Below are 43,267 nucleotides of genomic sequence, written 5' to 3'. Positions count from 1 at the left end.
GGGGAAGGAAGAGGGATGACCCGAAAGGTGAAGCAACTCTTCAAGCGGCTGGACGGAAAGATTTCTGTACACAACGGGTTGACCCGTTTCAAACAGGAATCGTTTTACTCTGTCTGGCATGACTTGAAGCACCTTGCTTTATCAAGTAGGTGACCCCGTTTAGCCGGAGTACGGGAACAACCGGTAGGCCGCATCTAACAGATCGCGGGAAGCAGAGCCGCAAGGCTTTCGCTGGACGGTCAACGCAAGACGGAAACCCCCGTGGTTTTCCATATGGCCGCGTTTTGTGCCCGTAAAGCGCTGTTTTTCCGTCCGGGTGAGACTCCTGGGGCCGAGGCCCCCTGTCACCCCAGGGAAAATTTTTCATGGAGGTGTAAAGCCTGGTCATGGGGGGCCGGGTTTACAAAAATCTAACTATTGTTAGGTATTGTAAACTTTTTTGAACCAGGTGTTTGATCCATGCCTATATATGAATTTCGCTGCGGTAAATGCCATCACAAGTTTCAAAAACTCTGTGCCATGGGGGAAAACGGTCAAAACCTGACCTGCCCTGCCTGCCAGGCCCCCGGCCCCACCAGGGTCATGTCCGGTTTTATTGTCAATAACCCCGGCGCGCTGGCCGGCAGCCGGGGCGACAGCTGCAAAGGCTGCACTTCCAGCAACTGCAGCGCCTGCAAACATTAATCCCCAGGGGGTTATGAAACCCCTGGGGATTTTTTTAAAGACTCAGACAGCGGAATTCAGCGCTGTCAATACGAATGCGGCTTCGGTTGGTGGCGCGGGGGTCAAAGGTAAAGCGTAATTCCGCGGCCACTGCTGTGGCAGGCACTCGACCGGTGGTAAAGCTAAACAATTCGTAAACCTCATCTTCGATCAAGGCCGGGGAGAAGGGGCCCTGGGGCGCCACGCCTACCACCGTACCGGCCCGGTTGCGGAAGAAGACCTGAACGCCGAAGTTGAAGTTACCCATCCTGGAACCCTCTACATCCTCGGCCACCCGGAAGCTGACCCGGTTGTTGCTGCCCGGAACGATGGCAAAGGTCTGAGACAGGGTGGCCGGTTCGTCCGGGATGTTCCCCATTTCCACCGCAAATCTGCCGGTGAAAGCGACCTCGGAGCGGCGTACGTTGGTGGCGTTCCAATCTCGGGGCTGGGTGGCGCTGATCCAGCTTTCGAAATTCGGGTTCCGCAGCAAGTTTTCTCCGGTGCACTCAATGGGCGGAACAGTTGGGGCAGGTGTAGGGGTGACATCCCCCTCGCGAATCCTGAATCGAATTCTTATAGGAATGTTTTGCAAACCCCGGGCTACATTGAAAGCCTCTAAGACATAGTCCCCGGGTCTCACCTGTCTCCCTAAATTATTCATTTGATCCCAGGTGAACCGATATATTGCATATTGATTTGGTTGGATGGTAACAGTGCCCGTTTGCTGGGTAAAGAAACGCCCCCGGGAATAACGCCAAACCTCTACATTGTCCGCAGCTCTGCGCACAACCAGTTCAAATCGCTGGCCGGTATTATAGCGTAACGTGATGGTCCGGTTACTGATATTTACTTTAAATAAGGTGATCCTTACGCCCTGCCCCTGCCGGTAAACCCGTTGATCCAACATCAAGATATAGAGAAGTCCGTCTACGATTCTTGCTGTATAGGGCCTCCTTCCTACCAGCGCGCGAACAATACTGCTGTATTGCCGGGTTACCTGTTCAGTTTCCCCGGAAGTTTCTTCCGGCGAAGGTGTGGGTGTGGGACTCGGTGCAACAGTATCAGGCACCGTTATTTGCTGACCGACAAATATAAGGTTAGGGTTTGCAATATTATTCAGGCGTTGAAGCTCTTCCACGGTGGTATTAAATCTTGCTGCAATTCCAGAAAGGGTATCCCCCGGTTGAACAATATATACAGCCATCTCTGTCCCTTCCTTTCGGTAAAATAGTCTCTGTGACATCTTATGAAGGAAGGAGCCGGGAGGTTAATAATAGGACAATCGAGTAGAGTAACGTCGTAGTAATTTACTACGGCGTTAGCCCCCTCACAGAACCGTACGTACGGGCCTCGTATACGGCTCTTGATAAACCCTCAGTCACTTCTCTCAAAAGTGATGCAAAATACCAATTTCGGCCAGCCAGATTTCATCGAGTCTCACATACAGGCGCACGGGCAGGGCGATGAGGAAAAGAATAAAGCCGGCCCAAATCAATGGCAAACCGGGGTCTTTTTTTACCTGCAACCCGGTATAGGGTATACGGTTTGTAAAGACTACTTCCTTGTTCAACAGTCTTACCGGTTCACCCAGTTCAGCGATCCCCATGGTAAAGGGAACACCTTGACTAAATACGAAGTACCTGGGCCAGTGGACCTCCAGTTCAAGGCGAGCAGGCCCTCCCAGGAAAATTCTCTCCCCTTCTTCCACTTTAAAGTCAAAACTGCGTTTTTCATGTAAGGCATATGACAATCGGCACAGGAGACCCCGGCCGCATTGTGTACACCGCCCTGGGAAAATTCGTAGTCAGGGTGCTGGGCTTTCAGCAGTTTGGTTGCTGATAACGGTACTATGGCAGCGGTAGCAATTTTCCTGTGTCACCACCCCGCCATGACTGCTTAACTTGATGGGAGCGGGCCAGGTGCCCAGCACCATGTCGACGGTGTCTCGCACACCCACAAAGGCTTTATAGTAGGCGCCTCTGATTACGTCATGGAGGATGTGACAATCACTGCAGCTGGCCACCTCCCTGTATGCGCTGTGACTCCAGGTCTCCACCCACGGGTCCATCAGGTGGCAGGAACCGCAAAACCCCGGACCGTCCAGCTTTCCCTGCAGGGGTGGTATTTGGGTAATCAGCGGGCTGAGCAAAAGTAAGACTCCTATGATAATCAGGAGGTATGTAGCAGGGTTTTATTCATATGTGCCCCCTTTTCTGTTATAGTTTTGACAGCTAATCTGTAGCAAAAAGATTAATTGTATTCATTTATCCCCCATGATTGCCATATTTTTCTCCTTCTATTACAATGAAAACAACCGCTGAGAAAAAATTGCGGGGGCACAATATTAATAAAAACATTGAGGTGCAATATGTATAAAGACCTGAGCCAGTATTACGATGATATTTTTCCGGCGGGAGAAGAACAGTTAAAATTTTTCCGGCAGGTCTTTGGCGACCTTGGTGTCAGCCGGGTTTTGGACCTGGCCTGCGGTTCGGGGAATTATTCGCTGGAGTTTGCCAGGTGGGGCCTCAGTGTGGTGGGCGTGGATTACGAACCGGACATGATTAAATTGGCCCGAGAGAAAGCCCGTAAGGAAGGGCTGGCCGTGGATTTCCGTACCGGGGATATGAGAAATCTGGAAGACATTGAGGGCAAATTTGATGCAGTAATCTGTATCGGCAATTCACTGGTCCACCTGCTAACGGACAAAGACATTATAACCGCCCTTACCCAAATGAAAGAACACCTTTACCACGGGGGTACACTGATCCTGCAAACGGTAAACTACGACCGCATTTTAAAGGGCAACATCACTCAACTGCCGGATATTGTTAACAAGCAGGCAGGAATTATTTTTACCCGGCAGTATGATTTCCGGCCCGACGGCTTGATCGACTTTAAAACCTCTCTGATTAAAAACGACAGCAACGGCAGCCAGCACAGTTTGGGCAGCGGCCAGGTTCCCCTGCGTCCCTTAACCAGGGCGGAATTAGAAAGTTTTTTACATACAGCCGGCTTTGATGAAGTGGAGGTTTTTGGAGGGTTTAACCGGAAGCCCCATGGCTGGGACAGCCAGTCCACGGTAATCCAAACCTTCCGCAGGAGATTCTGCAGCATACGCTGGTAGGGGGAGTTGGTATTGGAGAATAATGTAAAGTATCTAGCAAAGATTCCGCTGTTTTACGGTTTGCCCGAAAGTCAGTTGCGGGAAATCTCCAACCTGCTGCTGGAGCGCAGCTATCAAAAAGGCCGCTTCATCTTTATGGAGGGGGAACCGGGGGAAGCCCTCTACATTTTAAAATCCGGTTTAATTAAACTTACCAGGAGGTTGGAAGACGGCCGGGAACACATTCTGCATTTTGTGAACCCCGGCGAGGTCTTTGCGGAAGTGGTCCTGTTTGACGGCGGAAACTACCCTGCCACCGCTGAAGTACAGGAGGATTGCGTGGTGGGGGTCCTGCGCAACCAGGACATTGAAAGGTTGATCAGTCAAAACCCCGGTATCGCTGTGGAGATGCTGCGTATCATGTCCCGGCGCCTGCGGGCCGCTCAGGAAAAAGTTATGAATTTGGCCCTTCACGATACCGCCCGGCGACTGGCCTATACCCTGATTAAAATGGCCGAAGAACATGGCATTCAAAAACCCGGGGGCACCCTGATTAACTTTAACCTCACCAACCAGGAACTGGCCAACCTCACCGGCAGTACCCGGGAAACCATCAACCGGATGTTAAACAGTTTCAAGCGGGCCGGCGCCATTGACGTGGACCGGCAGCAAATTATGGTCCTGGACAAAAATAAATTAGAAAATTTATTGAAATAACAAAGGCATCGTGTTCATCACACGGTGCTTTTCATTTATCTTCATTGCATAATTGTCCCTTCACTGGGAATAATCAGACCAGAAAATCATAAGGGGGGTCATTATGTCTGATAAGAACAATGAAAACTACGATACCCTGATACACAACAGCGATCCCACCCACCGGGCCGACACCAACGATCCCGGCGCTCACCGGGACCGCAACAAGACCGAAGTGCCCTATGATTACCGGAAGTTTGAGCCTTCGCCCCGGGGGGAAGAGCTGTACCGCTGGCAGCGGGAGCATATTAAAAAGGATGATCAGTCCAGGGAGGGTTACCCTTTAAATGTCATTGTGGACCCGGCCATGCGGGAAATGTACCAGGTGGTGCACAACCAGGGATTAACCAATGTTTTTGACCGTTTTTCTGAGCAGCAGCCCCAGTGCAACTTCTGTGCCCCCGGCCTTTCCTGCCAGCTCTGCGCCAACGGTCCTTGCCGGATTAGCAAGAAGGCCCAGCGAGGCGTTTGCGGTGTCGACGCCCACGTGATGGTAGCCCGGAATTTCACCTACCGTCATACCACCATCGGCACGGCAGCTAACTGCTACCATGCCCTGCAGGCGGCCCGTACCTTGAGAGCGGCCGGTTCCCATCCGGAAAGCGGCCTGACAATCCGGGAACCGGAAAAACTGAAGAAATATGCTCACTTTCTGGGTATGGACACCAACAAGCCCATCGAACAGTTGGCGGTGGAATTTGCCGATTTCTTTATTGAAGACATCCACCGGCCCCATTTCCAGGCATCCAAACTGGTGGAAGCCTTTGCCCCGGCACGCCGTAAGGAACTGTGGCGGAAGCTGGGCCTCTTCCCCGGCGGCGCCTTTTCCGAGGTGGGCTTTGCCCAGACCAAGTGCATGACCAACCTGGGCGCCGACCCGGTGGATTTCCTGCTGACCTGCGTGCGCCTGGGAGTGGCCAACGAATTCCAGGGCCTGTGGGCCCTTGACCTCCTGCAGGAGATCCTCATGGGAACCCAGGAGATCACCCACCGCAAGATGAACATGGGCCTGCTGGATCCTGCCAAGGTAAACATTATCACCAACGGCCATATGCCTTTGCTGGCCCATGTGGTCATCGACCTGGCCTCCACCGAACAGTGGCAGCAAAAAGCCAGAGAGGCCGGGGCTGCAGGAATTCAGGTGATGGGACACGTCTGCGAAGGCCAGCAGCTCATAAATTACTCCGGCTCCCACAACATGCCCGCCCTGGCCGGCCAGGAAGGCGAATGGCTGTCCGAGGAATACCTGCTGGCCACTGGCTGCGTGGATCTGTTTATGTTTGATTATAACTGCACCGTTCCCACCCTGCCCCTGTTTGCCCGGCGTTTTGGCGCCAAACTGTTGAGTGTGGACCCGGTCATTCGCTTCCCGGACACCGAAGCGCTGGATTTCAAACCGGAGCAGATGAAAAAACAGGCGGAGGAATGCCTGGAGCGGGCCATCGAATCCTTCAAGAAGAGAAAAGCAGAAAACCGCAATGTCTATATACCACCACACGTCAGCGAATGCATGGTGGGCTTCTCCACCGAGTCCGTGAAAAAGGCCCTGGGCGGCAACTGGCAGCCCTTGATTGATCAAATTGCCAACGGCAATATCCGTGGTATTGCCACATTGGTGGGCTGCACCACCGCCAGGTACGGCCAGGGCGGCAGCAATGCCTTCAAACTGGCCAAAGCCCTCATGGAACGGGATGTTCTGGTGCTGTCCGGCGGCTGTGTATCGGCGGTCTTTGAGTATACAGGCCTGTGCCGGCCGGAGGCTGCCAACGAAGCAGGCAACGGATTGCGACAGGTCTGCCGGTCCCTGGGCATTCCCCCGGTGCTGTCCTACGGCGCCTGCGTGGATATCGGCAAAATGACCCACACCGCCATGGAGTTGGCCGATGCCCTGGATGTGGACACCAATGCACTGCCGCTGGTCATTGGCGCCCCCGAGTACCTGGAGCAAAAGGCGGTGGCCGATGCCTGCACCGCCGTGGCCATGGGCTGGCTGGTCCACGTGGCCCCGGTTCCCTCGGTGACCGGCAGCGAAGTGGTGGTAAAAACCCTTACCGAAACCACCGAAACCCTGGGTCTCGGTAAAGTAATGATTGAACTGGATGCGGAAAAGGCGGCCGACATTTATATTGAACATATAGAAAAGAAAAGGGCAGCGCTAGGTCTTTCGGCCAATTTGCCCAAGCCGTAAAAAACAGGCCTGTACCGTTCTCCAGGGTACAGACCTGTAGTTTAAAAATGTAAAAGCTTGTTGACCAAGGCATATTTGAATGGCCATTGGCTTTTGGCTTAGCCTTTGCTTCCAAAAGCAAAAGCCTATTCTTCATAAAGTTCCCAGGCCAGGGACAGGGCGGCCAGAGCTCCCGGTACACCACTGGAGGGAATGGCCAGGAGAATAGCACCTATTACCTCATCCTTGCCGGCCCCTGCCGCTTTAGCCATTTTAATATGTCCCATTAAAGCATCCTGATTTCGCATGGCCGTGGCAATCCCAATGGCCACCAGGTTGGCGGTTTTGGCATCCAGTGAGGAATTTGCCAAAACGGCCTGCCGTAAATGACCGATGGCTGCGGCCACTTCGGGTTTTTCTTCCTGCAATCTCTCCAGCGTTTTCAATAAATCCATTTTCAGCCCCCAACGCTACGTACATGCTGATAAAAAAGAGGTGTTTGCACGACACCTCCTTAACAACACAACCTATGGATTACAAATACCGCTCAGGGCCAGCTTGACCTGAATTTCTCCCAGGCTTTCCAGTTTGCTGACCATGTCCTTAACCACCGCAACGTCGCCGTCCACAACAATGGTAATGACGTATTTATTCTTTTCCCGGTATGGCAGTCCCACCCGGCCCACTATGAGATCCCCGTACTCCGTCAGAATGGCATTTACCTTTGGGGCCAGCCTCGCACGATCTTCCACAACAATGACCACGCCGCCTACACTGTTTTCCATCATGAATCCCCCCTGGTTAATCTAACTTGTTAATTCTAAGGGGTTAATTAGATGTTTATATATAAAAACCTTTTTCGCAAAAATTAAATTTTTATGACATTTTTATTTAAATAAAAAGACTCGGCAAAAAGGCCGAGTTTAACAAAATAAAAGGCGGGTGTGCAATATGCACATGCTCAATTATATGACAACACCCGACAAATGTCGAGAACTATTTTGGTTTATCTTTATTATTTTTCTTTCCGATTCGCTCTAATAAAGCGCCCAATCTCTCTCTCTCCCCGGGGCGCCCTTCTGTCTTCAATAATTCAATGGTTTGCCGAAGCCATTGCAAAGCCCCCTGTTCATCAGTCAGGGAACATACTTCCTCGGCCAGCCTTGGCCGGCGCCCCAGCTTACCGCCCCGCATCACTCTATAACCTTGTTTGCTGATGGTAATGGCGCCGGTCGGACAACACCTGGCACATTTACCGCAATTGAGGCACAGGGAAGGATCAATTTGCGGTCCTTTCTCCCCCAGCAGGATGCCCTGATCCGGGCAGGCTGCCACACACAGACCGCAGCCGGTACAACCTTCCCCCACCTCGGGTACGGCCTGCCCCTGCAGGCCAAAATCCTTAATCTGGGGCTGACTGCAGGAGTTGGGGCAGCCGGCGATGGCCACACTAAAAATATCGTGGTGTTTAGGTTTGGCTCCCCCCAGTCGGGCCAATTGCCAGCCGGTGAAATCCATCTCTTTAAAAAGCTCGGCACAGGCCTTTGCCATTTGTTCCGTATTCACCACAGCGTTGGGACAATCTCTGCATTTTGTGATCTGGTACAGTTCTGTGGCATGAAAATCCGGCATCCCTTTTTTCACCTCCCGCCGCCCGTTTTGCTACCCTTTCACCGGATCATGGACATGATAAATAACCGGATCCCATACAGGCAGCCGCCATTCCACCACTCGACCGGCTTGCCGGCTTTGGGGAATGTCAATCAGCCGCTGATTGGATGAGCCCCTGAAGGCCAGGGCCAGATCCTTTTTATCCTGTTCAAAGGGCCCGTCCACCAGGACATCCACCAGCTCCAACACCGGCAGGTTTTTTATTTCCTCGTACCGGTAGCCGGTGTACAACCAGATATCCAGCCGGGGAAATTGTTTTTTCAACCCGTTAGCCAGGCTGTACACTGCCTCCGGCTGCAGCAGCGGGTCTCCGCCGGAGAAGGTAATGCCCTGGGTAATGGGAGAAATGGTAGCCTTGATTTCCTGCAGGGCTTCCTCGACGGTCACTTCCCTGCCGCCCTCTGCATCCAGCAGTTCTTGATTATGGCAGCCCGGACAGCGGCGGGGACACCCCTGCAGGAACACCACCGTCCGCAGTCCGGGGCCGTCCACCACGCTGTTGGTGACGATGCCCCCCAGGCGAAGTTTAACGGTCAAGGGGATGCACCTCCTAATTCTCACCTAATCCCTTAGATCAAACCCGGAGTGTACCACTCTGTCCTTTAGTTCCGCCACTTTGGCATCGTTAAACCGGTCTACGGTGCTGAGGTAGCCGGTGATACGGCGAACCCGGCGAATTTCCGGGGATTCGCAGCGCGGGCAGCTGTCCTGGTTGATAACACCGGTGACATTGCAGGAAGTGCAATAGTCCACCGGGAAGTTGATGGCGGCATAGCCCATGTCGCTGGCCCGCATGTGTTTGATAATGGCCTCCACAGCCTGGGGATTGTGCAGCGGCGGTGAAGCCATTTCGATGTAACTGATGTGCCCGGCATTGCAGAATTTATGATAAGGCCCCTCCAGAGAGATTTTTTCGAAGATGCCGATGGGATAGCCCACGGGCACATGGAAGGAGTTGGTGTAGTAAGCTTTATCGGTAACACCGGGAATAATGCCAAATTCTTTGCGATCCAGCTTGGCAAACCGGCCCGACACACTTTCTGCCGGGGTGGCCAGCAGGGTATAGTTGAGGTTGTATTGCTCAGCAGCCTCATCAACCTTGCGGCGCAGATAAGAAACGATTTCCAGACCCAGCGCCTGGGCTTCCTCACTTTGACCGTGATGCTGGCCGGTCAGCGCCACCAGGGCTTCGGCCAGGCCGATGAAGCCGGGCGACAGGGTGCCGTGTTTAATCACATCTTCAATGACATCGTCCGGTTTGAGCCCCTGGGAACCCAGATACAGGCCCTGCCCCATGATAAAGGGCATATCCTTCACTTTGAGTTTGGCTTGCACCCGGAAGCGATGATACAACTGGCGGCAGGCCAAATCCAGGGTTTCATCCAGTAACCGGTAAAACTTATCCAGGTTGCGTTCGGCCTTAATGGCAATCCTGGGTAAATTGATGGTGGTAAAGGACAGGTTCCCCCGGCCGTCGGTAACCGCAGGCCCCCGGCGGTTAGCAATTACCCGGGTCCGGCATCCCATGTAACCCACCTGATCGCCGTATTCGCTGTTGAAGGAAGAATCCATAAAGCTAAAGGTGGGATTTAAACGCTTGGAGGATACCCGAATGGCTAACTGAAATAAATCATAGTTAGGATCGCCGGGGTTCAGGTTAATGCCTTCCTTTACTTTGAAGATGATGTTAGGGAAGATGGGGTTTTCTCCCCGTCCCAGACCGGCCTCATAGGCTAACAGCAGGTTTCGGATTACCTTCCGTGCCGCTTCGGATGTTTCAGTTCCCAGGTTCAGGCTGGAGAAAGGCACCTGGGCGCCGGCCCGGCTATGCATGCTGTTCAAGTTATAGATCAGGGCCTCCATGGCCTGGTAGGTCTCATGATCACTGGCATCTTCCACATAGGGTGCAAGGTCACGGTCAAAGAAAGCAAAAGACTGTCCGCCGTGCATGTCGTTTTGAGAACTCTGTAAAATAATTGCGGCTAATGCAGTGGCCGAAGTAGGACGCCTGGGCGGCCGAATATAACCATGCCCGGTATTAAATCCTTCTTTTAGCAATTTTCCTAATGGGATTTGAAGGCAAGTCAAAGTTTTTCCATAAAACTCAAGATCATGAATATGTATATCTCCCCTGACATGGGCCTGGGACATTTCTTCAGGAATTAACCGGCTTAAATAATACTTCTTGCTGGCTGCGCTGGCGATCTGCAGCATCTTGGCGGAGGGTGAGTTCGATACGTTGGCGTTTTCCCGGTTGGTTTCTTCCAGGATTTCCTCCACCGCATCCATCAGGTCGCTTTTGGCCTCCCGCAGGCGGGTCCGCTGGTGACGGTACAAAATATAAGCTTTGGCGGTACGGGCATGACCTGCCTCGATCAGCACCTTTTCCACAATATCCTGAACTTCTTCCACGCCAAATATATGACCGTTATATTGTTTCTTGAGCATTTTCAAGACTTCCAGGGTGAGTTCCATGGCCGTTTGACGGTCTTCACCGCCTACCGCTTTGGCCGCTTTAAAGATAGCGTCGGTGATTTTGGTTTCATCAAAGGCCACTTCCCGGCCGTCCCTTTTCCTAATCTTGGTAAACATCTCTACAGGGCCCCCTTTATCTCCTTACTCTTTAACAGTTTCTCCACTTCCTGGAGAAAACTCTGGATATCACCAAACCGCCGGTAAACCGAGGCAAACCGAATATAGGCCACCTCGTCCAGTTCCAGCAGCCGGTTCATCACCAGTTCCCCCACCACATGGCTGGGTACTTCCAGTTCCATGTGGCTGCGCAGTTCCCGCTCGATGTAATGAACAGTATCTTCAATTTTCTGAAGGGGTACGGGCCTTTTTTCACAGGCCTTCATTAACCCGGCCAGCAACTTGCTACGGTCAAAGACCTCCCGCCGCCCGTCCTTCTTCACCACCACCAGGGGTCGTTCATCCACCCTTTCATAGGTGGTAAACCTTTTACCACACTCACCGCATTCCCTGCGGCGCCGGATACTGTTGCCTTCATCGGCCGGCCTGGAGTCTAACACCCGGCTCTCCGGAAAACTGCAAAAGGGACAACGCACTTACGGTCACCCCCAAGATATAGGGTTTACTTCACAATGGTAATATAATTGTAACAATATGTTGTGGGCAGACTAATTATAAAATACCATATATTGAGAGTCAATGCCGCTTATCAGTAAATTTTACCAATCTATACGGTATGGTTGTTCTTACCTTTCATTTCCTCCCGTTTTTAACATCCATGGAAAAAATAAAAAAACAGGACGCGGGTCCCCTGTTACATAATCCAAAAGACCTGCGAAATACTTAAATAAAATCAAATAAATATGAAAAAGGAAGATATGATGGCAAACACTACACTGAAAAAAAACACAGCAACCAATATTTTTATTCCTAAAAGGGTTTTTATCGAACCGGCGGCTTTGGAGTATGAACTGGGCCGCAGGCTGCGGGACCGCTTCCGGTCCGAGGGGATCCCGGTCACGGTGACCGGCGCCCACAACCGGGTTACCGGCATCCCGGGCAAGACGGCCCAGGAAGCCTTTATGGAAGCCAAGCGCACCCTGGTGGTGGGGATAAGAAGGGGAAAAGAATTTCAAACCTGCAAGCCTTCGGCCCACTACCAGCTCCCTCTGGTGACCAGTTGTCCCGGCAAATGCGAATACTGCTATTTACTGACCAATCTGGGGAAGAAGCCTTATCTCAGGGTATATGTTAACATCGAAGAAATATTAGACAGGGCTAAGTCCTACATAAAAGAGCGCCTGCCCGGAGAAACCGTTTTTGAAGGGGCTGCCACTTCAGACCCCATCCCCGTGGAGCGGTATACCGGCGCTTTAAGGCAGATCATTGAGTTCTTTGGCCGGCAAGAACACGCCCGGTTCCGCTTTGTAACCAAGTTTACCGATGTGGATTCCCTGCTGGATGCCAAACACAACGGCCGTACCCGGTTCCGCTTCAGTCTTAACGCCGAACCCGTCATAAAAAATTTTGAGCACGGTACCCCTTCCATGCAGGAACGGGCAGCCGCTGCCGGCAAAGTGGCCGGGGCTGGCTACCCCCTGGGTTTCCTGGTGGCTCCCATCATACTGTATGACGGCTGGCAGCAGGGTTACAGCGAACTCTTCCAGGAACTGGACCGGGTATTGGACCCTCTGTCCCGACAGGACCTGACCTTTGAGTTTATCACCCACCGCTTTACCCGGCGGGCAAAAAATAACATTAACGAGATCTTCCCCCATTCCCGGCTGGATATGGATGAAGAAAAGCGTCAATTCAAGTACGGCCAGTTCGGTTACGGCAAGTACGTATACCCGAAGGAAAGTCTGGCCGAGGTAAAGGAACACATGGAAAATCTGGTGAACCGGTACTTTCCGGCAGCCAGGGTGGAGTATTTGGTTTAATAAAATTTGTTCTGTGTACATTTAGTGATACTTAAGAAAAGCCGAAGGCCGAGGGCTGAGGGCCGATGGCCATGACCAGAAATAAAGAAGCAAAAAAGAGGCCGGGACTTACTCCCAACCTCTATTCTATAGACTATTCTTTTAAAGCTTCTGCCAGCAGTTCGGCGGTGTGCTTAACGGCCATGTTTTTGCCCTTGGCGTCCAGGCCGCCGCTGATCTGCATTTTGCAACCGGGGCAGTCCAGAGCCAGTACACCGGCGCCGGTGGCTTCGGCATTGGCCAGTTTCTTGTCCAGGATGGCCAGAGAGATTTCCGGCATCTTAATGGAGTATGAACCACCGAAGCCGCAGCACTCGTCACAGCCCTTCATTTCGGTAATGTTGACCCCTGCCTTGCTCAGCAGCTCCCGGGGCTCTTGCCAAACACCCAGGGCCCGCTTCATGTGACAGGAATCGTGGTAGGTTGCATTGATGCCCAGACCCTTAAATTTGAGATCCTTGCCGTGCTTGGCTACGAAGGAAGCGAAATCAATGACTTTGGCAGCAATTTTCTCGGCCCGGGCTCTCCAGGCCGGGTCATCCTTGAAGTGATCCAGGTAGTGGTGTTTCAGCACCTCCACGCAGGTGGGGCACAGGGAAACAATGTAGTCCACATTTTCCTTTTCAAAGGCCTCGATGTTCTGCTTGGCCAATTTTACGGCAACCTCCGGAGCACCCATCTGGCTGGCGGGAATACCGCAGCAGGTTTGCTCCAGGGGGAATACAATTTCCATGCCCATTTTGTTGAGCACCTTGTAGGCGGCTTCACCCTGTTCGGGATAGACAAAGTCGCCCAGGCAGCCGGCGTAGTAAGCAACCCTGGCCTTTACTTTACCCCTGGGTACCGAGTGTCCGACCCTGTCACGCAGCGGTGTAGAAGCAACCGCAGGCAGGCTGCGGCCTTCGGTGAGACCGGAGAAGAACAGGGGCAGGTGACGAATCATATTACCCTTTACAAAGGGTTTTTGGGCCAGGGAGGCGGTTCTGATCAAGGAATGGAACAGTTTACGGTTGGTCAGCACCTTCTCCAGAATTAACTTTTGACCCATAGGCAGTCCGTCTTTCTTCACGGTACGGCGGCGCAGTTCCACAATCAGGCTGGGAATGTCAACCTTACCGGGACAGAAAGTCTTGCAGCGCTCGCAGCGCAGACAGAGGTTTTGCAGTTCGCCGGCTTTTTCAAAGCTGTTCAAGAAAGCAGTCAGAATGGTGCCGATACCGCCGGTGTACACGTCGCCATACACGTGTCCGCCCACCTGCTGGAATACGGGGCATACGTTGAGGCAGGAAGCACAGCGGATACACTGCAGGGCTTGTTTGAAAATGGGGTCGTTACGCATTTCGGTGCGACCGTTATCCATCAGCACAATGTGCATTTGCTTTTGCTCGATGATGTTGCCGTCCATGTCAATGGCGGCGGTGGGCCCGGTCATCATGGTTACATAACTGGTCAGTTTCTGACCGGTGGCGCTGCGGGGCAGGGCTTCCAGGATGGGGCCTACATCTTCAAACTTCGCCACCAGTTTTTCTATACCCACCAGAACAACGTGTATCGGAGGTACGGTGGTGGTCAGACGGCCGTTCCCTTCGTTGGTGCACATCACGATGGTGCCGGTTTCAGCCACGGCAATGTTGGCGCCGGAAATACCCATTTCGGCCCGCAGGAATTTGTTACGCAGGTTCTCCCTGGCCACTTTAACCAGTTTGGGAATATCCGGCTCCAGGTTTTCATTAACTTCCTTGGAGAAAACCTCAGCCACTTCACCACGGGTCATGTGAATGGCGGGCATCACCATATGAGACGGACGCTGGCCGCAGAGCTGAATAATCCATTCACCCAGGTCGGATTCCGCAACATCCTGAATGCCGTTTTCATTCAGGAACTTGTTGAGGTGAATTTCTTCAGAAGCCATGGACTTGGACTTAATAATGTGGTTTACATTGTTCTCCCTGGCCACCTTAAGAATGTATTCCTTGGCTTCCTGGGCGGTTTTCGCCCGGAACACGATGGCGCCGTTTTTCTCTGCATTGGCAGCAAACTGGTCAGCCAGTTTCTCCATGTTTTCTGCAGCGTAGCTTTTAGCAATGCGAATTTTTTCGCGAATTGCTTCAAAATCCTTACCTTCATAGGCCTTCTCGCGGGCGGCGGGATAGGCTTCCCCGAAACGGCCCAGGGCACCCTTTAAGTTATCTTTTTGCAGGGCAGCATTAATTTCTTGCTTTAATTTTGCTGTCGCCATGTTGTACCTCCTAGTCAATAAACACGATGATTAATCTTCCAGGACCATGCACGCCAATGGTGAGTACCCTTTCAATGTCCGCGGTACGGCTGGGACCACTGACAAAGGTGAGGTATTTGGGAAGCTCGCCAAGGTTTTTATTGTAAACAGCAATGGCATCTAACAGAGTGGGCAAAAGGTTTTTGGTCCGCACAAATACCATGTGAACCGGCGGCAGAATGGATACCATGCGGCTTTCAATACTGGTGGCATTGCCTACCAGCGTACCGATTTCAGCAATGGCATAGTCCAGTTGGGAAATGCCCAGACCGGCGTCCGCAGCGTTCTGCCGTAAATTCTCATCGGTCATTACAATGCCCAGTTTGCTCCCGATAGCTTTTATATCCACTTCGTCAACCAACGGGGAAGAAGCATAAACAGCCTTCTCAATCTTCAATTCACCAATTAATTTGGCAACCAGTTGACGAGCCTCCTCCAGATTGGCCGCCCTGTGTACTTCCGCGGATAATGCTTCGGCAGCGGTTTTAAATTTTTCGTACAAAGCTTCCCCTTTAAATTCACTGTAAGCGTCTTTCATAGGAATCTTCGCTTGTACGGCGCTCATGCAATCCACCTCTTAAGATATATTTTTTTGGAACCTTTATAATAAAATTTACTTTCTAACCATTATGAGGGCATGATGGTCTGACCACAGTTCCCGTCTCAAGATGTGGCTTCCGCCCTGATCAAAAATAGAAAAAATTAAGAAATGCTAATTATTTATTAACATTTCCTAATATACTGTATTCTTTTTTAATCAGCCAGCCATTTTCTGAATTTAAGTATATTAAAGTTTTCGACAAAATGCAATCATTTTTGCAAGGGTTCCGCCCTTTATCAAACAGTCATAACATTTTAACAAATCTTAACATAATAAATGCTTTAATAACGGAAGGAATCTTCCCCGGGGTTCTGATAGGGGGCTATTTCTACCAGGATGGTATCAATGCCGATTTTTTTGATTTTATCCCAGGGGACAATCAGTTCGTCTTCCCGCCCGAAAAGACCCAGGAAGCGGCCTTGTCCCGGTAAAATGATGGCGGCAATGCGACCCGCTTCCAAATCAATGTCAATGTCTTTAATAAGTCCCAACCGTCTTCCGTCCACTATATTTACAACCTCTCTTACCCGCAGGTCAGAAATCTTGATCATTTTGCCACCTCCCAATTAATGTATATGCAAGAACTTGTTACTTCTACACAAAAAATAGGGCCTCAAAGCCCTACTTCTTTATCGCACTTCTCAAATCATACATACTTTCGCATGTGGTTGAGGGCAGCTTTCTCCAGGCGGGAAACCTGAGCCTGGGAAATGCCGATTTCCTCGGCCACCTCCATTTGTGTCTTTCCTTCAAAAAACCGCAGCGTTAAAATATGCTTTTCCCTGTCACTGAGCCTTGTTAAGGCATCCCGGATGGAAATCTCCTCAAGCCAGCTTAAGTCCTGGTTTTTTTCGTCACTGATTTGATCCATCACAAAAATGGGGTCTCCCCCGTCATGATAGATGGGTTCAAACAGGGAGATGGGCTCCTGGATGGCATCCAGAGCAAAGATGATTTCTTCCCTGGGTATTTTTAGTTCTCCGGCAATTTCATTTATGGAGGGTTCCCTGGAATATTTATTGACCAGGCTGTCCCTCACCTGCAAAGCTTTATAAGCAACATCCCGCAGGGATCTGCTCACCCGGATGGGGTTGTTGTCACGCAGGTATCTCCTTATTTCACCGATGATCATAGGCACTGCATAGGTAGAAAATTTTACGTTTTGGCTCAGGTCAAAATTATCGATGGCCTTCATGAGGCCGATGCAGCCTACTTGGAACAGGTCGTCCACATACTCGCCACGGTTGGTAAAACGTTGTATAACACTGAGTACCAACCTGAGATTGCCGTTAATCAGCTCATTTCTGGCATCCTTATCTCCTTGTTGCATTGCTTCAAACAAAGTTCTCATCTGACTGTTTGTTAGTACAGGAAGTTTGGATGTATTCACTCCGCAGATCTCGACCTTGTTTACCAGCATTGATCGGCCTCCCAACGTTGTTTCTAATACCGGTGGTACCAGTGATAAAACGTTTGCTCTTGACCTTACAGGTTCATTATTACCTTGGCAAATTTCTTATATACATGTATTCGAGGGCAGTAAAAAACCCCAAAAACAACCTCTATACGTTGTTTTTAGGGCTAACTCTCCATATTGCTGTCTCTTTCAAATTACTCCAGGCGATGAATTTCTTTTTTTAAACGCTTAATAATTCGCTTTTCCAACCGGGAAATATAAGATTGGGAGATCCCCAACATATCAGCCACTTCCTTTTGGGTTTTTTCTGACCCGTTGTTTAGCCCAAAACGAAGCTCCATAATTCGCCTCTCACGACCGGATAATTTCAGCAGGGCCTGGTGCAGCAGCTTCTTGTCCACTTCCTCTTCCAGGTTTTTGTAAATAATATCCGTTTCCGTTCCCAGCACATCGGACAGGAGTAATTCGTTACCGTCCCAATCTATATTTAAGGGTTCATCAAAGGAAACTTCCGAACGGGTTTTGTTATTTCTTCGCAGATGCATTAAAATTTCATTTTCAATGCATCGGGAAGCATAAGTGGCCAGCTTTATTTTTTTATGCGGGTCGAAGGTGTTGACGGCTTTAATTAAACCAATGGTGCCGATGGATACCAAGTCCTCGATACCCACACCGGTATTTTCAAACTTTCTGGCAATATACACCACCAGCCGCAGGTTTCTTTCAATAAGTATATTTTTGACCTTGACGTCCCCGCTGCCCAGCCGCTCAATCAAATCATTCTCTTCATCGTTGGAAAGCGGCGGGGGCAAAGCTTCACTGCTGCCTACATAATGAACTTCCTGCCGGTACCCCAGCCAGTGAATAACCCGGGCCACATAGAGCCGGATCAGTATTTTAAAATGCCAGGCGTTTTTCAAGCATCTCCCTCCCTGAACCCATTCCTTAGGCTCCTAAGAAGCCAGCAATTGCGGGTGCAGCAAAGCCCTGTAGGCGGTCTCAGGACTAAGTTTTTGATCATAAATTCCTACCACCACATCTTTAACCTGCTGCTTTTTATCGTTATAGCGGATTTCAATGACATCCGGTCGAATTCCTAATAATATACCGTTCTCCCTGCCCAGGGACTGAAAGGGTATCAACCTCAGGCGTTTGGCGTAGGATGTTTCGGACAGGGACAGGATCATGTGAGACCCGTCCCGGGTCTTCCCCTCATGGAAAAGCCCGCAAATTTCTTCAGGCAGCAATGGCTTCAAAACTTCATATTCCACAATCACAACCGGGTGCTGACTCAAGGGATCGACCAGTTGGTTGCCGGTATCTACCAGCGCCTCCAGGGAAACCTTTTTCCCCCACAGGGTGACAGTCAAAGGTATTTTATCGGCGGTTTGTCCTGCACGCTTGAGCCAGAGGGTGGCTCCCCATTTCCCCGCACAGTAACACAAAGCTACGGTGCAGGATAAAACCAGCCACTTGTTGTACCCAATTTCAGCCAACCGGCCGTCTGATTGAACAACCAGCGTATTTTGCCACAGGTAGTGCAGACCGGAAGCAATCCCGCCCACGGCAAAACCAGCCAGCAAAAGATAAAGGAAACTGCGCAAAACCTTTTTCCAAGGGGCAAATCCAAAGGCTATTAAAACCATCATAACCGCTGTCAATAATTTGGCATACAAGCCAGCCGCCAGGCCCAAACCGGGGACAAAAACCACCAAGGCATAAATACACCCCACTGCTGCAGCGGTTATCATCCTGGCAGGGGAACCTTTTTTCCCGATAAATCTGGACGTTAGCCAAAGCACAGTAAGGTTCATCACCAAGTTTACAAATATAATTTCATCTAAGTAGACCACTTGTCTCATCTGTGCCTACCCCATCATAAAACACAAAGGTGGTCAATACCATCATATGGCTCAGTTAAGCCAAATATTCCATCTAAACCAGGAACAAAAAACCCTGGCAGTATTATACAACGCCAGGGTCAGGGAAACTTGTCAATATCTGGTAATTAATTCCAGGTTTTTTTAGTGTTAGTTCTACATTTTTGTAGTAAATGATGGGTTTAACCTGCTGGTTAATCCGGGTAGGTCCAATTCTTAACGTCGGCGCAGGAAGGCCGGAATATCCAGGTCATCGTGGCTGGCAAAGGGCTTAATATCCATTTCCGGTTTTTTCTTCTCTTTTCTCGCAGGTACATGGTGATCAAAACCGGTGGCAATCACGGTTACCCGTACTTCTTCGTTCATTCTCTCATCAATCACTGCGCCAAAAATAATGTTGGCTTCCGGATCTGCCGCCTGGGCAATAATTTCTGCTGCTTCGTTGACTTCAAACAGGCCCAGGGAGGAACCACCGGTAATATTTAACAATACGCCCCTGGCACCCTCAATGGAGGTTTCCAACAGGGGACTGGAGATGGCCATGCGGGCCGCCTCGGTGGCCCTGTTCTCTCCGGTGGAGCTGCCGATTCCCATCAGAGCAGAACCGGTATCCTTCATAATTGTCTTAACATCGGCAAAATCCAGGTTAATCAGGCCGGGTACGGCAATCAGGTCGGAAATACCCTGAACACCCTGGCGCAGGACGTCATCGGCGATGCGAAAAGCTTCCACAATGGAAGTATGCTTATCAATGACCTGTAATAGACGGTCGTTGGGGATGGTAATTAAGGTATCCACTTTACTCTTTAAATTCTCAATTCCTTGTTCCGCCTGGGTAAGCCTTTTTCTTCCTTCAAAAGTAAAGGGTTTGGTAACAACGCCAACGGTCAGGGCGCCAAGTTCTTTGGCAATCTCAGCCACCACCGGCGCTGCTCCGGTTCCGGTGCCACCGCCCATACCGGCGGTAACAAAGACCATGTCGGCGCCCTTGAGGGCCTGCATAATTTCGTCACGGCTTTCTTCAGCGGCTTTACAGCCGATTTCCGGGTTGGCTCCGGCACCCAAACCTTTGGTCAGTTTGGTGCCAATCTGTATTTTGTGGTTGCTTTGGGACAAGAACAGTGATTGGGCGTCTGTATTAACCGCAACAAACTCAACGCCTTTCAACCCGGCGCTGATCATGCGGTTCACCGCGTTATTGCCGCCGCCCCCGACACCGATTACTTTAATGTTCGCAAAATGATCCAGGTCCAATTCAAAGTCAAGCATGATTATCCTCCTCCGTATTTATGCCATCGAGCCGCTTCATTTACATAAACCTGTCTAAAACTTCACGCCATCCGGAAAGGCGTCCTGAGCGGCGGGTACTTCGTTTGGCTCCATAGAGTACCAGTCCAATGGCTGAAGCGTACACGGGGCTGGTCCATTCCTCCCTGGGTATACCTACCTTGGCGGGGGAACCAACTGCCACCTTGCAACAATTCATTTGGGAAATGGCCAAATCCAAGACTCCCTTTAATAAAGACCCACCACCTGTCAAAATGAATCCACCGGTTAATGATGCAAGCCTGAAATGTTGGCTTAATTCCTGATGGGCCAGCTCAAAAATTTCTTGGATTCGTGATTTTATAATATCTCTGGCTGCGCCGGCAGGCACTTTCCTTCTTTCATGCCCCCCTACACCGCTGATTTCCAAAGTGCTTGCGGGGTCCGGCTCAATCAGACCCAGGGACCGCTTGATCCGGTCTCCTTCACTGATAGAGGTCCGCAGACACACCGCTAAATCGCTGGTAATATGTTCACTGCCAATGGGCAGTGAATGGGTGTAAACGGGCACCCCCTGATCAAAAACCGCTAAACCGGTCACGGCTCCTCCCAGGTCCATTAACACCGTGCCTATTTTTTTATGAGTATCGGTCAAAACTGCTTCACCTGAAGCAATTACTGACGGAATTACTTGCAGGATTTTCACCCCTGCCATGGCAATGCTTTCAGATAACTGCTCATCGGTAATCTGCAAAGTTCCAGTCAGTTGACTAACAACCGGAAAGGAACCATAAAATTCACTGATGGTTTCGCCGGCCATGGCTTGCGACAACCCTACAGCATGGGCGATGGACTTGCCTAATGAGGCTTTGTCAACAACCACACCCTTACGAACTCCCAGGGTGGGACATTCTCCCAACCCCTTGATGACAGGGTAGCCGTTAGGGCTGACTTCCGCGATCACTGACACCACTTTTGTGGTGCCAATATCCAGTCCACCAACAATATGTCTCCTGGCCAAGCCAGGCACCTCCCAGGCAACTGTTTACTTAAAATGTAAAATTCAACATAGAATAGAAATTCCCTTTTACGTATCTATCAAAAATACTTTATTTTTTTAGTAAATGCCGTCGTATAATGGCGAGATTTTGAAATAAACGCACGCCAAAGGCCACCACTGCCGCTGTGCTCAGCGGAACACCCAATTTGGTGCCGATATAAGCCAAACCTGCGGCCAGTAAAATATTGCTGAAAAAACCGGTCACAAAAATGCGGTTATCATAGTGATTTTCCAGGGCTGCGCGAATGCCGCCAAAAACCGAATCCAATGCTGCCAGGACCCCCAGCCCCAGGTACTGGGCATAAACCTGGGGTAGTACCATGGGAACATTTAAACCTATGATAACCCCCAGGGTCAGTCCCACCAGGGCCAATAAGATACCTGCCCACATAGTTATTTTTCCTCCTTCAGCGGTTTGGCATATTCAATGTTAATGCGATGGTTATATGCCGGTACCGTTAGCGATTCCTTTTTTGTCACGGTAACAGCAACTCCCCAGTCCCGCATGGTATCCACCAGGCCACCCTTAATTAACAGGGCGCTCTCCAGTTGGTCCGGCGCCCCGATGGCCAGCACAGAATAAGGGGGAGAAATTCTTGTCAGGTTGACGTCAATGAAAGTTCCCGCCAGACGGATTTCAGTGGTGGAAATAATTCTCTCACCGTTAATCGACAGGGCTTCCGCGCCGGCGGCCCTGAGTTCGTTAACAACCCTGAGCAAGTCCTCGTCCCGTACGGTAAAAAGATTTTCTCCGGCTTGCAGGTCGTCCTTTTTAATAGGCGCCAGGGTAACCTCCACGCCGGGACCTTCTAATTTAGTCATCCCGGCAATTTGACGAACCTTTTGCAATTCCTTCTGTACCGCCTGGGATGCCTCCGGTCGGCCCTTTTCCGCCTGGGCCAATTTGCTTTCCAGATCGCTTGCTTCCATTAACAGCGTGTTATATTCTTTTTCAATTTGTTTTAACTCGGTTGTCAGAAGTTGTACACGGTCGATGGGAACGCCGGAATCCACCCTGCCGGTGGTCCGGAATTGAAAAGCCACCATCATTCCCAAAACCACCGAAACCAGCATAATAGAGATATAGAGTGTTTTATTCATAACCATCCCGCCTTATTCTTCCTCTACCGGCCGGGCGTACTCAAAGGTGGTGGGCCCGGTATACTCGGCAATTTCCAGGCTGGCTTTTTTCCGTACCTGTACCTGGATGCCCCAGATTTTCAGTTGTTCCACCACGCCACCCTTCATAAACAGCGAGTTTTCCAGGGTTTCCGGATTGCCGATGGCAGTGATGGTAAAGGGAGCAGGTAGTCTTTTATTCTTGTTGGTGAGAATGGTGGGTCCGATACATCGTATCTCACTGGTGGCGATTAATCGGACACCGTTTAAGGCCATGGCCTCCGCTCCTGCCGCCTTTAATTCATTGATAACCCGGAGCACATCTTCATCATGCAGCACATATAAATTGGGGTCCTGTCCGGGGGGCAGGGCCACATTACTGTCATTGAGCGTTACTTCCACACCCGGCCCGGTTACCGCTTTGGTACCGGCAATAATCCGGTAGGTTTCCAGTTCACTGTGGTTAATATCAGATACCGTAGCCTTTTTATCCAATTTTTCCCGCAATTCGTTAACCCGCTGCTGCAGCCGGTTACGCTCTTCTCTTTTTTGATTAATTTCATTGGACAGGGCTTGTACTCTGGCGATGGGCGGCGTTTCGTTAATGTCTTTGTAAGACCGATACTGAACCGACACCATTAACCCTAAAACGATGCCGACCAATACAATGCCCCACTGGTATTTTTCCACTTTCACTGTTGGCCCTCCGGTTGATGCTTTGAGTATTTGACCACAGGCACCCTTGGGTTGGATATGTCTACATATTCTATCTCATTGCCGGGCTCCTTCAGGCTGTTTAATACCTGCTGGAAAACAGCGCCTTTGTATTCAATATCCCTGGGCAATCCAAGTCTTCCCTGGACACCGTCGATGGTATACAAGCTGATTTGCCCTGCTTTATTGATATTAATTTCTGATAATTTCATCACTAACGAACGGGGTAATTGGGACAGGGTCTTTAAAGCCACCGGCAGGTTTTCCGATACAACGGGTTTGCCGGGCTCGTTTACTTTTACCTGCAGACCGGTAATGATGGGTAAAGCCGAAGCAATTTGGCCCTTTTGCAAGTATACCCCATCGGCATCCACTTTAATAAAGCCGTTTTGTACCGGCAGAAGCGCCACAGCCGTTCTTTCCACAACAGTAATAATGATCTTATTTGGTAAGGAACGCTTCATTTCCGAGCTTTTAATGAACGGAACCAGGCTCAACCTTTTTTCCGCCTCGGACAGGTTAACCTTGAAGATATTGGCATTGATATGTATACCGGAAAACTGAATAATTTCTTCCTTCGTCAACTGACGATTACCGTACACTGTAATGGATTTGATCTCAAAAAAAGGTGACTGGAGTAAAACATAAACAGCCGCTGCCACCAGTAAAATAAAAAAAACACTTTGTATCAAGTGGTTCTTTTTTCGTGGGGTTCCTGTATGAGGTCGATACACAGTCCCACTCCTTGCCTAAATTTTTCCGTCTATGTTTTTACAACATTATAACTGAAACAAACATTACTTGTCCAAGGCAAAACCAAAAAAAGAGTCACTAACTGTTGACTCTTATAATACGTGCACCCAAGGCATTGTATTTCTTTTCAATTCTTTCATATCCTCTGTCGATGTGTTCAATGTTGCTCAGCACCGTACCATCTTCCCCGGCCAGAGCCGCCAGTATGAGGGCAGCCCCCGCCCGGAGATCGCTAGCCTCCACACAGGCGCCGGTCAGTCGCTTAACTCCCTTGACAACCGCCGTGTGTCCTTCCAGATAAATATCCGCTCCCATTCTGCGGAATTCCGGCACATGTTTAAAACGATTTTCAAAAATGGTCTCGGTGATGACGCTGGTCCCTTCGGCAACAGTCAGCAGGGCCATCATCTGAGGCTGCATATCCGTCGGAAAGCCCGGATAAGGCATGGTTTTAATATCTGCAGCCTTCAGTTGCCCGGTACCCTGAACACGCACCCAGTCGTCACCTACTTCCACCGCCACACCCACTTCCCTTAGTTTGTAGATGACGGGATCCAGGTGCTCCGGTATGACATTGGCCACCGTAACATCTCCCTGGGTGATGGCTCCTGCAATCATATGGGTTCCTGCTTCAATACGATCCGGAATCACAGTGTGGGTAACCGAACCTAATTCTTTCACCCCTTCAATGCGAATGACATCTGTACCGGCACCCACAATCCTGGCGCCCATGGCGTTGAGAAAATTCTGCAAATCCACAATCTCCGGCTCTTTGGCTGCGTTCCTTATGATCGTAGTACCTTGAGCCAGGACGCCGGCCATCATTAAATTTTCCGTAGCCCCAACGCTGGGAACATCAAAATGAATGACCGCGCCAGTTAACTGACTGGCTTCAGCAGAAATATAACCAAATTTTTCTGAGATTTTTGCCCCCAGGGCGGATAAACCCTTGAAATGAAGGTTCATGGGACGAGACCCGATGTTGCAACCCCCGGGGTAGGAGATCTTGACGTTTCCGAAACGACCCAGCAGTGGACCTAAAACGAGGTTGGATGCCCTCATTTTTCTCATCAGGTCCTCAGAAATCTCCTGGGGCTGTACATGGGTACAGTCCACTGTCATGGTATTGCCCTCAAAGGTTGTCTTGGCCCCCAGGTAATTAAGAAGTTCCTGCATAACAAACACGTCTTTTAACCGGGGAACTTGATGGATTTTGCATACACCGCCGCTTAGTAAAGTTGCCGCCAGAATCGGTAAGGATGCATTTTTTGATCCGTTTGCTTTGATGGTTCCCTTTAGGCGGTTGCCCCCTACAATCACGAACTTCTCCATGTTGCCACCTCCGCCTAATCTTCTCCCAACACTCTCACTTCCAGGTGCAGGTCTACACCGAAACGGTCCTGCACCATTTTTCTTATTTTTTCTATCAAGGTCAGAACATCCCGTGCAGTGGCGTTGCCAAGGTTTAAGATCCAGTTGGCATGTTTGGTTGAAACCTGGGCATCCCCCACCCTGAGTCCCTTGCCCCCGCATGCTTCGATTAATCTTCCCGCATAATCTCCCGCGGGGTTTTTAAAAACACTGCCTGCATTGGGATACCCCTGGGGCTGGGCAGCTTTCCTTTTTAATAAATAATCCCGGGTTTCCTGTTCAATTAAACCCCTATCCTTTACGTAACCCTGCCACAGGGTGGAGACGCAAATGACGGGCTTGCCCTGTAGATTACTGGTGCGGTAGGCAAATCCCAGTTCCTCTTTATTCAGTGTTACAAACCGGTTATGTTCGTTTAACACCTCAATGGAGTGCAGGACATCCGCCACACAACCGTTCACCGCCCCGGCATTCATCACAATGGCTCCTCCCAGGGAGCCGGGAATGCCGGCGGCAAATTCGAAACCGCCCACCCCGGCCCTGCGGGCCGCTGCCGCCAGTTCCGGCAGCATAGTCCCGGCGCCGGCTTTGATGGTGGTACCCTCCACAGAAATTCCTGCCAGTCCTCGCCCCACCTTAAGAACCACCCCCCGGATGCCGCCGTCCTTTACCAGCAGGTTCGAGCCGTTTCCGATCACCGTCAGAGGGATGTCATTTTTTTCGACAAACTCCACCACCCGACGAACATCTTCTTTGTCACCGGGATCCACAAAAAGGTCGGCATTGCCACCGATGCGCCAGGTCGTATGCTTCTTCATTGGCTCATTGGTCTGTACGGATCCCCTGATCAGTGACTGAAGTTCACCCGCCAGTGAAGTATAACCCATGCTTACTTTTCCTCCAGTCTCTTTAACAGTTCCCCACCCAGTGTCCAAACATCACCGGCGCCCATGGTTAAAACCAGATCCCCGCTCCTGGCTTCCTTCACCAGGAAATCTGCCGCTTCTGCCAGACTGGGCAGGTACATGACCTGTTGACCTTCCCGCCTGGGAATGGTTTCGATAATCAACTTCGTATGCACCCCTTCAATGGGTTGCTCACTGGCGGCATAAATATCGGTCAAAATGACCAGATCCGCCTTACCGAAGGATTGCCCGAATTCCCGGTAAAGCTGACGGGTCCTGGTATACCTGTGGGGTTGAAAAACGGCAATAATTCTTCCCGGGTGTGCCGATCTTGCTGCCTGCAGGGTCGCCTTCACTTCTGTGGGGTGGTGGGCATAGTCGTCCACCACCCGAACCCCTCTGGCTTCTCCGACCAATTGATAACGCCTTTTGGCCCCCTTAAACAACCTTAAAGCTCCGGTTATTTGAGCAAAATCAAGGCCCAGATGGCGGCCCACCGCTATGGCGGCCAAGGCGTTTAAAAGATTATGATAGCCGGGAACACGCAGTTCCAGCGTACCAAGCTTTTCACCCCCACAGTACACTTCCCCGCAGTTCATGCCATCCTTTGTTGCAAAGGAATGCAAAACATAGTCCGCACCGGAATCCCTCGATCCATAGGTGATCACCGGACAGGGCAGACCTTCTCTCATTTCTTTCAGGATGGGATCATCCAGGCAAATCACCGCCACTCCATCCTGCGGCACTTTGCGGAGAAATGCCTGAAAAGCCTCCACAAGCTTCTCCTGGCTCCCGTAATAGTCCAGGTGATCGTCCTCAATGTTGGTGACCACAGCCACCTGGGGATCCAACAATAGGAACGAACCATCGCTTTCATCAGCCTCGGCCACCAGCAGTTCTCCCCGGCCCAATTTGGCATTCCCACCGATGTTGCTTAAGTCACCTCCGATCAGTATGGTGGGATCCAGCCCGTTCTCTTCCAGAACCAGGGCTGTCATGGACGTGGTGGTGGTTTTACCGTGGGCCCCGGCCACTGCTATACCTCGTTTTTCTCTCATCAGCCGGGCCAGCATTTCCCCCCTCTTCACCAGCGGGATGCCCAGTCGCCTGGCCTCCAGAACTTCCGGGTTGTCGGGAGAAATGGCTGTAGAAATGACCACTGTATCAATATCCCGGGTAATATTGCCGGCCTCATGTCCGATGTGGCATGTGGCACCCAAAGCCTTCAGCCGTTCAAGGACGGCCGACCTTTTAATATCGGAACCCGACACCCGGTAGCCCATCCCCAGCAGAACTGTGGCAATGCCACTCATACCGGCGCCGCCGATGCCGACAAAATGAACTCTCTTCAGGTTTCCCTGCACTTAAATCACTCCTTCCCGAAACAAGACTGCCCCCCGAGTTAAAGCTTTCTTTCTGCACTTTCTTACACCGGCGTAAAGATTACACCACCGGCCAACCCTTTGCTTTCCCGAAAGAGCGTTTCTGTAAGCCATACTATGCATCTTCGCCGGGAGGTGTTACTGCCCAGCCTCTCCCCGGGGCTTGTCCTGTCCCGTACCAATAAAAGACTGCCCCGGCAATCATTGACCATGTTATTGCCGCGGCAAAATCTTTTCCACGCATCTTATAATATCATTAAGCGCCTCGGGCCGCCCCAATTTTTGACTGGCCCGGGACATGCTTTGCAACCTGTCGGGCTGGTTTATAATTCCTTCTATTGTTCCAACCAGTTTGCTGCCTGTCAGTTCGGCATCCTTAATCAGTACCGCCGCTCCCCGGTCCGCCAGTGCCCGGGCATTATATTCCTGGTGATTCTCCGAGGCATAAGGATAAGGGATTAAAACAGAGGGCAGTCCTAAAACGGTCAGTTCCGCCAGGGTCGCTGCTCCGGCCCGGCTTATAACCAGATCTGCAGCGGCCAGCGCTTCGTGCATGTTGTACAAATAGGGCTTAATGATAATATTGACATATTTATCCAAATCAATACCGTTGTTTGTTAATTCATGAAGAAATTCCTGGTACCCCGCTTGTCCGGTGGCATGCAATACTTGTATTTTCGGATGGTTGCCGTACTTTTTGATGACCTCCGCCATGGCCTGGTTTATTTTTCTGGCCCCCCTGCTGCCGCCAAAGACCAGCAGGGTCAGCTTTTCGCCGCTTAAATTCAGGGAAGTCAGGGCATCGGTTCGTTTCGCCTGCATAATTTCCGGCCGCACCGGCAGACCGGTAAGCGTCACTTTGGCCTTGCCGGGAAAATATTTAAGGGAGTCCTCAAAGGTAACCGCAACCTGGTCCACAAACTTTGACAGAATGCGGTTGGTGATACCGGGCAAAGCATTTTGTTCATGAATTAAAGTGGGTATCCCTCGCCTGGCCGCCGCCATTACCACCGGCCCGCAGACATAGCCGCCGGTGCCGATGACAACATCCGGTTTAAAGGTTTTGACAATGCGGGCTGCCTCCCTGTAGCCCTGCCAGGCCTGCCACAGTACCTTGAAATTGGTGAAAGAAATCTTTCTTTCCATGCCGGATACCGTAATGGCCCGGAAAGGGAAATGGGCCTTGGGTACGATATCCGCCTCAAGACCACGGTTGGTTCCTACATATAGGATTTCTGTATTGGGAAAACGGTTTTGCAGCCCTCTGGCAATGGCCAGGGCCGGGTAAATGTGACCACCGGTACCGCCGCCCGTCAAGATGGCACGCACAACCTTCACCTCTTTTCTGTTCGAGGTTCGAAGTTCATTTTTAACCTCTTTGGTAGCACTTTTGTTCTTAGTTATTGGCTGTTGGCCATTGGCCTTTGGTCCCAAAAGCTAAAGGCCAATGGCCAACAGCCAATGACCAAAGGCCAGATAACCCGCTTTGGGATACCTGGTGCCTGTACCTAACATATTATCTACGTGCGAAAGTTAAAATATTAAGTTGTTTCCTCATCGTGGTGTGGTGTATTTGGAAATATTCAAAACGATACCGATTCCCATCAGGGTAAAGAGCAGCGAGGTGCCGCCATAGCTGATGAATGGCAGCGGAACTCCGGTAACCGGCATGGACCCGGTTACCACCCCCATGTTGATCAGGGCTTGCAGGGCGATACCACTGGTGATGCCTGCCGCCAGCAGGCTGCCAAAGGGGTCCGGTGACGTGACGGCAATTTTCAGACCACGCCAGACAAATATAATAAAAAGCAAGACGATCAGGGAGGCCCCGATAAAACCAAGTTCTTCTCCTGTAATGGCGAAAATAAAGTCCGTGTGATTTTCCGGCAGGTAGAGAAACTTTTGCTTGCTTTGTCCCAGCCCTACCCCGAATAACCCGCCGGAGCCCAGAGCATAAAGGGATTGAATAATATGATACCCGGTCCCCTGAGGATCTGCCTCCGGGTCCAGAAAGGCCAGAAATCGTTTCATCCGGTAGGGTTCAAAGTAAATGGCCAATCCCACCGCCAGCAAACCCAAGCCCGCCAGGCCTCCCAGGTGGGAGAGTCTGGCCCCGGCAGCAAAGAACATGATAAATATCGTACCGCACAATACAATGGCTGTCCCCAGGTCAGGCTGTAATAAAATCAGTCCGGCGGCCAGCGTCATCACAACCAGGTAAGGTAACAGCCCCTCCGTAAAGGAGTTTAACCTTTCTCCTTTTTTCGATAAACCGAAGGCCACAAACATAATCATACATAGTTTTACCAGTTCCGCCGGTGAGAAAGCCATAAAGCCCAGATTAATCCAACGGCGCGCCCCGTTTACCACCTGGCCGACACCCGGCAGCAGCACTGCGATCAGGAGGATAAACCCCGTCAAAACAATGGGCCCTATCCAGCGCTTTAACCGGTAATAATCAAAGTTCATCATAAAGAACATGGCTGCCAGTCCGAAAAGCGCCCAGAGAAGCTGCCTTTTAAAGAAGTAGAAACTGTCCCCGTATCGTACCATGGTTACATATTCACTGGAAGAAAAGACCATAATCAGACCAATGGTTAACAACATGAGAACCGTCAAAAACAAGACAAAGTCCGGTGGTCTCTTCTTTAAACGCATGGTTTCTACCTCCTTTAGCCTTACGGGTATTTCTCTGGGGTCCTGTTGATAGACTTACGGGTTATTTTGGCTTTTGGGGGCCAATAATATCATTGTCAAGCCCTATTTGGGGGAGCAAAACTAACAACCAACAGCCAACGTCCAATAGCCAATAGCTAACAGCCAACGGCCAGACCCGTAAGAAATACCCTTAAGCCTTAAGCCTTGTCCTTCAGTTCCAGCACCAGCTTCTTAAACAACTCTCCACGCTCTTCAAAGTTTTTGAACATGTCCCAGCTGGTGCAGGCAGGGGAAAGAAGTACAACTTCCCCCGGTCTGGCTTGTTCGTAGGCCAACTGCACGGCGTGGGGGTAGTCCCGGGCCGGGAAAATGTTGGTAAACCCCTGTTCCCTGGCGGCCTCTTCAATTTGATAACCGTGTATCCCCACCGTAATCAGGACCCTTACTTTTTCTTTAATTTTTTCGGCAAACTCCTGAAAGGAAACCCCTTTGTTTTTTCCTCCGGCAATCAACACGATGGGAACATCGTAGGCATCCAGCGCTTTGATGGCTGCGTCGGGGTTGGTGCCTTTGGAGTCATTGACATAATCCACGCCGTTCAGGGTGGCAACATATTCCAGGCGGTGAGCAACACCGGTGAAACGACCCAGGGTACGGGCAATGTCAGCCGGTGCCAGACCCATGACGTGGCCCGCCGCAACGGCAGCCAGGGCGTTTTCTAAATTGTGGCTGCCCGGGATCCGCAGGGAATCAACACCGGTAATCTCCCTGGGTCCCGACTGGTCTGCAACCATAATTTTACCGTCCTGGACAAAACTTCCTCTTTCTAAGATATGCCGACGGCTGAAAAATATGACCCGGGAGGGACAATCCCCTGCCAGTTCCCTGGTATTTGGGTCATCATAATTTAACACGACCCAATCAGTGGGTTTTTGCCGGGCAAAGATTTGTGCTTTTGCCCTTATGTATTCTTCCATGGAGCCGTGGCGATCAAGGTGGTCCGGGGTGATATTTAAGATTACCGCCACTTTGGGCGAGAAATGGCGGGTGGTTTCCAACTGAAAACTGGAGACCTCGGCCACCACTATATCATCGGCGGTATAATTTTCGATTTCACTGACCAGCGGCAAACCGATATTGCCTGCCACTAGGGTTTTATAACCGGCCTCCCGAAACATCTGCCCAATTAAAGATGTGGTGGTGGTTTTGCCGTTGGTTCCGGTAATGGCTACGATGGGCGCCCTGGCAAAATGATAGGCCAGTTCCAGTTCGCCCAGGACCGGGACACCGGAAGCCGCTGCCTGGGCCACAGGGGCCACCGTCAGGGGAACCCCGGGACTGACCACCAGCAGGTCATAGGATTCTTGGCTAACCGTAGGATAAGCCCCCAATATAAGGTTAATTCCCCTCCGTGACAATTGATCCGCTACCTGCCCCATTTGTTCCCGGGTTCTGGCATCCGTGAGGGTTACCCTGGCCTGTTTGGCCTGTAAAAATTCGCACACTGCCTGGCCGCTGACCCCGGCCCCCACCACCAAAACTCTTTTTCCTGCCAAATCCACTTTTCGCTCTCCTTTTTTCAACTAAAAGTAATTCATACATTACCAATCCTAAAAATTTCAAGGCTGACGGCTGACGGCCGATGGCCAGACCCCAAAGGAATACCCCAAAGCTTCAGCCCAGCCCTTTTATCCCCAATAAACCGATGACGGAAAAAAGGAAGCTCAGCAGCCAGAAGAAGGCAACAACCTTTCTTTCCGACCAGCCGGAAAGTTCGAAATGGTGATGCAGCGGGCTCATGCGAAAGACACGCCTGCCGGTGGTTTTAAAAGATATGACCTGAATGATGACGGAAAGGGTTTCCAGCACATACAGTCCGCCAATAATAACCAGCAGCAATTCGCTGCGGGTTACCACCGCTGCGGCTCCCAGGGCGCCTCCCAGGGCCAGGGAACCGGTATCTCCCATAAAGACCTTGGCCGGGTGTCGGTTGTAAAACAGAAAGCCCAGACAACCGCCGGCAACTGCCGCCAAAACAATGGCAGTACCCACTTTGCCGCTGAGCAGGGCCAGCAGTACAAAGGCCGCCGAGGTAAATACCGTGGCGCCGGCAGCCAGGCCATCCAGGCCGTCCGTTAAATTAACCCCGTTGCTGGTCCCCAGCAGCACGAGTACAGTGATACCGAAAAAAGGCCACCACCCCGGATCAAATCCAATGCCTCCCGGGGTGAAAAAGCCGGAAAAGGGAATCAGATAATCGGTTCCCCTGCCCAGCTGGAACACGGCAACCACTGCCAGAACGGCGGCAAAAATGAGCTGGCCCAAAATTTTTTCCCTGGCCTTTAAACCTAGGTTTCTTTTCAGCGCTACCTTGATAAAATCATCTAAAAAACCGATCAGACCGTAACCCAGGGTCACGGCTAAAACCACCAAACCCTCTGCCCGGCCCGGAATGCCGCTCCTTAATAATACTGCACCGGCAACGGCAATAGCGATGAGAAACATGATACCGCCCATGGTGGGTGTGCCTGATTTGGCCATATGCCCGGACGGTCCTTCGGCCCGGATGGTTTGGCCAAATTTCAATCTTCTGAGAAGAGGTATGGTAATTGGACCCAACACCAGGGTAACCAGTAAACTAATCCCCGCTGCCAGCCAAACCGCTGTATAATCCATTATTACTCCTCCCTTGTGAAAGGTGGGAAGTGAGAAAAATTTCCCCTTTATCTCTCAACATCACTGTCGGCAGTCTTTAACCAGTTCTTTTACAATTTCCTCCATGCGCATGCCCCGGGAGCCTTTTACCAAAATTGTATCACCGGTTTGTAAAATTTCTTTTAAAATTTCCATAGCCTGTTGGTTGTTTTCGCATTGGCGGACTCTCTCGGGGGATAACCCGCCCTTTAAGCCTCCTTCAGCGATCCATTGGGCCAGATGGCCCACGGTTACCAGGTAATCCACCTGCAAACCGGCTGCCGCTTCTCCCACCTCCCGGTGCCCCGGTTGTTCCAGTTCACCCAGTTCAAACATGTTTCCTAAAACGGCAATTTTTCTACCCGTTGCAGTTTCCTGCAGCACTTTCAGGGCTGCTTTGGCAGATGAGGGATTGGCATTATAAGTATCATTAATGATAGTCATACCCTGGCAATTTATCATTTCCAGCCTCATGTGGGTCAGGGCCACTTGCTCCAGTCCACGGGCGATTTCAGCAAAGGTTAAGCCCAGCCGCAGGCCAACACCCACCGCAGCCATGCTGTTCATAACATTATGGCTGCCCGGCACCGGTAAACGAATTTCACCCTGACCACCGGGGTAAAGGATTTGGTACCGGACCCCGTGGCCGTCGGGTCTGATCTCATACCCCCGGATGTCCCCCGGTCCTTCCAGGGAGTACAGCCAAACCTTACCCTTACAACGGCCTGCCAGCTCCCTGAGAAAGGGACTGTCCCCGTTTAGGACGGCAAAGCCCTCTTCCCCGATATGTTCCAACACCTCGGTCTTGGCCCGGGCAATGTTTTGCACCGACCCCAGGCGCTCCAGGTGGGCTTCCCCGATGTTGGTAATGACCGCCCCGGTTGGTTTGGCCAGTCTCGCTAAAAAATCAATTTCCCCGGGACCCCTCATACCCATTTCCACCACGGCGGCTTGATGTTCTTCAGTTAAATGAAGCAGGGTTAAGGGAAGCCCCAGCTCGTTGTTGTAATTGCCCTCCGTCTTGAGGGTATTGTAACGGGTATTCAACACCGAAGCAATCATATCCTTGGTGGTAGTCTTACCGTTGCTGCCCGTCACCGCCACCACCGGGATGTTCAGGCGGGCCCGGTTATGAGCGGCCAGTTGCTGTAGCGCCTGCAGGGTATCCTCCACCAGCACCACCGGCACTCCCGCCGCTGCATGAATCCTTTGAGAGACCAGCAGGGCAGCTGCCCCCTGCTCCAGGGCTTTATCCACAAAATCGTGACCGTCTGCCTGCAGCCCTTGCAGGGCCACAAAGATTTCACCGTTCTTTATTTTACGGCTGTCGGTACAGAGCCCTTTTATCGAGGTCGCCGGATTCCCTTGCAGAAGGGTACCGCCGGTAACTTCGACAATTTTATCTATCGTATAGGGTAGCATACTTTACCTATCACTTCCTACCTCTGACTTTTCACTTCCTTTTTCAGACCCGGGGAACGTTGAGACGGCGGGCCAAAGCTTCTTTAGCCACCAACCGGTCATCAAAAGGATATTTGGTAGTGCCGATAATCTGGTAATCCTCATGGCCCTTGCCGGCGATCACCACCACATCGCCTTTTTGTGCCAGATCAATGGCCCGGTTGATGGCCTCCCGGCGGTCCTGAATCACCAGGTAACCTTCCGGGGCAGCGATCTTACTGACACCCTCCACCACGTCTTGAATAATTCTTGCTGGGTCCTCCGTACGAGGGTTGTCAGAGGTCACCACCGCCAAATCACTGTACCTGGCGGCGATTTCTCCCATAACGGGCCGCTTGGAGCGGTCACGGTCGCCACCGCAGCCAAAGACGGTGATTAACCTGCCGTCGGTAATCTGCCTGGCGGTGGTTAATATATTCTCCAGCCCATCCGGCGTATGGGCATAATCCACAATTACAGCAAAATCCTGGCCTTGATCCACCAGTTCAAAGCGCCCGGCAACTCCGGTGACACTTTCCAGGGCGGCTTTTACGTCTTGTGCCTGAAAACCCAGGGCCATTCCTGCGGTATAGGCCGCCAGGGAATTATAAACATTAAAACGCCCGGTTAATTTTAACTCCAGTTTGTGTTCTCCCCAGGGCCCGCTGGCGGTAAAACTGACTCCTTTGGCCGTTACTTGAATATCTTTTGCCTTGACATCCGCATCCCGGTCAATGGCATAGGTATAGACCTTCCCCCGGCTTACCTTGACCAGGTGTTCCGCGGCGGGGTCATCGGCATTAATTACGGCATATCTGATGTCCATAGCAAAAAGTTTTGCCTTGGCGGCCAGGTATTCTTCCATGGTGCCGTGAAAATCCAGGTGATCCTGGGTTATATTGGTGAACACCGCCAGGTCATAATCCACACCGGCAACCCGATTTAAAGCCAGGGCGTGGGAGGAAACCTCCATGGCCACGCCCTTCACCCCTTCCTCAACCATCCGGGCCAGCAGTTTTTGCAAATCCAGAGATTCGGGGGTGGTATTGGTAACGGGCAGCACTTTTTCTCCGATTAAATTATGAATGGTACCGATAACGCCGGGTTTTATGCCGGCTTGCCGCCAAACGGCCGCCATCAAATGTGTGGTGGTGGTTTTTCCGTTGGTGCCGGTGACCCCCACCATGGTTAACTGTTTAGAAGGATGACCATAAAATTGGCTTGACAGCAGAGCCAGGGCCTTCCTGCTATCGGCCACCTTAATCACCGTCAACCCCTCCGGCACAGCCACGTCATTTTCCAATACAACTGCCACAGCCCCGGCTGCTGCGGCCTTGTCAATATACCGGTGCCCGTCGGTTTGATAACCCTTGATGGCCACAAAGAGTGTACCCGGCAACGCCTGGCGGGAATCATAGCAAATACCTTCTATATTTATGTCCTGACGACCCTTTACGAAAATAACGTCAATGGCTTCCAGCAGCTGATTTAATAACACCTTGAACCCCCCTCGAACTCATTATACTTCCTATTCTTTCCAATTGTGCTTCATTTATGCTTGATGCCGGCTTTAAAAACCCTGGCCCCCCTGAATGGGAGGCCAGGGTTTCCCTGGCCATTTTTTACGGTTTATTTTCCGATGACGGAGGTTTAAACTCCACCTTTACGGTACTGCCCCGGGGTAATTTATGCCCGGCGGCGGGGCTCTGGGTAACCGCCAGCCCGGAACCGGTGGGTTCTAACGTAAGCCCCAGGCTCTCCAGCAAGTTCCCCGCCTCCCGGATGGTCATTCCCTTCAAGTCGGGTACCGAAACCTGTTCTCCCTGTTTGTTTTTGGCCCCTCCGGAACCCGAGAGATCCAGAATAACGGTGGTGCCCGATAATACCAGAGCGCCGCTTTCCGGTATCTGACCATATACCATCCTGCCCTGACCTCTGGTTTCAAAGGCCAGGCCGGCCTCCCGCAGGACTTTCTGCGCTTCATCCAACGGCAGGTTCACCACGTTGGGAACCGCTACCTCGATTCGCTCCTCTTCCACTTCCCAGGGATTGGTCTTGGGTTTGGGTAAGTTCTTTTGTTCCGGTACTCCCAGGTAACGCAGTATATCCAGGGCCAGGGGGGAGAAAACCGGAGCCGCCACTACGCCGCCGTAATAGGCGCCCCCCTGGGGTTCAGCAATCATAATCAGCACGGCAATTTTGGGATCATTGACCGGTGCAAAACCGGCAAAGGATGCTACATATCTGCCGCTGGCATAACCGCCCCGCTCTGCCACCACCTGGGCCGTACCGGTTTTACCTGCGGCCCGGTAACCCTCCACAAAGGCATTTTTACCGGTCCCTTTAAAGACAACGTTCTCCAGCAGTTGACTGGTTAATTTGGCAGTTTCCTCGGAAATCACCTGCCGTACCATTTCCGGCTTATACTCTTTGATCACATTGCCCTTTTGGTCTTCCACTCTTTTGACCAGTTGCGGTTTCATCAGTTTGCCGCCGTTGGCCACGGCACAAACAGCCGTTAACAACTGAATGGGTGTGACAGCGATGGACTGGCCAATGGACATGGTTGCGATGTTAAGGTTGGTGGCATCTTTCTCCCGGATCATAATACCCTTTGCTTCACCGGGCAGACCGATACCGGTGGGTTGACCAAAGCCAAAGGCCCGGATATATTTATAAAACTTTTCCTTCCCCAGGTTCAAACCTATTTGGATGAATCCCGGGTTGCAGGAATTTTGTACCACTTCTTCAAAACTCTGACTGCCATGACCGCCGGCTTTCCAGCAGCGAATTTTGCGATCGGCCACCTGGTAGTAGCCGGGGTCATAGAAGCGGTCGCCTGGCTTCACTACATTTTCTTCCAGGGCCGCGGCAGCGGTAATAATCTTAAAGGTGGAACCCGGTTCGTAATTATACCAGATTGCGGGGTTACGATCCCAAACCTGCTGGGGCGCTTCCCGCCACTTGTTGGGATTAAAGGTCGGGCGGTTGCCCATGGCCAGCACCTCGCCGGTCTTGGGGTCCATCACGATAATAACCGCCATTTTAGGATGATGCGCTGCCACAATCTTGTCCAGTTCCCGCTCCACAAAATGCTGGATGGTCTGGTCCAGGGTCAGCACCAGGTTATTTCCCTGGGTTGGCGGGATGTACTGGTGCAAAGCCTGGGGAATTTCCCGTCCTGCGGCGTCATGTTCGATGACAATTCTGCCGGGTATTCCCTTCAGCTCTTCGTCAAAGGCGGCTTCCATTCCCATCAGCCCCTGGTTGTCTGTCCCGGTAAAACCCAGAATATGGGGAGCCAGGGTTTCCTGCTTATAATAACGCCTGCTCTCTTCCGCAAAGCCGATTCCTTCAATTTTTAAAGCTTTGATTTTTTGCGATGTCTCAAAGTCTACTTTCCTTTTAAGCCATTCGAAACGTGACTTCTTGGTAATAATGCTTTTAACCCTGGTCACATCCATTCCCAGTAAGGGGGCAATTTGAGCTGCTACTTCATCGGGGTTTTTGATGTGATTGGGTATTGCATAAACGGAGTCGGCGCTGACACTGGTGACCAGCTCATTGCCGTTACGGTCCAAAATGCTGCCGCGTTTCGCCTCCACCGGTACATCCCTCATCCGGTTGATAATGCCTTTCTGGCGATACTCATCCCCCTTCACAATTTGGACCCATGCCAGACGTACAATAATTAATGACAAAAAAGCGGTGGCCAGTAAGAAAAGACCGGTTATTCTCCTGCGGATAACTATATTGGTGGTCTTCAACCCTGATTCCTCCCTGCAGGCCTGGCGGTCACCGCTTCCTAACGTTTCTTCTCCCAACGATTTACCAGATCCATCAATGCCTCAATGATAGGACTTTTCCCGTTCTCCCTCTGTTCATGGTTATCCTTATCACCAACGGTATGTTCATGCGCCCCTTGAGGCTTCGGTTGATTGGTTGGGCTGTTTTGTCCTTCCTGTGGACTCTTAGGTAAGGCGGCAACCAGAACCACTTCCTTGGGATTCGGTTTCACCATACCCAATTTGGTGGTGGCAATGGCCTCAATTCGTTGTAAAGACAGTAACTGGTTAGCTTGAGACTCCAGGTATTCTTGCTCGGCCTGTAGATTCGCCAGCTCGTTTTGCAGCTGGCTGATTTGGTAACCCACCGCAGCCACCTGGGCATAGTAGTAAGCAATGGTGAGGCCGGTGATGAATAAAGCAAGAATACAGCCGGTTACCAGAATTTTGCCCTTGCGTATGGTCCTTTTGGATAATTGCCTTCTGGCCCTGACATTTTGCTGTTGCCTTTCTTCGGGCAGCATATAGCTAAATTTTTCCTGTGCTACATTCAAACTTATGCACCTACCATCCGTTTTAGAACCTTCTGTTTGGGAGACGGGGCCATTCTGCCTCGGGGGATCGTCATTGATGTTAAATCAATTTCTCCGCTATCCTCAGCTTGGCGCTGCGCGCCCGGGGATTGTTTTTCACTTCTTCCCTGCTTGGTTCAATGGGCTTACCGGTAATGATTTTGATTTGCGGCTGCCTGCCGCATGCACAAACCGGGAATGACGGCGGGCATGTGCACGGGTTGGCCAATTCCTTAAAGGTATCTTTAATGATACGGTCTTCCAGCGAATGAAAGGTAATAACACAGATCCTGCCGCCCGGTTTTAATACCTCCACGGCATCTTGCACGGCCTGACTGAGAATGTCCAGCTCATGATTCACTGCAATACGCAGAGCCTGGAAGGTTCGTTTGGCCGGATGGGGACCCTCTCGCCGGGCGTTGGCCGGAATGGCAGCCTTGATGACTTCCACCAGCTTCCCGGTGGTGGTAATGGGCTGCCTTTTTCTTTCCGCTACAATAAAGGAGGCAATTCGTTTGGCCCAGCGTTCTTCACCATATCGTCGAATGATATCCGTTAACTCCTCTTCGGAGAGTTGATTGACCAAATCCCTGGCACTGAAGGGTTGATCCGGCGCCATGCGCATATCCAATTCAGCATCATGCATGTAGCTAAACCCCCGTTCGGGGGTATCCAATTGGTAGGAGGAAACACCAAGATCAAACAACGCCCCGTCTATCGCAGGGATTGCCAGTTCGTCCAGAACGTGCTTTAATTGGGAAAAATTTCTTTGCACCACACGAAACTGACCGGCGAACCCCTGAAGCTTTTCCGCAGCATTGGCAATGGCTGCCGGATCCTGGTCAATGCCTATCAGTTGTCCCTCCGGTCCCAGATGACGCAATATTTCAATACTATGTCCTGCGCCCCCTAGGGTACAGTCAACATAAATTCCCCGGGGGTTGATTTTTAATCCTTCAATGGACTCCTTTAACAATACCGAGACATGTTTAAATTCCATTGTTTCCCCTTTCGAGGTTAAGAAGTTCGAGCTTCGATGTCAGAGACAAAAAATTAAATTGGCACTTCAGGCCAGTCTATTACCTGGCACTTATTTTTGACAATAAAGTATTTCTTTAATACCTTAAATCATGCAATTTATGATCATTGATGTTCAGGTTAGAGCAGGTCAACGATCTTTTCCGCCAGTTCCTCAAAGGAGGCTTCGGCCTGCGCATTGTAACGGTCCCATTCTTCCTTGGACCAGATTTCTACCCGGGTCGAGACCCCTACAATGACGGTTTCTTTGTCCAGTTTGGCATATTCTCGCAAGTTATTGGGCAGCAAAATACGCCCCTGTTTGTCTACTTCACATTCAGTGGCTCCGGAAAAGAAAAAACGTACAAAGGCCCGGGCATCTGCCCTGGCAAAGGGCAGTGACTTAAGTTTTTGTTCAACCTCAGCCCATTCCTGGAGAGGGTAAACAAAAAGACAGTTGTCCAAACCCTTGGTGACAATGAACCGGTCACCCAGACCTTCACGGAAGCGGGCAGGTATTATGAGACGACCCTTTGAGTCGATGTTGTGCTGGAATTCCCCCATAAACATGATATCATGCTCCACTTTTTGGGTATTTCCCACCACTTAATACCACTTTACACCACTTTTATTCGCTGTATTGGTAAAAACTCCTTCTGCCCCGCGGTTGTTTTTGATATTTTTGGCAAAAAAATTAACCAAATCCATTATTTGGACTTGGTTATGCTGCACGAATTCAAGTCAAGAACCGTCCCCGACTTGAATTCCAATTCAAGTCGGGGACGGTTCTTGACTTGAATTTATTTACAGATCGATCATTGTCCGTTTCCTCTGCTTAAATGTAGCCACTTGCCGAAAACCGATTTCTTTGAGGAGGGCTACCGCCCGGTCGAGTCCTTCTCCCACTTGCTCCGGTTTATGTGCATCTGATCCGAGGGTTACGGGGACACCGTGTGCCAGGCAGAGCCTGAGAAATTCCGGGGACGGATACAGTTCGGCGCAGGGATAGCGCCAGCCGGCGGTGTTGACATCGGCGCAGACATCGTATTGTTTCATGACCCGGACGGTTTTCCGGTACAGGTCTGTTAAGGGGCCGTCGGGCTTAAAACCAAACTTTTTAATCAGATCCGGGTGGGACAGAATATCAAACAGTCCGGAGGCTGCTGCCTGTTGAACGTGTTGGAAGTACCGGCAGTACAGGTCACGGATGTCATGGTTTTTATATTCTTCGATGCACTCGGGATCGTCGAAGGCCCAGTCGCCAAGAAAATGGACGGAGCCCAGTACATAATCCAGGGGCAATGAGGAGAGGATCCCCTTGAGTTCCTCCTCATGGCCGGGGATGTAATCTGCTTCGATTCCCAGTTTTATGGATAAATCCGGGTTGGCTACCCGGGCTTGTCTCACTTCGGAGATATAAATTTCCAGGTGGGACCAGGGCATAGCCAGTTCCGGGTTTCTTTTTTCCTCCGGCAGCCAATACATGGGCAGGTGTTCGGAAAAACCGAACTCTTTTAAGCCTTTCCTGCGGGCCGCCGCCACAACTTCTTCTACTGTTCCTACGGCATGTCCACACCGAAAGGTGTGGATATGGTAGTCCACCGGCATGCTAAACACCTCTTTTCAATAGAAAAGTCATCCATTGGGGTTGGCTTAACTTTTTGACTCCTTATGTTTTTCACAAGCTGTTTATCTACATTATAGTGTTACAGGCTTTCTGACACAACCAAATGTGCCATATGGGTTTACTGGTTTTTGACCGGTTTTCTTAAAAAAGTCAATAAGTCAAGCCTGACCCCGATGTTGTAAGGAGTTGAAAATACTATCTTCTTCCACAAACTCTTAGAATATCCGGTAGCAGTTCCCGGGCGGCCTTTTCTCCCTGCTCAATGATGTAGGGTATTTTATGAAATTCCCAGGAACCGACTCCCTTTAACAACGGGCGGATGCGGACATCGGCGTTGTCGTCCAGTACATATTCGATGGCTTCGGAGCGGATGATGTCCAGGGTCTGACTCATCATTTGCGCGATATTGCGGGGCACCTTCGGTTCTTCGCCGTCGTTGCCCAAATCCACGGCAATGACAGTGGTTGCTCCCAATGCTTTGAGAACCTGGGCCGGCACATTTTCCCGCAGGCCGCCGTCCACCAGCAGGTAGCCGTTAATTTCCTTTGGCTCATAAAGTCCCGGCACAGCGGTGCTGGCCCGGACTGCCTGCCATACCGGTACCCCGCTGACAAACACCTGGTCGCCTTTGGCTTTTAATCGCAACCTGTCCTGTCGGCTGAGAAAAATGACCTTCTTGCCGTTGGTGATGTCAACGGAGGTAATGGCCAGTTGGCGGGGGGCATTCTCAAACTGATATTGACCCAGCTTGGATTTTATAAATTGTTCTAATTTAACACCCCTCATTAACCCCAGGGGAGAACGAAAGGGATAAGGAAGGTGCAAAACATCAAAGATTAGTTTAATTGTCATAACAAAAAAGTTTTCTATGGCAGCAAATTCATCGATAAACATGCCGGGCTTTAGTTTGCGGATCATGATATCCAATTGGTCTACTGTCCAGCCGTAGGCATATAACGACCCAACAATGCTTCCTGCACTGGTCCCCGCGATCATATGGGGTTTTATTCCGTTTTCCTCCAACACCTTGAGCACTCCTACGTGGGCTGCTCCCAAAACAAAGCCCCCACCCAGGGCTAAGCCTATTGTCTTCGGCATTTCGACCACCACCTGCTAAGTTTATTTTATGACGCATCAAAAACGGTGGTGAATGAGTATGGACTGGTAAGTTGATCCACTTTGTTTTTTGCGATAAAATTGAACCGAACAGAAACAAGCAGGTGAGCAAGTTGAGTCAATTAAAAGTCGGGACCAGAGTTCGTCTCTGGCCCAAGGACACTTATCCTAAATATGGAATTGTCAGAGAAATAAATCCCGATTACATCCTGGTGGAGCTAACCGAAAAAGACCCGCAGGATTATTGCCGTTATCAAATTGGCGATCGGATTAAGCTGTCGGCAAAGGGCTTGCTTGTTTTAAACGAACAAGCATTTAAAGACAAATATTGTTAGTGATAATATTTTTATGTCTGAACCTGTTCTGGGGACAATAGTACACCCAAAATGCCGAATAACCGGTAAAAAGCAACGCCTGACGGCGTTGCTTCAGACTGTAGACAAACACCGCTTTTAGGCCGAAAGGCTTAGAAGCGGTGTTTGGTTGAAAGTGAAGATTTTACGAATTTTAGATAAAACCAAAGAAAAAACAGGCACTGCCGGTGGAAGCATCCCTTGTTTTTTCTTCCACAGGGCCAGCTTTTTTAAATTTATGCATGCGAAAAGAAGCGTGAGGTAATGCCCGACTTTCCTCAAGCCTCGCAAATTAGTATAACGCATCCCATGCTTTTCTTTAGCGTCTGCAAAGACCCTTTCAATGGTCTCACCACGCATTTTGTATAGTTCTTTGCCCCATGGGGTGTGTCTGATATCTTCT

At 50.8% G+C, this 43,267-nt stretch carries 43 protein-coding genes and 1 pseudogene; 6 read left to right on the top strand and 38 right to left on the bottom strand.

Going from position 1 to position 43,267, the window contains the following annotated elements; genetic code table 11:
• Positions 1-459 precede the first annotated feature (459 nt).
• A complete protein-coding gene (locus tag BUB67_RS12945; RefSeq protein ID WP_073239839.1) occupies positions 460-684 on the top strand; it encodes an FmdB family zinc ribbon protein in 225 nt (74 codons plus the stop codon).
• A 34-nt stretch (positions 685-718) separates the two neighbouring features.
• Here the strand turns inward: BUB67_RS12945 and BUB67_RS12940 are convergent, their stop codons facing one another.
• From BUB67_RS12940 to BUB67_RS12925, 4 genes and pseudogenes are all read right to left on the bottom strand, one after another.
• Complete coding sequence (locus BUB67_RS12940; RefSeq protein WP_073239838.1) at positions 719-1,909, bottom strand: BsuPI-related putative proteinase inhibitor; 1,191 nt, start codon at positions 1,907-1,909, stop codon at positions 719-721.
• A 183-nt stretch (positions 1,910-2,092) separates the two neighbouring features.
• Positions 2,093-2,311, bottom strand: a complete 219-nt coding sequence (locus BUB67_RS16970) for a cytochrome c biogenesis ResB family protein (RefSeq protein ID WP_073239837.1) — start codon at positions 2,309-2,311, stop codon at positions 2,093-2,095.
• A 122-nt stretch (positions 2,312-2,433) separates the two neighbouring features.
• Positions 2,434-2,532, bottom strand: a pseudogene (locus BUB67_RS16965) (ammonia-forming cytochrome c nitrite reductase subunit c552); the annotation flags it as partial.
• Positions 2,510-2,854 (bottom strand): NapC/NirT family cytochrome c, encoded by a 345-nt coding sequence (locus BUB67_RS12925; RefSeq protein ID WP_073239836.1) that lies wholly within the window; start codon positions 2,852-2,854, stop codon positions 2,510-2,512. The pseudogene BUB67_RS16965 and the gene BUB67_RS12925, both read right to left, overlap by 23 nt.
• A gap of 219 nt (positions 2,855-3,073) precedes the next feature.
• On the opposite strand from BUB67_RS12925, the gene BUB67_RS12920 reads away from it, so the two are divergent.
• From BUB67_RS12920 to cooS, 3 genes are all read left to right on the top strand, one after another.
• Positions 3,074-3,832 (top strand): class I SAM-dependent methyltransferase, encoded by a 759-nt coding sequence (locus tag BUB67_RS12920; RefSeq protein WP_073239835.1) that lies wholly within the window; start codon positions 3,074-3,076, stop codon positions 3,830-3,832.
• Between the two features lie 12 nt (positions 3,833-3,844).
• On the top strand, positions 3,845-4,528 hold the full coding sequence (locus tag BUB67_RS12915; protein WP_073239834.1) for a Crp/Fnr family transcriptional regulator: 684 nt from the start codon (positions 3,845-3,847) through the stop codon (positions 4,526-4,528).
• A gap of 103 nt (positions 4,529-4,631) precedes the next feature.
• Positions 4,632-6,755 carry an anaerobic carbon-monoxide dehydrogenase catalytic subunit gene (cooS, locus tag BUB67_RS12910; protein WP_073239833.1) on the top strand — a complete coding sequence of 708 codons (2,124 nt, stop codon included), beginning with the start codon at positions 4,632-4,634 and terminating at the stop codon, positions 6,753-6,755.
• 125 nt (positions 6,756-6,880) lie between these two features.
• Here cooS and BUB67_RS12905 read toward each other — a convergent pair whose 3' ends face one another.
• From BUB67_RS12905 to nrdR, 6 genes are all read right to left on the bottom strand, one after another.
• Positions 6,881-7,189, bottom strand: coding sequence for a carboxymuconolactone decarboxylase family protein (locus BUB67_RS12905; RefSeq protein ID WP_073239832.1), 309 nt, complete (start codon positions 7,187-7,189; stop codon positions 6,881-6,883).
• Positions 7,190-7,261: 72 nt separating this feature from the next.
• Entirely contained in the window at positions 7,262-7,522 is a 261-nt protein-coding gene (locus BUB67_RS12900; protein ID WP_238457054.1) for a TM1266 family iron-only hydrogenase system putative regulator, read from the bottom strand.
• A 208-nt stretch (positions 7,523-7,730) separates the two neighbouring features.
• Positions 7,731-8,366, bottom strand: coding sequence for a 4Fe-4S dicluster domain-containing protein (locus tag BUB67_RS12895; protein WP_073239830.1), 636 nt, complete (start codon positions 8,364-8,366; stop codon positions 7,731-7,733).
• Positions 8,367-8,396: 30 nt separating this feature from the next.
• The gene (gene nrdG / locus BUB67_RS12890) at positions 8,397-8,942 is read right to left on the bottom strand and encodes an anaerobic ribonucleoside-triphosphate reductase activating protein (protein ID WP_073239829.1); all 546 of its coding nucleotides are present in this window, start codon (positions 8,940-8,942) and stop codon (positions 8,397-8,399) included.
• A gap of 24 nt (positions 8,943-8,966) precedes the next feature.
• Positions 8,967-10,997: an anaerobic ribonucleoside-triphosphate reductase gene (nrdD, locus tag BUB67_RS12885; RefSeq protein WP_073239828.1), complete on the bottom strand. Its 2,031-nt coding sequence runs from the start codon at positions 10,995-10,997 to the stop codon at positions 8,967-8,969.
• A gap of 2 nt (positions 10,998-10,999) precedes the next feature.
• Positions 11,000-11,473: a transcriptional regulator NrdR gene (nrdR, locus tag BUB67_RS12880; RefSeq protein WP_073239827.1), complete on the bottom strand. Its 474-nt coding sequence runs from the start codon at positions 11,471-11,473 to the stop codon at positions 11,000-11,002.
• 285 nt (positions 11,474-11,758) lie between these two features.
• On the opposite strand from nrdR, the gene splB reads away from it, so the two are divergent.
• Positions 11,759-12,817 carry a spore photoproduct lyase gene (splB, locus tag BUB67_RS12875; protein ID WP_073239826.1) on the top strand — a complete coding sequence of 353 codons (1,059 nt, stop codon included), beginning with the start codon at positions 11,759-11,761 and terminating at the stop codon, positions 12,815-12,817.
• Positions 12,818-12,950: 133 nt separating this feature from the next.
• Here the strand turns inward: splB and ldhH are convergent, their stop codons facing one another.
• The 27 genes from ldhH to BUB67_RS12740 form a co-directional block, all read right to left on the bottom strand.
• On the bottom strand, positions 12,951-15,095 hold the full coding sequence (gene ldhH, locus BUB67_RS12870) for an L-lactate dehydrogenase (quinone) large subunit LdhH (protein ID WP_073239825.1): 2,145 nt from the start codon (positions 15,093-15,095) through the stop codon (positions 12,951-12,953).
• Between the two features lie 10 nt (positions 15,096-15,105).
• Complete coding sequence (locus BUB67_RS12865) at positions 15,106-15,699, bottom strand: LutC/YkgG family protein (protein WP_073239824.1); 594 nt, start codon at positions 15,697-15,699, stop codon at positions 15,106-15,108.
• A 317-nt stretch (positions 15,700-16,016) separates the two neighbouring features.
• A complete protein-coding gene (locus BUB67_RS12860; RefSeq protein ID WP_073239823.1) occupies positions 16,017-16,286 on the bottom strand; it encodes a YlmC/YmxH family sporulation protein in 270 nt (89 codons plus the stop codon).
• Positions 16,287-16,381: 95 nt separating this feature from the next.
• A complete protein-coding gene (gene sigG / locus BUB67_RS12855; RefSeq protein ID WP_073239822.1) occupies positions 16,382-17,155 on the bottom strand; it encodes an RNA polymerase sporulation sigma factor SigG in 774 nt (257 codons plus the stop codon).
• A gap of 191 nt (positions 17,156-17,346) precedes the next feature.
• Positions 17,347-18,072: an RNA polymerase sporulation sigma factor SigE gene (gene sigE, locus BUB67_RS12850; protein WP_073239821.1), complete on the bottom strand. Its 726-nt coding sequence runs from the start codon at positions 18,070-18,072 to the stop codon at positions 17,347-17,349.
• 33 nt (positions 18,073-18,105) lie between these two features.
• A complete protein-coding gene (spoIIGA, locus tag BUB67_RS12845) occupies positions 18,106-19,014 on the bottom strand; it encodes a sigma-E processing peptidase SpoIIGA (RefSeq protein ID WP_073239820.1) in 909 nt (302 codons plus the stop codon).
• Between the two features lie 234 nt (positions 19,015-19,248).
• On the bottom strand, positions 19,249-20,301 hold the full coding sequence (gene ftsZ, locus BUB67_RS12840; protein WP_073239819.1) for a cell division protein FtsZ: 1,053 nt from the start codon (positions 20,299-20,301) through the stop codon (positions 19,249-19,251).
• Between the two features lie 40 nt (positions 20,302-20,341).
• On the bottom strand, positions 20,342-21,328 hold the full coding sequence (locus BUB67_RS12835) for a cell division protein FtsA (protein WP_238457053.1): 987 nt from the start codon (positions 21,326-21,328) through the stop codon (positions 20,342-20,344).
• 79 nt (positions 21,329-21,407) lie between these two features.
• Positions 21,408-21,749 (bottom strand): small basic family protein, encoded by a 342-nt coding sequence (locus tag BUB67_RS12830; RefSeq protein WP_073239817.1) that lies wholly within the window; start codon positions 21,747-21,749, stop codon positions 21,408-21,410.
• Positions 21,750-21,751: 2 nt separating this feature from the next.
• The gene (locus BUB67_RS12825; RefSeq protein ID WP_084127739.1) at positions 21,752-22,459 is read right to left on the bottom strand and encodes a DUF881 domain-containing protein; all 708 of its coding nucleotides are present in this window, start codon (positions 22,457-22,459) and stop codon (positions 21,752-21,754) included.
• A 12-nt stretch (positions 22,460-22,471) separates the two neighbouring features.
• On the bottom strand, positions 22,472-23,173 hold the full coding sequence (locus BUB67_RS12820; protein ID WP_073239815.1) for a DUF881 domain-containing protein: 702 nt from the start codon (positions 23,171-23,173) through the stop codon (positions 22,472-22,474).
• The gene (locus BUB67_RS12815) at positions 23,170-23,925 is read right to left on the bottom strand and encodes a cell division protein FtsQ/DivIB (protein WP_073239814.1); all 756 of its coding nucleotides are present in this window, start codon (positions 23,923-23,925) and stop codon (positions 23,170-23,172) included. The genes BUB67_RS12820 and BUB67_RS12815 overlap by 4 nt, the downstream gene beginning before the upstream one ends.
• Before the next feature lie 97 nt (positions 23,926-24,022).
• Positions 24,023-25,276, bottom strand: coding sequence for a UDP-N-acetylglucosamine 1-carboxyvinyltransferase (gene murA, locus BUB67_RS12810; protein WP_073239813.1), 1,254 nt, complete (start codon positions 25,274-25,276; stop codon positions 24,023-24,025).
• A gap of 14 nt (positions 25,277-25,290) precedes the next feature.
• A complete protein-coding gene (gene murB / locus BUB67_RS12805; RefSeq protein WP_073239812.1) occupies positions 25,291-26,202 on the bottom strand; it encodes a UDP-N-acetylmuramate dehydrogenase in 912 nt (303 codons plus the stop codon).
• A gap of 2 nt (positions 26,203-26,204) precedes the next feature.
• Positions 26,205-27,584: a UDP-N-acetylmuramate--L-alanine ligase gene (gene murC / locus BUB67_RS12800; RefSeq protein WP_073239811.1), complete on the bottom strand. Its 1,380-nt coding sequence runs from the start codon at positions 27,582-27,584 to the stop codon at positions 26,205-26,207.
• Between the two features lie 231 nt (positions 27,585-27,815).
• Positions 27,816-28,931 (bottom strand): undecaprenyldiphospho-muramoylpentapeptide beta-N-acetylglucosaminyltransferase, encoded by a 1,116-nt coding sequence (murG, locus tag BUB67_RS12795; RefSeq protein ID WP_073239810.1) that lies wholly within the window; start codon positions 28,929-28,931, stop codon positions 27,816-27,818.
• Between the two features lie 225 nt (positions 28,932-29,156).
• A complete protein-coding gene (gene spoVE / locus BUB67_RS12790; RefSeq protein ID WP_073239809.1) occupies positions 29,157-30,260 on the bottom strand; it encodes a stage V sporulation protein E in 1,104 nt (367 codons plus the stop codon).
• Between the two features lie 197 nt (positions 30,261-30,457).
• A complete protein-coding gene (gene murD / locus BUB67_RS12785) occupies positions 30,458-31,822 on the bottom strand; it encodes a UDP-N-acetylmuramoyl-L-alanine--D-glutamate ligase (protein WP_200798173.1) in 1,365 nt (454 codons plus the stop codon).
• Positions 31,823-31,934: 112 nt separating this feature from the next.
• Positions 31,935-32,936, bottom strand: a complete 1,002-nt coding sequence (gene mraY / locus BUB67_RS12780) for a phospho-N-acetylmuramoyl-pentapeptide-transferase (RefSeq protein ID WP_073239807.1) — start codon at positions 32,934-32,936, stop codon at positions 31,935-31,937.
• Between the two features lie 60 nt (positions 32,937-32,996).
• A complete protein-coding gene (locus BUB67_RS12775) occupies positions 32,997-34,376 on the bottom strand; it encodes a UDP-N-acetylmuramoyl-tripeptide--D-alanyl-D-alanine ligase (protein WP_073239806.1) in 1,380 nt (459 codons plus the stop codon).
• 43 nt (positions 34,377-34,419) lie between these two features.
• Positions 34,420-35,892: a UDP-N-acetylmuramoyl-L-alanyl-D-glutamate--2,6-diaminopimelate ligase gene (locus tag BUB67_RS12770; protein WP_073239805.1), complete on the bottom strand. Its 1,473-nt coding sequence runs from the start codon at positions 35,890-35,892 to the stop codon at positions 34,420-34,422.
• Positions 35,893-36,016: 124 nt separating this feature from the next.
• Positions 36,017-38,161, bottom strand: a complete 2,145-nt coding sequence (locus BUB67_RS12765; RefSeq protein ID WP_073239804.1) for a stage V sporulation protein D — start codon at positions 38,159-38,161, stop codon at positions 36,017-36,019.
• A 38-nt stretch (positions 38,162-38,199) separates the two neighbouring features.
• On the bottom strand, positions 38,200-38,733 hold the full coding sequence (locus BUB67_RS12760) for a cell division protein FtsL (protein ID WP_073239803.1): 534 nt from the start codon (positions 38,731-38,733) through the stop codon (positions 38,200-38,202).
• A 79-nt stretch (positions 38,734-38,812) separates the two neighbouring features.
• Complete coding sequence (gene rsmH / locus BUB67_RS12755) at positions 38,813-39,751, bottom strand: 16S rRNA (cytosine(1402)-N(4))-methyltransferase RsmH (protein ID WP_073239802.1); 939 nt, start codon at positions 39,749-39,751, stop codon at positions 38,813-38,815.
• Between the two features lie 158 nt (positions 39,752-39,909).
• A complete protein-coding gene (gene mraZ, locus BUB67_RS12750; protein ID WP_073239841.1) occupies positions 39,910-40,338 on the bottom strand; it encodes a division/cell wall cluster transcriptional repressor MraZ in 429 nt (142 codons plus the stop codon).
• Positions 40,339-40,572: 234 nt separating this feature from the next.
• Positions 40,573-41,376, bottom strand: a complete 804-nt coding sequence (locus BUB67_RS12745; protein ID WP_073239801.1) for a histidinol-phosphatase — start codon at positions 41,374-41,376, stop codon at positions 40,573-40,575.
• Between the two features lie 214 nt (positions 41,377-41,590).
• On the bottom strand, positions 41,591-42,493 hold the full coding sequence (locus tag BUB67_RS12740; RefSeq protein WP_073239800.1) for a patatin-like phospholipase family protein: 903 nt from the start codon (positions 42,491-42,493) through the stop codon (positions 41,591-41,593).
• A gap of 131 nt (positions 42,494-42,624) precedes the next feature.
• On the opposite strand from BUB67_RS12740, the gene BUB67_RS12735 reads away from it, so the two are divergent.
• Positions 42,625-42,846, top strand: coding sequence for a hypothetical protein (locus BUB67_RS12735; protein WP_073239840.1), 222 nt, complete (start codon positions 42,625-42,627; stop codon positions 42,844-42,846).
• Positions 42,847-42,963: 117 nt separating this feature from the next.
• On the opposite strand, the gene BUB67_RS12730 is transcribed toward BUB67_RS12735, so the two are convergent.
• A partial coding sequence (locus BUB67_RS12730; RefSeq protein ID WP_200798172.1) for a transposase occupies positions 42,964-43,267 on the bottom strand: 304 nt, incomplete at its 5' end.

The organism is Desulforamulus putei DSM 12395, from assembly GCF_900129195.1.
Lineage (GTDB): Bacteria > Bacillota > Desulfotomaculia > Desulfotomaculales > Desulfotomaculaceae > Desulfotomaculum > Desulfotomaculum putei.
This window is presented reverse-complemented; position numbering and strand designations above follow the sequence as displayed.

Bases quoted from the DNA above. Each gene is read 5' to 3' on its own strand.
- BUB67_RS12945 (WP_073239839.1), top strand. From the start codon at position 460: ATGCCTATATATGAATTTCGCTGCGGTAAATGCCATCACAAGTTTCAA.
- BUB67_RS12940 (WP_073239838.1), bottom strand. From the start codon at position 1,909: ATGGCTGTATATATTGTTCAACCGGGGGATACCCTTTCTGGAATTGCA.
- BUB67_RS16970 (WP_073239837.1), bottom strand. From the start codon at position 2,311: ATGGGGATCGCTGAACTGGGTGAACCGGTAAGACTGTTGAACAAGGAA.
- BUB67_RS12920 (WP_073239835.1), top strand. From the start codon at position 3,074: ATGTATAAAGACCTGAGCCAGTATTACGATGATATTTTTCCGGCGGGA.
- cooS (WP_073239833.1), top strand. From the start codon at position 4,632: ATGTCTGATAAGAACAATGAAAACTACGATACCCTGATACACAACAGC.
- BUB67_RS12905 (WP_073239832.1), bottom strand. From the start codon at position 7,189: ATGGATTTATTGAAAACGCTGGAGAGATTGCAGGAAGAAAAACCCGAA.
- BUB67_RS12900 (WP_238457054.1), bottom strand. From the start codon at position 7,522: ATGATGGAAAACAGTGTAGGCGGCGTGGTCATTGTTGTGGAAGATCGT.
- BUB67_RS12895 (WP_073239830.1), bottom strand. From the start codon at position 8,366: ATGCCGGATTTTCATGCCACAGAACTGTACCAGATCACAAAATGCAGA.
- nrdD (WP_073239828.1), bottom strand. From the start codon at position 10,997: ATGTTTACCAAGATTAGGAAAAGGGACGGCCGGGAAGTGGCCTTTGAT.
- splB (WP_073239826.1), top strand. From the start codon at position 11,759: ATGGCAAACACTACACTGAAAAAAAACACAGCAACCAATATTTTTATT.
- ldhH (WP_073239825.1), bottom strand. From the start codon at position 15,095: ATGGCGACAGCAAAATTAAAGCAAGAAATTAATGCTGCCCTGCAAAAA.
- BUB67_RS12865 (WP_073239824.1), bottom strand. From the start codon at position 15,699: ATGAGCGCCGTACAAGCGAAGATTCCTATGAAAGACGCTTACAGTGAA.
- BUB67_RS12860 (WP_073239823.1), bottom strand. From the start codon at position 16,286: ATGATCAAGATTTCTGACCTGCGGGTAAGAGAGGTTGTAAATATAGTG.
- sigG (WP_073239822.1), bottom strand. From the start codon at position 17,155: ATGCTGGTAAACAAGGTCGAGATCTGCGGAGTGAATACATCCAAACTT.
- spoIIGA (WP_073239820.1), bottom strand. From the start codon at position 19,014: ATGAGACAAGTGGTCTACTTAGATGAAATTATATTTGTAAACTTGGTG.
- ftsZ (WP_073239819.1), bottom strand. From the start codon at position 20,301: ATGCTTGACTTTGAATTGGACCTGGATCATTTTGCGAACATTAAAGTA.
- BUB67_RS12830 (WP_073239817.1), bottom strand. From the start codon at position 21,749: ATGTGGGCAGGTATCTTATTGGCCCTGGTGGGACTGACCCTGGGGGTT.
- BUB67_RS12825 (WP_084127739.1), bottom strand. From the start codon at position 22,459: ATGAATAAAACACTCTATATCTCTATTATGCTGGTTTCGGTGGTTTTG.
- murA (WP_073239813.1), bottom strand. From the start codon at position 25,276: ATGGAGAAGTTCGTGATTGTAGGGGGCAACCGCCTAAAGGGAACCATC.
- murB (WP_073239812.1), bottom strand. From the start codon at position 26,202: ATGGGTTATACTTCACTGGCGGGTGAACTTCAGTCACTGATCAGGGGA.
- spoVE (WP_073239809.1), bottom strand. From the start codon at position 30,260: ATGCGTTTAAAGAAGAGACCACCGGACTTTGTCTTGTTTTTGACGGTT.
- mraY (WP_073239807.1), bottom strand. From the start codon at position 32,936: ATGGATTATACAGCGGTTTGGCTGGCAGCGGGGATTAGTTTACTGGTT.
- BUB67_RS12775 (WP_073239806.1), bottom strand. From the start codon at position 34,376: ATGCTACCCTATACGATAGATAAAATTGTCGAAGTTACCGGCGGTACC.
- rsmH (WP_073239802.1), bottom strand. From the start codon at position 39,751: ATGGAATTTAAACATGTCTCGGTATTGTTAAAGGAGTCCATTGAAGGA.
- mraZ (WP_073239841.1), bottom strand. From the start codon at position 40,338: ATGTTTATGGGGGAATTCCAGCACAACATCGACTCAAAGGGTCGTCTC.
- BUB67_RS12745 (WP_073239801.1), bottom strand. From the start codon at position 41,376: ATGCCGGTGGACTACCATATCCACACCTTTCGGTGTGGACATGCCGTA.
- BUB67_RS12740 (WP_073239800.1), bottom strand. From the start codon at position 42,493: ATGCCGAAGACAATAGGCTTAGCCCTGGGTGGGGGCTTTGTTTTGGGA.